The organism is Mesorhizobium sp. 2RAF21 (assembly GCF_052115345.1).
Classification (GTDB): domain Bacteria; phylum Pseudomonadota; class Alphaproteobacteria; order Rhizobiales; family Rhizobiaceae; genus Mesorhizobium; species Mesorhizobium terrae.
Window position 1 is genome coordinate 1 of the sequence record NZ_JBFRGM010000032.1, and the last position, 48,619, is coordinate 48,619.

At 63.4% G+C, this 48,619-nt stretch carries 43 protein-coding genes and 2 pseudogenes; 29 read left to right on the forward strand and 16 right to left on the reverse strand.

Annotated features, from left to right (window positions below; genetic code table 11):
* Window positions 1–146: 146 nt before the first annotated feature.
* Window positions 147–2,570 (reverse strand): annotated as a pseudogene (locus AB4136_RS31235) (Tn3 family transposase); the annotation flags it as partial.
* 165 nt (window positions 2,571–2,735) lie between these two features.
* Here AB4136_RS31235 and AB4136_RS31240 point away from each other — a divergent pair.
* Genes AB4136_RS31240 through AB4136_RS31250 form a run of 3 tightly spaced genes read left to right on the forward strand, consistent with a single transcriptional unit; the run spans window position 2,736 to window position 4,749 of the window.
* Window positions 2,736–3,689 carry a DUF1403 family protein gene (locus tag AB4136_RS31240; RefSeq protein ID WP_137901874.1) on the forward strand — a complete coding sequence of 318 codons (954 nt, stop codon included), beginning with the start codon at window positions 2,736–2,738 and terminating at the stop codon, window positions 3,687–3,689.
* A 5-nt stretch (window positions 3,690–3,694) separates the two neighbouring features.
* Complete coding sequence (gene scpB / locus AB4136_RS31245; protein WP_137901918.1) at window positions 3,695–4,366, forward strand: SMC-Scp complex subunit ScpB; 672 nt, start codon at window positions 3,695–3,697, stop codon at window positions 4,364–4,366.
* Window positions 4,363–4,749 (forward strand): nucleoside hydrolase, encoded by a 387-nt coding sequence (locus AB4136_RS31250; RefSeq protein WP_137901875.1) that lies wholly within the window; start codon window positions 4,363–4,365, stop codon window positions 4,747–4,749. The genes scpB and AB4136_RS31250 overlap by 4 nt, the downstream gene beginning before the upstream one ends.
* Before the next feature lie 230 nt (window positions 4,750–4,979).
* On the opposite strand, the gene AB4136_RS31255 is transcribed toward AB4136_RS31250, so the two are convergent.
* Window positions 4,980–5,915, reverse strand: a complete 936-nt coding sequence (locus AB4136_RS31255; protein ID WP_137901876.1) for a LysR family transcriptional regulator — start codon at window positions 5,913–5,915, stop codon at window positions 4,980–4,982.
* Window positions 5,916–6,039: 124 nt separating this feature from the next.
* On the opposite strand from AB4136_RS31255, the gene AB4136_RS31260 reads away from it, so the two are divergent.
* The 9 genes from AB4136_RS31260 (at window position 6,040) to AB4136_RS31300 (ending at window position 15,897) form a co-directional block, all read left to right on the forward strand.
* A complete protein-coding gene (locus tag AB4136_RS31260) occupies window positions 6,040–7,080 on the forward strand; it encodes an aromatic ring-hydroxylating dioxygenase subunit alpha (protein ID WP_137901877.1) in 1,041 nt (346 codons plus the stop codon).
* Window positions 7,077–8,189, forward strand: coding sequence for a 2Fe-2S iron-sulfur cluster-binding protein (locus AB4136_RS31265; RefSeq protein WP_137901878.1), 1,113 nt, complete (start codon window positions 7,077–7,079; stop codon window positions 8,187–8,189). Before AB4136_RS31260 ends, AB4136_RS31265 begins: the two co-directional genes overlap by 4 nt.
* Before the next feature lie 132 nt (window positions 8,190–8,321).
* Window positions 8,322–10,292 (forward strand): DUF2817 domain-containing protein, encoded by a 1,971-nt coding sequence (locus AB4136_RS31270; RefSeq protein WP_137901879.1) that lies wholly within the window; start codon window positions 8,322–8,324, stop codon window positions 10,290–10,292.
* 74 nt (window positions 10,293–10,366) lie between these two features.
* A complete protein-coding gene (locus AB4136_RS31275) occupies window positions 10,367–11,164 on the forward strand; it encodes a transporter substrate-binding domain-containing protein (protein WP_137901880.1) in 798 nt (265 codons plus the stop codon).
* 98 nt (window positions 11,165–11,262) lie between these two features.
* Window positions 11,263–11,970, forward strand: coding sequence for an ABC transporter permease subunit (locus tag AB4136_RS31280; protein ID WP_137901881.1), 708 nt, complete (start codon window positions 11,263–11,265; stop codon window positions 11,968–11,970).
* A 4-nt stretch (window positions 11,971–11,974) separates the two neighbouring features.
* On the forward strand, window positions 11,975–12,661 hold the full coding sequence (locus AB4136_RS31285; protein ID WP_137901882.1) for an ABC transporter permease: 687 nt from the start codon (window positions 11,975–11,977) through the stop codon (window positions 12,659–12,661).
* Window positions 12,662–13,113: 452 nt separating this feature from the next.
* Complete coding sequence (locus AB4136_RS31290) at window positions 13,114–14,289, forward strand: MFS transporter (protein ID WP_137901883.1); 1,176 nt, start codon at window positions 13,114–13,116, stop codon at window positions 14,287–14,289.
* A gap of 188 nt (window positions 14,290–14,477) precedes the next feature.
* Entirely contained in the window at window positions 14,478–15,692 is a 1,215-nt protein-coding gene (locus AB4136_RS31295) for a M24 family metallopeptidase (RefSeq protein WP_137901884.1), read from the forward strand.
* Window position 15,693: 1 nt separating this feature from the next.
* On the forward strand, window positions 15,694–15,897 hold the full coding sequence (locus tag AB4136_RS31300) for a hypothetical protein (protein ID WP_137901885.1): 204 nt from the start codon (window positions 15,694–15,696) through the stop codon (window positions 15,895–15,897).
* 81 nt (window positions 15,898–15,978) lie between these two features.
* On the opposite strand, the gene AB4136_RS31305 is transcribed toward AB4136_RS31300, so the two are convergent.
* Window positions 15,979–16,752 (reverse strand): creatininase, encoded by a 774-nt coding sequence (locus AB4136_RS31305; RefSeq protein WP_137901886.1) that lies wholly within the window; start codon window positions 16,750–16,752, stop codon window positions 15,979–15,981.
* Window positions 16,753–16,848: 96 nt separating this feature from the next.
* On the opposite strand from AB4136_RS31305, the gene AB4136_RS31310 reads away from it, so the two are divergent.
* The 10 genes from AB4136_RS31310 (at window position 16,849) to AB4136_RS31355 (ending at window position 26,723) form a co-directional block, all read left to right on the forward strand.
* Window positions 16,849–17,763: a LysR substrate-binding domain-containing protein gene (locus AB4136_RS31310; RefSeq protein ID WP_137901887.1), complete on the forward strand. Its 915-nt coding sequence runs from the start codon at window positions 16,849–16,851 to the stop codon at window positions 17,761–17,763.
* 92 nt (window positions 17,764–17,855) lie between these two features.
* On the forward strand, window positions 17,856–18,992 hold the full coding sequence (locus AB4136_RS31315; protein ID WP_137901888.1) for an extracellular solute-binding protein: 1,137 nt from the start codon (window positions 17,856–17,858) through the stop codon (window positions 18,990–18,992).
* A 110-nt stretch (window positions 18,993–19,102) separates the two neighbouring features.
* A complete protein-coding gene (locus AB4136_RS31320) occupies window positions 19,103–19,948 on the forward strand; it encodes an ABC transporter permease (protein WP_137901889.1) in 846 nt (281 codons plus the stop codon).
* Window positions 19,945–20,781, forward strand: coding sequence for an ABC transporter permease (locus tag AB4136_RS31325; protein ID WP_137901890.1), 837 nt, complete (start codon window positions 19,945–19,947; stop codon window positions 20,779–20,781). The genes AB4136_RS31320 and AB4136_RS31325 overlap by 4 nt, the downstream gene beginning before the upstream one ends.
* Window positions 20,778–21,872: an ABC transporter ATP-binding protein gene (locus tag AB4136_RS31330; protein WP_137901891.1), complete on the forward strand. Its 1,095-nt coding sequence runs from the start codon at window positions 20,778–20,780 to the stop codon at window positions 21,870–21,872. Before AB4136_RS31325 ends, AB4136_RS31330 begins: the two co-directional genes overlap by 4 nt.
* A gap of 95 nt (window positions 21,873–21,967) precedes the next feature.
* On the forward strand, window positions 21,968–22,192 hold the full coding sequence (locus AB4136_RS31335) for a hypothetical protein (protein ID WP_137901892.1): 225 nt from the start codon (window positions 21,968–21,970) through the stop codon (window positions 22,190–22,192).
* Between the two features lie 255 nt (window positions 22,193–22,447).
* Window positions 22,448–23,500, forward strand: coding sequence for an ABC transporter substrate-binding protein (locus AB4136_RS31340; RefSeq protein ID WP_441932158.1), 1,053 nt, complete (start codon window positions 22,448–22,450; stop codon window positions 23,498–23,500).
* A 35-nt stretch (window positions 23,501–23,535) separates the two neighbouring features.
* Entirely contained in the window at window positions 23,536–24,657 is a 1,122-nt protein-coding gene (locus tag AB4136_RS31345) for an ABC transporter ATP-binding protein (RefSeq protein ID WP_441932160.1), read from the forward strand.
* Window positions 24,658–24,661: 4 nt separating this feature from the next.
* Window positions 24,662–25,894, forward strand: coding sequence for an ABC transporter permease (locus AB4136_RS31350; RefSeq protein ID WP_137901893.1), 1,233 nt, complete (start codon window positions 24,662–24,664; stop codon window positions 25,892–25,894).
* 4 nt (window positions 25,895–25,898) lie between these two features.
* Window positions 25,899–26,723, forward strand: coding sequence for an ABC transporter permease (locus AB4136_RS31355; protein WP_137901894.1), 825 nt, complete (start codon window positions 25,899–25,901; stop codon window positions 26,721–26,723).
* 26 nt (window positions 26,724–26,749) lie between these two features.
* Here AB4136_RS31355 and AB4136_RS31360 read toward each other — a convergent pair whose 3' ends face one another.
* The 8 genes from AB4136_RS31360 to AB4136_RS31395 form a co-directional block, all read right to left on the reverse strand.
* On the reverse strand, window positions 26,750–27,643 hold the full coding sequence (locus AB4136_RS31360; RefSeq protein ID WP_441932163.1) for a LysR substrate-binding domain-containing protein: 894 nt from the start codon (window positions 27,641–27,643) through the stop codon (window positions 26,750–26,752).
* Window positions 27,644–27,744: 101 nt separating this feature from the next.
* Window positions 27,745–28,959, reverse strand: a complete 1,215-nt coding sequence (locus AB4136_RS31365) for a M24 family metallopeptidase (protein ID WP_137901921.1) — start codon at window positions 28,957–28,959, stop codon at window positions 27,745–27,747.
* A gap of 230 nt (window positions 28,960–29,189) precedes the next feature.
* Window positions 29,190–30,572 carry an L-serine ammonia-lyase gene (locus AB4136_RS31370; protein WP_137901896.1) on the reverse strand — a complete coding sequence of 461 codons (1,383 nt, stop codon included), beginning with the start codon at window positions 30,570–30,572 and terminating at the stop codon, window positions 29,190–29,192.
* Window positions 30,573–30,638: 66 nt separating this feature from the next.
* Window positions 30,639–31,895, reverse strand: coding sequence for a serine hydroxymethyltransferase (gene glyA, locus AB4136_RS31375; protein ID WP_137901897.1), 1,257 nt, complete (start codon window positions 31,893–31,895; stop codon window positions 30,639–30,641).
* Between the two features lie 30 nt (window positions 31,896–31,925).
* A complete protein-coding gene (soxG, locus tag AB4136_RS31380; protein ID WP_137901898.1) occupies window positions 31,926–32,483 on the reverse strand; it encodes a sarcosine oxidase subunit gamma family protein in 558 nt (185 codons plus the stop codon).
* 12 nt (window positions 32,484–32,495) lie between these two features.
* The gene (locus AB4136_RS31385; RefSeq protein ID WP_137901899.1) at window positions 32,496–35,486 is read right to left on the reverse strand and encodes a sarcosine oxidase subunit alpha; all 2,991 of its coding nucleotides are present in this window, start codon (window positions 35,484–35,486) and stop codon (window positions 32,496–32,498) included.
* Window positions 35,483–35,785 carry a sarcosine oxidase subunit delta gene (locus AB4136_RS31390; protein WP_137901900.1) on the reverse strand — a complete coding sequence of 101 codons (303 nt, stop codon included), beginning with the start codon at window positions 35,783–35,785 and terminating at the stop codon, window positions 35,483–35,485. Before AB4136_RS31390 ends, AB4136_RS31385 begins: the two co-directional genes overlap by 4 nt.
* Window positions 35,786–35,796: 11 nt before the next feature.
* Window positions 35,797–37,050, reverse strand: coding sequence for a sarcosine oxidase subunit beta family protein (locus AB4136_RS31395; protein WP_137901901.1), 1,254 nt, complete (start codon window positions 37,048–37,050; stop codon window positions 35,797–35,799).
* Between the two features lie 117 nt (window positions 37,051–37,167).
* On the opposite strand from AB4136_RS31395, the gene AB4136_RS31400 reads away from it, so the two are divergent.
* On the forward strand, window positions 37,168–38,175 hold the full coding sequence (locus AB4136_RS31400) for a GlxA family transcriptional regulator (protein WP_137901902.1): 1,008 nt from the start codon (window positions 37,168–37,170) through the stop codon (window positions 38,173–38,175).
* A 179-nt stretch (window positions 38,176–38,354) separates the two neighbouring features.
* On the opposite strand, the pseudogene AB4136_RS31405 reads toward AB4136_RS31400, so the two are convergent.
* From AB4136_RS31405 to hutC, 4 genes and pseudogenes are all read right to left on the reverse strand, one after another.
* Window positions 38,355–39,011, reverse strand: a pseudogene (locus AB4136_RS31405) (FAD-binding oxidoreductase); the annotation flags it as partial.
* A gap of 14 nt (window positions 39,012–39,025) precedes the next feature.
* The gene (locus AB4136_RS31410; RefSeq protein ID WP_137901904.1) at window positions 39,026–40,675 is read right to left on the reverse strand and encodes a histidine ammonia-lyase; all 1,650 of its coding nucleotides are present in this window, start codon (window positions 40,673–40,675) and stop codon (window positions 39,026–39,028) included.
* Window positions 40,676–40,710: 35 nt separating this feature from the next.
* Window positions 40,711–41,832, reverse strand: a complete 1,122-nt coding sequence (gene hisC, locus AB4136_RS31415) for a histidinol-phosphate transaminase (protein ID WP_137901905.1) — start codon at window positions 41,830–41,832, stop codon at window positions 40,711–40,713.
* A 168-nt stretch (window positions 41,833–42,000) separates the two neighbouring features.
* The gene (gene hutC, locus AB4136_RS31420) at window positions 42,001–42,762 is read right to left on the reverse strand and encodes a histidine utilization repressor (RefSeq protein WP_137901906.1); all 762 of its coding nucleotides are present in this window, start codon (window positions 42,760–42,762) and stop codon (window positions 42,001–42,003) included.
* Window positions 42,763–42,940: 178 nt separating this feature from the next.
* On the opposite strand from hutC, the gene AB4136_RS31425 reads away from it, so the two are divergent.
* The 4 genes from AB4136_RS31425 to AB4136_RS31440 all read left to right on the forward strand — a co-directional run bounded on the left by AB4136_RS31425 (window position 42,941) and on the right by AB4136_RS31440 (window position 46,539).
* On the forward strand, window positions 42,941–44,641 hold the full coding sequence (locus AB4136_RS31425) for a urocanate hydratase (protein ID WP_137901907.1): 1,701 nt from the start codon (window positions 42,941–42,943) through the stop codon (window positions 44,639–44,641).
* A gap of 27 nt (window positions 44,642–44,668) precedes the next feature.
* Window positions 44,669–45,508 (forward strand): hypothetical protein, encoded by an 840-nt coding sequence (locus AB4136_RS31430; RefSeq protein ID WP_441932168.1) that lies wholly within the window; start codon window positions 44,669–44,671, stop codon window positions 45,506–45,508.
* Window positions 45,509–45,946: 438 nt separating this feature from the next.
* Window positions 45,947–46,225 carry a hypothetical protein gene (locus AB4136_RS31435; protein ID WP_441932170.1) on the forward strand — a complete coding sequence of 93 codons (279 nt, stop codon included), beginning with the start codon at window positions 45,947–45,949 and terminating at the stop codon, window positions 46,223–46,225.
* 5 nt (window positions 46,226–46,230) lie between these two features.
* Complete coding sequence (locus AB4136_RS31440) at window positions 46,231–46,539, forward strand: hypothetical protein (protein WP_441932171.1); 309 nt, start codon at window positions 46,231–46,233, stop codon at window positions 46,537–46,539.
* Between the two features lie 61 nt (window positions 46,540–46,600).
* Here AB4136_RS31440 and AB4136_RS31445 read toward each other — a convergent pair whose 3' ends face one another.
* On the reverse strand, window positions 46,601–46,822 hold the full coding sequence (locus AB4136_RS31445; protein WP_441932172.1) for a hypothetical protein: 222 nt from the start codon (window positions 46,820–46,822) through the stop codon (window positions 46,601–46,603).
* 267 nt (window positions 46,823–47,089) lie between these two features.
* Between AB4136_RS31445 and AB4136_RS31450 the strand changes: the two genes are divergently transcribed.
* Together AB4136_RS31450 and AB4136_RS31455 are read left to right on the forward strand one after the other, a co-directional pair.
* Window positions 47,090–47,683 (forward strand): hypothetical protein, encoded by a 594-nt coding sequence (locus AB4136_RS31450; RefSeq protein WP_441932174.1) that lies wholly within the window; start codon window positions 47,090–47,092, stop codon window positions 47,681–47,683.
* 64 nt (window positions 47,684–47,747) lie between these two features.
* Entirely contained in the window at window positions 47,748–48,335 is a 588-nt protein-coding gene (locus AB4136_RS31455) for a DNA-binding protein (RefSeq protein WP_441932176.1), read from the forward strand.
* Window positions 48,336–48,619: the final 284 nt, after the last annotated feature.

A 48,619-nucleotide genomic window follows, 5' to 3' on the forward strand; every position in this document is an offset into this window, starting at 1 on the left:
CGACTGGTTCAACCACCGCCGGCTGCTGGAGCCTATCGGCAACATCCCGCCAGCCGAAGCCGAGGAACGCTACTACGCCATGCTGGAAGAACCAGCCATGGCCGCATAACTTAAACCAAACGGCCTCTGGCAAACCCGGCGCGGTTCAGGGCGCTGTTGATCGGCGCCCCGATGTGGTTCGAGAGCGCCGGGTAGGCATCGCCCCTCTCGAATGTGTGGAACTTCCGATCCTTGAGATTGCGCAATCGCGGTGCGAAGCGCTTGCCGATCAGCGCGAACAACCCGAAGACATGATCGCTGGCGCCGCCGGTGTCGGTGAAATGCTCCTGGATGTCGAGGATCGTGTCCTGGTCAAACAGCCCATCGAGTACGTAGGCCGCCTCGCTTTCAGTCGGGCTGATCGGCAGAATGCTGAAATAGCCGTATTGATCCGACAAATGGCTGTAGAACTTCGACCCGGGTTCACTGCCGTAGTGGAGATTGATGTCGCCGCGTTTGGCGGCGCGATCGCTCGCGCGGAAGAACTGGCAGTCGGACGATGAGCTTGTCCCGTTGCCCCAAAGTTGAGAATGAGGGTGTCGGGTGTGTGCGTCCGTCACGCACGCTTGCGCTGCGCGGTAAGTCTCTGATCGGGCGTGGAAGGTGCGCACCCAGCCGATCTGGTGAGCGCTGATGCCCTTGGAAGCGCTGGCCATCCGCTTCGGACCAAGATTGGTCGCATCGGCCAGAACGCCGGCCAGCATGGCCGAAACATTCCTCGGAGCGTCGCCCGTCCGAACATGCGTGAAGTGATCGGCGAAGCCAGTCCAATCGTGCACTTCCCTCAAGAGGTCCGGCACCTCAACCATCGGATACATATCGCTGATCTCGGCATTCAGTTCCTCAGCCACCGCCGGAACCTCGCCGGCGGTCGGCGTGACGATCAGCGCACCGGCCTCGAGACGAAGACCTTCGAGTTTCCCGGATCGCGCCCTGTGTGCAAGGCGCTTCAGGTTGAAGTCGAGCATTTGGCGCGCTTCCGCCAGCCACGCCGCGCCATCGCCTTGGACACCGAGGCCGAGGCGATCCTGCTCTTTCATGGTTGTGAACGTTGACCGTGGCATCAGATGCTCGTCGATCGGTCGGAAAGATCGGCTACCGTCGACCCAGACGTCCGCAGATCGAAGCCTGTCGCGCAATGCCGCGAGCGTTGCAATCTCGTAAAGCCTGCGATCGGGCTTCTCCTGCCCGAAGATGAGTTTTCGGTCGGCCTGGCTGAGGTGGGTGATTGGCGCGCGCTCCGGCAGTGTCCGCCGCTTCTCGGCATAGAGCCGCTTCAACAGATCCACCGCTGCAAGAAGCGAATCGTGGCGGCGCGCCGAGCGGAATGTAAACGCCTGAAGGAAAGCAGCGGCATACTTGCCGACGGTCACATATTGCTCGGCCGCCACGGCCAAGGGCGATGCCTCGTTGTCTTCTACCATCGATTCGAGATCAGGCTTCATCCGGAGCAGCCGGTGCCAGCCAACTTCCTGGTCGAGGACCTCCAATGCATTCCGGCCATTATCGTTCGCGGATTGCAGGGCTGTGATCGTGTCGAGGAACATGCGCAGCGCCTTGGCGGTATCGGTACGACCGTCCATGTGCCGTTGCTTCTTGCGGTTATTGGCTTGCGAGAACAGCCGTCCCATCAGCTTGATGAACATCGTGACCGCATCATCGGTGAGCTTCTGTCCAAGCTTTATGACCTGTGCAACGATCAGGGCGTGCCGGCGACTTGCGTTGAAGTCGTTGGCCAGCCATGCCGGAGTTGCGTTGCCCTCACGGATCATCTGATCCCACCGTCCAGACGATATGCGCGCCTGCATTTTCGGATCGATCCCCAGCCTACGCAGAAACCCGATCCGTTCGGTCAATCCGACCAGGTTCGACGCGCCCGGCGCTTCTGGCGCCGACCGTAGCCAATGAAAGCGGGTCTGCCCGATCGTTGGGTCAACCTCCAGCAGCCGGTCCAACGATCCAAGCTGACCTGGCAGCATCCCATCGATGAGTTCTTTTTCAGCCCGTCGACGGGCTATTGCGCGACCACCAAGGCCGATCTTCTCGATGGAGTGTAATGAGGGAAGGAGCGCATTTCGTCCCCGGAATTCGTCAATGACGGCGGTCGCGATCAGCAACCCGTGATCGCCATTGGCAGCAGCTCCGATCGCGGCCACAAGTGCCGCACGGCGATCCTCCCTGGAGGCAGTCCGCAGGCCGAGATACTCCATCAAAGACCGGCTATGATCAAAGCGGGTCTGTACCCGATGCGCATAGAAAGCGTATAGGCGCGCATCGACGCCTAGCTGATCCGCGAGATAGTTGACCACTGCAACGGGCGGCTGCTCGTTCTCCCACAAGAGCCGCCCCGTTTGGCGCATCGTGCAGAGTTGAACGGCGAAGCCCAGCTTGTTTTGAGGTCGACGTCGGAGTTCACATTCCAAGTGATCTGCCGGGTCCAAGGTAAAGTGCCGGATCAGGCTATCCTCGCCCGTCTTAACGCCTAGAAGGTTCGTCGCCTCCGTTGAACTGACAAGCCTTCGTCTACCCACCTGCGTTCTCCTTGGAACTGATCTCCAAGGGGAAATTGGTTCGCGATTAGCCGGAGGCTTTCAACCGGCATACAAGCTTCATCTACAGATCTATCACCGCGTTCGCGCTTCGTTCGACCTTAGCGTGTCTGTGGGAACAGTTCTTGTTCCGACCCCTGCCTGGCGATGAGTCGGCCGCCCGCACCCGCCCCGCAAGTTTTTTCCGCCATCCCGCGCGTGCCGGCATGGGCGACGCCGCGCGTCGGTGCCGACGATCCCGTCGAGGCCGCTTTCCTGGCCGGCAGCGCCTTGACCGCGCTCGACACGCTCGTTCAGGCCGAGCCGGACTGGAGCGGCGCCTGGCGGCATCGCCTGGCGCTGAAAGCCGCAAGCGCCAGCATGCGGCTCGCCGGCCGCGCCGAGGACGAGGCGGCGCTGCGCGACGCCTGGCTGCTGCGCCAGGCGGGCGATGAGCCGGGCCCCGCCGGCAACGTGCTCGCCGCTTGGCGGCGGCTGGCCGGCCGCTCGCTGCCCCTCGGCGTCGAGGAGTTGCAGGCGGCCGCCGGCCTGCTCGGTGTCGGCTGGTCGGATGGTTTTGGCGCTCTCATCGACAGCGTGCACGATGACGTACGCAGCGCGGCACCAGCCCCCATGGTCGCCGCGCGCGCCGCCGCCGCCGTCATGCGGCAAGACCCAAAGGCGGAAATTTTTGCGTGGTGGCTGGCCGATTGCGCGCTGTCCTGGCGCATGGGCTGGCGCCACGCCGTGCCGATTCTTGGGCACCAGATGCACACGCCACTGCTGCGTTCGGGCTTTGAGGGCCGGCGCGCCCGTCCGGGCAGCGAGGCGTTCGAGCAGTCCGTGTTCGTTGCGGCGGCCCTCGGCGCCGCCGAGGCCTGCCGGCTGGCCGCAAGCGTGGCGGCGCAGGCCGAAAGGCTGCGGGCGGCCGTACCAAAACTGCGGTCGAAGGCCGCCGGCGCCGTCGTCGAGCGGCTGCTCGGCGATGACGCTGTGTCGGGGACGTTGACGACCAAAACCCTGTCGCGCTGGGCCAGCCGGCGCCTGTTCGAGCGACTGCAAAAACTCGGCGCCGTGCGCGAGCTCAGCGGCCGGCCGACGTTCCGCATCTACGGGCTGTGACGACCATGGCGGAGACTTCACGGAGGAGAAGGGTAGGGCAGGGCGGCGACGGTCGGTCCGCTGACCAGCGATCAGGCGACGGTCGGCCAAATGACGGTCGATCAGCTGACCATTTGTTTGATCGGGAGCTGGATCACTTGCCGCCTCAGATGCGCTGGCGCGAATGGATGAACCGCGTCGAGGCGACGATTTTTGCCGCCAGCGAGCCGGTTGGTCGCGAGACGCTGGCGCGGATCGTGGGAAAAAGCTGCAGCATCGACCTTCTGATCGACGACATCCGCAAGGAACTGCGCGGTCGGCCTTATGACCTGGTTGCCGTCGCCGGGGGTTGGAAGCATCTGACGCGCCCGGCCTATGCCGATGCGATCCGCGCCGCCGTCGGCAGAAGCGAGCGCGCCGTCGACCTCACTCAGCCCGAGGTGCTGGTGCTGATGTGCATTGCTTACTTCCAGCCGATCACTCGCGCCGAGCTGTCGTCGTTCTTCGGTAAGGAGATCAGCCGCGACATGATCGGCCGTCTGCGCGGTGCCGGCCTGCTCGCCTCCGGACCGCGCAGCCCGACACCGGGCGCGCCTTACACCTATGTGACGACGAAAGAATTCCTGCTCGAGTTTGGTCTCGACACCTTGCGGGATCTGCCGGATTTCGAGGCGCTCGAGGACGCCGGTCTCCCATGACCATGTTCGGGCTGGACGTTACGCGGCATGCAACGCTGACCCAGGCTAGGTTCGACATCCTGGAGCGCGACAGCAGCCCGATCATGAAGACGGCCATCGCCATGATGCGCCATTATGGCAGTGGCGACGCCAGCCTGCATGACCCTTGCGTGACGGCATTTCTGATCGACCCGACGCTGTTCAAGGGTATCGATGCGGTGATCGAGGTCGACTGCGATCCCGCCGGAAGCTACGGCCGCACGCGCGCGACGCTGGTCGAGGGTGGCGCTGGCAACGGTCAGCCGGTCTGCCATGTCGTTACCGAGATCGACGACGAGCGACTATTCCAGCTTATCGACCAAAGGCTGCGGCGGCTGCAACCAAACCGCAAAACTGCTGCCTGACAGAAATTCCGTCGACGAGGCTCCGACTGTTCTCGTATTAGCGCTATCAACGGCCGAGATACAGTCCGCAATCGGCCTCAAACTACATTAGGCTTGATGCATTTGCGACGACCGCAGCATTGTGCCAAATCGCGTTAGAGGCTTTCTTAGCGCCGCTCCGCACTCCTCCAAGTGATCCGAATCTGCATTCTGTCGATCGGGAATCACGCCCAGTTTCATCATTCTCTCACTTATGGAAATGCAACATCAAGCAGTTCCCGAACGTCACCCTCTTGCCGATTTGCCGATGCGATGATCCATGAGCGCAGTTCCGGCCCGAAGGGCTTTTGCAGCGCCGATCGGTCCCATGCGAGGAAATACGGATATGGTAACCGTAGCGCCAGCTTGAACGGGACCTCCAGCCGCCCCGATGCGATATCGTCTCTTGCCATTGAGAATTGTGCGAGCACGAAGCCGCGACCGTTGACGGCGGCATCTATTGCCGCGCTGGATAGCGAAAATGCCACCTCGCCGGACTTCTTGTCGTATTTCCAGCCAATGCTCGTCGCCCATTCGGTCCAGGTTGGGGGCGAGCGATGGTCGCTTGCCCACTCGATCGCGAGTAGCGGACATTCGAGGATATCTGCTGGCCTGCGCAACGGGTATCTCGCCAGCAGCGCTGGCGAGCAGGCCGGCACCACCCAGTCGGTGAACAGTTCAACATAGTGGTCGTAGTCGCGGCTTTTTGTGCCGTAGGAAATGCGGAAGTCCACCTGTTCGTCGCCGAAGCGTGCCTCGGGCTCCGAGCCAATCAACCGTACGGTTGCGCCCACGTGATGTGCTTGCCAGTCGAACAACTGTGGCGCCAGCCACTTGCTGGCAAGCGAAGGAAGGCAGGAGACGGTGAGGGCGCTTTCAACCCGAGCCCGCTCCAACAACTCCCCGGCGTTACGGATGCGATCGAAACTTCCTGATATCGCGGTATGATAGACCCGTCCCCATGAAGTTAGAGCAACGGTCCGGCCGCGACGCTCAAGGAGTTGGACGCCGAGCGCTTCTTCTGCCTTTCGAATCTGCTGGCTAACTGCTCCAGGCGACACGCCAAGCTCGTTCGCCGCGGCCGTGACGCTGCCATGTCGCCCGAAGGCTTCGAATGCTTCTATGGCACGTAGCGGAGGCGGTTTCATCTGAGAGCACCCAACGTCTGTTTTAGTTTTTCTAAAATAGAACGCAGGTGCAAGCTCTTTTTACGCACATACCGCCAAGCTAGCCTTGCCTCACCAAGATGAAAATCCAGGGAGGTCGGGTGTCATGTTTCTCAGGAATTGCTGGTATGTCGCAGCGTGGGATCATGAGGTCGGCCGTGACCTGAAGCCGGTCAGGATATTGGGAGAGGACATCGTCCTTTACCGCAAGACCGACGGCGCCGCCGCCGCCCTGGAAGATGCCTGTCCACACCGCAAGCTGCCGCTCTCCATGGGGCGCATCAAGGGCGACGACGTCGAATGCGGCTACCATGGCCTGACCTTCGACTGCACTGGCACCTGCACGCGGGTTCCGGGCGCTGAAAAGATTCCCCATGTGGCGCGCGTGCAGAGCTATCCGCTGGTCGAGCGCTACGGCCTTTTGTGGATTTGGATGGGCGAGGCCGAGAAGGCCGATCCGGCGAAGATCTTCCAGGTCGAGCACTGGGGTGATCCGGCCTGGGGCGTCAATCGCGGCGAGTCGATGACGCTCGACTGCAACTACCTCTATATGACCGACAACCTGCTCGATCCCTCGCATGTGTCCTGGGTGCACCAGACCTCCTTCGGCGGCGTGCAGGCGATGGAGGACGTGCCGTTGCAGACCACCATCGGCGAGGACGGCGTCACCGTCTGGCGCTGGATGATCGACCAGGCGCCGTCGCCCTTCTATGCGCCCTTCCTCAAATTCAAGGGCAATTGCGATCGCAAGCAGCACTACGAGGTGCGCTATCCGAGCAACGCCATCATCAAGGCGATCTTCGTGCCGGCCGGCACCGGCGGCGAGGGCAAACCCTACCACGAGGACGTGTTCCTCATGGACAGCTACAACTTCATGACGCCGGTCGATGCCGAGCACACCAAATACTACTGGTTCCAGATGCGTAATTTCGCGCCGGACGACGCGGAGGTTTCGCAGCAGTTCGCCAAATCGGTGCGCGGTGCCTTCGACGAGGACCGGGTGGTGCTCAACGCCGTGCAGAAGGGCATGGCCAACAAGCGCACGCCCAACCTTGATCTCAAGATCGATGTCGGGCCGCTGCGCTTCCGCCGCAACCTGGACAAGCTGATCGAGGCCGAGGGCCTGCATCTGGCGGCCGCCGAATGAACGCCTTCGCCGCCCCCGCAACCATGCGCGCGAGCGGCTTTCGCGAGCTGAGAGTGGTCGCCAAAAAACGCGAGAGCAGCACCATCACCTCCTTTCACCTCGAGCCCGCCGATGCGGACGGCTGGCGCGATTTCCAGCCGGGCCAGTTCCTCGTTTTTCGCATACCGACACCCGATGGCGGGACGGTGCTGCGCAATTACAGCGTCTCATGTGCGCCCGGACTTGCCGGCCGCTACCGCATCACTGTCAAGCGCGAGGCGGCGCCTGCCACCGGCCTGCCGAACGGCATAAGCTCCTGCCATCTGCACGATAGCGTCGCAGTCGGCGACGTGCTTGTCGCGGACGGTCCACGCGGCGATTTCGTGCTGGATCGCGAGAGCGACCGGCCGGTCGTGCTGTTGAGCGGCGGCGTCGGCCTGACTCCGCTCGTCTCGATGCTGCATGCGCTCGCCACCGGCGAGCGCCGCGTCTTCTTCGTCCATGCCTGCGACAATGGTGATGTCCATGCCCTGCGCGAGGAAGTGGAAGGACTTGCCGCGTCCCGGTCGGGCATCGTGACGCATTTCTGCTATCGCTTTCCGACCGGGCAGGACGCGGTTTCGAACCCACACCATTCGCAGGGCGTGATCTCGCGGGACCTGCTTCAGAAGCTTTTGCCGCTCGACGACTACGATTTCTATCTGTGCGGGCCGCCGCCATTCATGCAGGCGGTGTACGGTATCCTGCGCGAACTCGGCGTGGCCAGGCAGCACATCGCCTATGAGTTCTTCGGCCCGGCCACGATACTCGAGGCGGAGCCTCCTCCGGCCCCTGTCGCGCCTCCCGTTGAAACAGCGCCGCAGGCTGACGGTGACAATGTGGCCGTCGAGTTCCGCAAGTCGGGCATCAAGGCAGCTTGGGACGAGAAGGCGGGTTCGCTGCTGGCCTTCGCCGAGGACCTCGGCCTTTCGCCCGAATTCAGCTGCCGGGCCGGTATCTGCGGCACCTGCAAGTCACATCTGGTGGCCGGGGAGGTCGCCTATTTCGAGGAGCCGCTCGACGAACTCGCCGAGGGCGAGGTGCTGCTGTGCTGCTCGAAGCCGAAAGGAGCCGTCGTCTTGGACCTGTGACCGTCGCAAAGCCCAGACCAGATACGAACTCCAGGCGAAACCCAGAGAACGGAAGCGTTGACGTGGACAGTGCGGTCGAAACGGCATCGAAGAGCGACACTCCTTTCAACCGGCAGGCAGGAGGGCCTCGCCATGCGTGAACCAGCCTCCGCGCCCTCCTATTCGCTCGGCTTTGCCGACCTGCGGCGGAATTTCCAAACCGCCGCGCGGCGCGCCAACGCCGAACTCTTCGAATATCCGCATCCGCTGCACGGGCCGGACGGCGAGACGCTGGCGACCGACGTGGCGCTGCTCGGCCGCCGCGATGCGCCAAAGCTACTCGTCCTGATTTCTGGAACCCACGGCGTCGAGGGCCAGTTCGGCTCAGCCTGCCAGACGGCATGGCTGGCGCAGAACCATCCATGGCGGCTGCCGGAAGACACGGCGGTGCTGGCCATACATCTCATCAACCCATGGGGCACGGCCTGGTCGCGGCGGGTCAACGAGGACAATGTCGATCTCAACCGCAATTTCATCGACTGGGAAGCCGCTCCGCCCCGTAACGAGAAATACGCGGCCTTGCATGAGGCGCTTGTGTGGCGCGAATGGGAGGGTCCGGAACGGGATCGCGCCGACGAAGCTTTCGCGGCGGCAAGAAAGGCGTTGGGCGGGCATGCGAGCATCGCGCAGATTGTCGAAGCCGGGCAATACGAGTTCCCCGATGGCCTCTACTACGGCGGCGACGGACCGACCTGGTCGAACCGCACGTTGCGCGAAATCCTGACGACATTCGCCGGCCATGCCCGGCAGGCGATCGTTTTCGATCTCCACACCGGCGCGGGGCCTTACGGCTATCCGGCGCTGCTCACGGTGGCGGAAGCAGACCATGCCGGTATCGCCTGGGGGCAATCCGTGTTCGGCCCGGCGCTGGCGACGGTGCTGACGGGAAGGGATGCCACGACCGATACCGGCATCGCCGCCACCGCCACCGGCTATGTTTCGGACGCCGTGCGCAAGGCGATGCCGCAAGCACGCGTGTTGCCGCTGGTGGTGGAATGCGGCACGCTGAAGGGCGAGGCCGTGCTGGAGGCCGTGATCGCGGACAACTGGTTGCATCTGGCCAGGACGGTGGATTCGCCGCTCGGCGAGCGCATAAAAAGCACGCTGCGCTCGGCTTTCATCCCTGAGGACGCAGACTGGCAAGGCAACTGCCTGGCGACGAGCCTGCGTTATTTCGACCGCGCGCTCGCCGACCTGAAAAGCGGGGGCAGTCCCTCGCGCAAAGGCCCGGTGCTCAAATTGGTGGCGGCCGGCGCCGAGGTAGAGACACTGCCTCCCGTCGAGCCCACGCCCGCGCCGGCAAGGCCGGCCGTGGAGGTGGACGACCTGCACAAGAGTTTCGGCAATCTCGAAGTGTTGAGCGGCGTCAGTCTCGCCGCGCAGCCCGGCGAGGTGGTGTCGATGATCGGCTCCTCAGGTTCGGGCAAGAGCACGTTCTTGCGCTGCATCAACCTGCTCGAACAACCCAACGGCGGCCGTGTCATCGTCGACGGCGAAGAGATCCGCATGAAGCCGGCCGGCGAGGGGCGCTCGGTCCCGGCCGACATGCGCCAGGTCGAGCGCATCCGCGCGCGCGTCGGCATGGTGTTCCAGAGCTTCAATCTGTGGCCGCACATGACGGTGCTGGAAAACATCGTCGAGGCGCCCGTACACGTCTTGAAGGAACGCCGCGACGAGGCCGTCGAGCGCGCGCACGCGCTGCTGAAAAAGGTCGGCCTTTCGAAAAAGCACGGCCAGTATCCCGGCCAACTTTCGGGCGGCCAGCAGCAGCGCGCGGCGATCGCGCGGACGCTGGCGATGCGTCCCAAGGTCATCCTGTTCGACGAACCGACGTCAGCGCTCGATCCCGAGTTGGTGGGCGAGGTTCTACGCGTCATCCGCCAGCTCGCGGAAGAAGGCAACACCATGATCCTGGTGACGCACGAGATGCAGTTTGCGCGCGAGGTGTCGCACAAGATCCTCTTTCTCCATCGCGGCAAGGTGGAGGAGGAGGGGGCTCCGGCGGAGCTGTTCGCCAATCCACGGTCCGAGCGTCTGCGCCAGTTCCTGGCCCGCACGCTCTGACAAGGAAAGGCGCTGAGAATCGTCTCGGGAAACGGCCCGATGCGAAACAACCATCCATAAAGGGGAACACGAAGATGAAACTGAAGATCCTTTCTCTGCTTGTCGCGCTTGCCGCCGGCGTGGGACATGCGTCGGCGGCGGAGGGCGAGCTGGCAATCGGCACCGAAGGGGCCTATCCACCCTGGAGCATGGCCGATGCTGCCGGCAACGTGACCGGCTTCGACGCCGACGTCGGCAACCTGTTGTGCGAAAAGCTGGCGGTGAAATGCCGCTTCGTGGTGCAGGCTTTCGACGGCCTGATCCCGGCGCTCAAGGCCAAGCGCTTCGACGCCATCATCTCGGGCATGTCGATCACCGAGGACCGCAGGAAGGAGATCGATTTCTCCGTCGGCTATGCGGAACTGGCCAACATGTTCGTCGCGCCGAAAGGGTCGGACCTGGCCGCCATCACCGACTACGACACGCTCCTGAAAGCGCTCGACGGCAAGAAGGTCGGCGTGCAGGCCGGGACGACGCATGCGCATTTCCTCGAAAAGAACGTGCCGGATGCCGACATCAAGACCTACGACACGCTGGACCAGATGCAGATCGACCTCGCAACGGGGCGCATCGATACCGCATTCGCGGACGTGTCGGCGCTGCAGGATTTCCTCGCCAAGCCGGATGGAAAAAACTTCCAGCTCGTCGACGTGAAGATCCTGAGCACGGTCGATCCAACGCTCGGCGAAGGCGTAGGCGTAGGCATCGCCAAGGACAACACCGAACTCAAGGCCAAGGTCAACAAGGCCCTGTGCGAGCTGGTCGCGGACGGCTCGGTCGGTAAGTCCAGCGAGAAATGGTTCAAGATGGATATTTCCCGCCCCTGCCAATGATCCTTTGGACCCTGCATGGCTTGCAGGCGACACATCGAAGCTGGTGGAGCCGCGAAACAAGCGGCTCCGCCTCCCGCAAATCAGCATAGGTACACCCGATGGATTTCGGTCTTTGGCAGGTCTGGGAAGGCGGGTGGGTGGGAGCTATCTTACGTGGCGCAGCCGTTACGATCGCGGTCGCGGTCACGGCCATGCTGGGCGGCGTCGTCGTTGGTATAGCCTGCGGCCTCGTCAAATGGGGACGCATCCGCCCGTTGACCTATCTGGTCGACGGTTATACCGCCTTGGTGCGCGGCGTGCCGGAACTGCTGATCATCTATCTGCTGTTCTTCTCCTCGGTCGAATTCGTCACCAAGGTCGCTACCGCTTTCGGTTATGCTGGCCTGGCAGACGCCGGCTATGCCTTCATCATAGCGGTGATTGCCATCGGCGCGATCTCGGGGGCGTATTCCACGGAAGTCGTGCGGGGTGCGCTGGAGGCAGTACCTCACGGTCATGTCGAGGCCGCCCGAGCGCTCGGCCTGCCGAGCTCGCGCATTTTCCGGCGTATCATCGCACCGCAGATGCTGCGCATCGCCTTTCCGGGCCTGAACAACGTCTGGCAGACCACCATCAAGGATACTGCTCTTGTTTCGGTGGTCGGCTTGCAGGAACTGATGCGCACGGCGTTTATCGGTTCCGGCACCACGCGCCATCCCTTTATCTTCTATCTGATCGCGGCGGTGGTCTATCTCGCAATCACGCTTGTCAGCCAGTTCGGTATCGACCAGGCTGAACGCGGCCTGAGGTTACGCGAAAGGAAGTAGGCGCATGGACTTCGATCTGATCCGCGAAGCGGTCCCGGTTCTCCTGAAGGGACTACGCGTTACCGCGCAACTAACACTATTCTCGATGCTGATCGGTTTTAGTCTTGGCCTGTTGTTGGCGATTATGCGCGTATCAACTAACCGATTCGTTTCCGGTTTTGCCAAGTACTATAGCACTGTCTTCCGCGGAACGCCGCTTCTGGTCCAGATATTCCTATTCTACTACGGGCTAGGTCAGTTCTCCTTCGTGAAGGAAAATGCTGTGCTATGGTGGGTGGTCAGTGACGGCGCGCGTTGCGCGGTCATGGCGCTGGCACTTAACACCGCAGCTTATACATCCGAGATCCTGCGCGGCGGCTTGATGTCGGTGCCTCACGGGCTCGTCGAGGCCGCCCAAGCCTGCGGCATGTCGCGGGTTCTGCGGTTTCGCCGCATCGAATTTCCACTTGCCATCCGCCAGGCGCTACCCGCCTACGGGAATGAAGTAGTGCTGTTGGTAAAGGGCACAAGCCTCGCGTCGACCATAACTGTGCTGGAAGTGACGGGATACGCCAAACGCCTGATGAGCCAGACCTATGCGGTGCTGGAGGTTTTCGCGATTGCTGGCGCGCTTTATCTGGTCACCAATTTGATCCTGGTTGCATTAGTGCGAGCACTCGAGAATCGCTTTATGCGTCATCATCGGCGGTAAGCGCCCCAAAAGGCGATAGCGATACGCTTCAACTGTACACGTTCGACAGACCAAGCAAGAAATTTACTCCAGGTTCTAACCTCCTTGTTGTTGCATATCGAATGGCGCACCGCTCAGGCCCAGCAAGCATGGAAGTCGTAGAGGCTTGCAATTGTTTACGGTTGACTAAGGGATGCAGATTTCTTTCAAGAACCATGGCGGAATCCAATCTATCTCGCATGTTCATTGGGCTGACCAATGGCGAGATGGGGGCGGATGATCTATTCGGCACTTGGATCATTGACAGGGTGGGAAGAAAACAGCCCGATGCTCCCGATCGAGGAAATGGGATAGGCGTCGCGCCAATACCGAAGACTAGCGCGTTGTTGCCGACGCCTGTTTGCTGGTGCGAGTTGCGCGGAAGGTCGAGCCTGCGTGTCGCCTGGTCGTCCCAAGCGGAAGCGCGTTGAGCCATGCGCGCCGGTTTCATCGCGCTAACCGTTGCCTATGTGCTCAGTCAGTTTTTCCGCGCTTTTCTCGCCGTGCTGGCGCCAGTGCTCCAAACCGAGATCGGAGCTGACGCCAATGACCTGGCGTTCGCCACCGGAGTCTGGCTGGCCGCCTTCGCTGCACTTCAACTCCCGGTCGGCTATGCGCTCGACTATCTCGGTCCGCGCCGCACCTCCAGCGGGCTCATATTGGCTGCGATCGGCGCTGCCGTCTTTGCCTTGGCACGAGGCCCGGTGACGGTGACGGTGGCGATGGCCTTGATCGGAGCCGGCTGCGCGCCGGCCCTCATGGTTTCACTCTACATTTTCGCCCGCATCTACCCGCCGACCCTATTCGCGAGTCTGACAGGCCTGCTGATGGGCGTCAGCTCGATCGGCAATCTCGCCGCCGCGACCCCGATGGCCTGGGCGGCAAGCGTTTTCGGATGGCGTGCCTGCCTGTGGGCGCTGGCGGCCGGCACGGCGCTGACCACGCTCGCGATCGTCGCCTTCGTGCGTGATCCGGAACGCGCGGCAATGCCAGGAGAGAACAACGGAGGGTTCTTCGCCCTGCTGAGGACGCCGGCCATATTGCTCCTCGTCCCGCTGACCCTCGTGCACTATGCCCCGGTTGCGGGCATTCGCGGGCTGTGGGTCGGCCCCTATCTGGCAGATGCTTTCGGTCTCGATGCGGTGGGGATCGGCAACGTGACCCTCGCAATGGGCATAGCGATGATCGCCGGAAGCTTTGCCTACGGGCCGCTGGACAGGATGCTTGGCACCCGCAAGGGGGTGCTGCTCGGCGGCAACCTCGCGCTCGCGGCGGCCCTCCTCAGCCTGTGGGCCTGGCCGTCGGCCGGGCTCGGCCTTGCCGTGGCCCTGCTCTGCGCCATCGGCTTCTTTGGCTCTTCCTATCCCCTGATGATCGCCTATGGCCGCAGCTTCTTTCCGCATCATCTGGCGGGGCGGGGCGTCACCTTTCTCAACTTCGTGGCGATGGGCGGTGCGGGGCTCGCGCAGATCGCGAGCGGTTGGCTGTACGGGATGACGGGCAGGCCGGCGGCCCCGGCCGCTCCCTACGCCATGGTGTTTCTGTTCTTTGGCATCCTCGTTCTTGCCGGGTGCGGGATATACGCCTTTACGCGCGATCGGCTCGATTGAGGAGATTGCCGCGCGCTGGCACCCGCCATGTCAGGCCTTCTCGCAACGCCGCCAGCGAACCAGCAGCCCCGGCAGACGGTTCGGTTTGCCATAAGCAGTCAAAATGGCAGCATCAGGTGAATAAATTTTTCTCATAAAAAAGCCGTCTGTAACGTCGCGCCATCCAATCGCGCATATGGAGGAGCGAAATGACCGACGACATGTTGCATGTGATAAAATGGCACAACGGCGACAAAGAATACTCGCCGTTTTCGGATGCCGAGATGAAGCGCCGGCAGGACGACGTGCGCAGGTGGATGGCCGACAACAAGGTCGACGCGGCGCTTTTCACTTCCTATCATTGCATCAACTACTACTCCGGGTGGCTTTACTGCTATTTTGGCCGAAAGTACGGGATGGTCATCGACCATACCAAGGCGACGACGATTTCGGCCGGCATCGACGGCGGCCAGCCGTGGCGCCGCAGTTTCGGCGACAACATCACCTACACCGACTGGCGCCGCGACAATTTCTATCGCGCCGTTCGGCAACTGACGACCGGCGCCAAGCGCATCGGCATCGAATTCGACCATGTGTCGCTCGATTTCCGCCGGCAGCTCGAGGAAGCCCTGCCGGGCGTGGAATTCGTCGATGTCGGCCAGCCGTCGATGTGGATGCGCACGATCAAGTCGATCGAGGAGCAGAAGCTCATTCGCGAGGGAGCCCGCATCTGCGACGTGGGCGGCGCGGCCTGCGTGGCCGCGGTCAAGGCAGGCGTGCCGGAACACGAAGTGGCGATCGCCACCACCAACGCCATGATCCGTGAGATCGCCAAGTCGCATCCTTTCGTCGAATTGATGGACACCTGGACCTGGTTCCAGTCGGGGATCAACACCGACGGCGCGCACAATCCGGTCACCAACCGCGTCGTCCAAGCGGGCGACATTCTCTCGCTCAACACGTTCCCGATGATCTTCGGCTACTACACGGCGCTGGAACGGACCCTGTTCTGCGATCACGTGGACGATGCCAGCCTGGACATCTGGGAAAAGAACGTGGCGGTCCATCGTCGCGGGCTGGAACTGATCAAGCCGGGCGCCCGCTGCAAGGATATCGCGATCGAGCTCAACGACATGTACCGGCAGTGGGACCTGCTCAAATACCGCTCGTTCGGCTACGGCCACTCGTTCGGCGTGCTATGCCACTACTACGGCCGCGAGGCCGGCGTGGAACTGCGCGAGGACATCGAGACCGAGCTGAAGCCGGGCATGGTGGTGTCCATGGAGCCGATGGTGATGCTGCCGGAAGGCGCACCCGGCGCCGGCGGCTACCGCGAACACGACATCCTGATCGTCAAGGAAGACAGCGCCGAGAACATCACCGGATTCCCCTTCGGGCCGGAACACAACATCGTGGGCAACTGAGATGGCGCCCTATCTTCCCTTCGATTGCCCGACAAGGGTGACGGACCGCAATGGCCGGTCCGTCTCCTACGCCACGCCGGTCTACGGACTGCTGAGCGACGTTATGGGCTGGATCAGGCTGCGTTTCGGTGCGCCGCCTCCCCAAATCGGCCAGGATACCGACGAAGACGATGGAAAATGGCCGCCGCCGCCACGTCCGTTCTGAAGCGCGTGCAGGTCCCCGCATTGAAGAAAGGGCCGCATTGCGGCCCTTTCTGCTGTCGTTCGCGGTCTTTCGCGCCCGCTGTCAGAACTCGTTCCTTAGCGCTTCGACGATGCCGCGCACGCATACGTCGAGAAGGATCTCGCCCTTCTCCTTCGACGCCTGCTTCGGGGACGACAGCGTGCCGCTGCGCGGCGTCCATTCCGGCTTCGGCGGATAGACGTCATAGGGCGGGAATGTCGCCGGCGCATGGTCGATCGCGCGCTCAAGATCGACCAGATGCGGATAGAGCGCCAGCATCAGAGACGTTTCCAGCACGCCGCCATGCTCGATTTCCCAGCCGGGGAAGCCGTCGGGATAAAGCTTCGCGATCGTCGCCTTGTCCACGAAGTCCCAATAGGAGAGCACGACGATCTTGACGTCGTCTATGCCGCTCCAGCGCAGTTCTCGCAGGGCAAGGTCGATGCCTTCCACGATGAACCATGAGTTCTCGAAATGTCCGTTAAGCAGGCAGATCTTGCGCGCGCCGTGGCGGGCGAACTCCTTGATGACGTCGCGCAGCGCCGCCACCAGCGTCGCACCATCCAGACTGGTGGTGCCGGGCAGATGGTTGCCCCCGCCGGACTTCTGGTGCGACTTGTAGCCATACGTGAAAGGCGGGGCGACTAGCGCCCCGACCGCCTCGGCGATCCGGCGGGCGAACTCGGTGGGCAGGAGCACGTCAACATGCATCGGCATGTGGCAGCCATGCTGTTCCATCGAGCCGATAGGGATGAAAATAGGAACAGAGCCATCGCGAACCCTGGCGTCGTAGTCGGGCCACGGCAGTTCGGCTGCAAAGACTGTATCGGCTGGCATGAGCACCTCCGTGTTTCCAGGCCGAAGCATGATTGAAGCCGGACCACGGATATGAGAAATTTATATTCATCATCCTTGCATGAGAGACGCTAATCCATGCGCAGCTTCACGAACTTCCAAACCGATCTGCTCCGCACCTTCGTTTCCGTCATCGACCTCGGCGCCTTCACGAAAGCCGGCGACGCGCTCGGCCGAACCCAGCCGGCCGTCTCGCTGCAGGTCAAGCGGCTTGAGGAACTCGTCGGCGCGCCCATCATCAGGCAGGTCGGACGCACACTGCTGCTGACCAGCGAGGGCGAGATGCTGCTCAGCTACGCACGGGAAATCCTGCGCCTCAACGACGAGGCGGCTTCCTATTTCAACCGCTCCAAGATTGCCGGGGTGATCCGCGTCGGCCTGCCTAACGACTACGCCGTCGCCTTCCTCCAGGGCGTCATCACGGAATACACGCGCCGGAATCCAGAGATCTCGCTTGAGCTGCATTGTGGCTGGAGTGCCGAGATACTTGACCGCCTGCGGGCCGACGAGCTCGACCTGGCCGTCGCCATGGTCAACAATGAGCGGGCGCAGTATCTGTCGCGGTCATGGATCGAGCGGCCGATCTGGGCGGCGGCGGAGACCGCGTCGTTCGACCGGAAGAAGGGGATACCTCTGGCGGCGCATCCCGAGGGCTGCGCCTACAGGGCGCGCATGATCCAGGCGCTTGATGCCGCGCAGATTCGGTGGCGTGTCGCCTATACCGGATCGGGGATCGGCGGACTCCAGAACGCCGTGGTGAACGGTCTCGGCGCCAGCGCGCTGACCCGCTACACGATGCTGCCGGGCATGCGCGTCCTCGACGAAATGGATGGGTTTCCGTCGCTGGCCGAAATCCGGGTCGGGCTGTTCTACAAGCACCCGCGCATGTCAGACGCCAGCATTCGCCTGGTCAATCACATCATCGCGCGCCTTGACGAAGCAGGCGTATCCAATGACCCGATAAGGCGTGCCGGGGAACTCGATCGTCAATAAGCGGGATAAATGCAAAAATTTTTAGAATTAATTTTTCAAATGCATTGGCCCTTCATAGCCTGAGATAGGCAAAAAAATGGAAGGGGAACTCCATGACCGACAATCTCTCGTCATCCGGCCGTCTCAGCCGACGCGGCCTTCTTCGCGGCGGTGCCGTTCTTGGCGGCGGCATGCTCGCAACGCCCTATCTCAGCCGGCTTGCCTTCGCCGCGCCGGTCGAGCTCACGATGCTAGCGTGGTACGGCCATGCCGAACCCGATGTGGTGAGCGAATTCGAGGCGGAGAACAACGTCAAGTTCAAGCCGAAATACTATACCGGCGGCGACAACATGCTGGGTCTCATATCGCAGTCGCCGCCCGGCACGTTCGACCTGATCCTGTCGGACGCCGAATACGTGCAGCAGCTCAACGCCGCCGGCTATATCGAGAAGCTCGACCCGGCGGACTATCCGTTCGACGACTTCTTCCCCGAATTCCAGCATTTCCCGGGTCATTGGCAGGACAACGACCTTTACTCGGTCATCACCCGGTTCGGCTTCCTCGGCGTCGCCTACAACACCGAGGCGATCACCGAAAAGGAGGCGTCGAGCTACAACGTCTACTGGACCGAGAAGCTGAAGGGAAAGGTGGGGCATTTCGACTGGCATCTGCCCAACCTCGGCCAGATCAGCCTGCTCAACGGAAACGCCAGCCCCTACGATATCGACGCGGCGGCATGGCAGGCAGTGCAGGACAAGACGATGACGCTGCGCCCGCAGATCGGCGGCTTCTTTGACTATGGCGGCACGTTCTCCTCGCTGCAGAACGGCCAGATGCTGGCGATGGCGGGCATCGGCGACTGGATCACGGGCACGCTCGAGAGGAGCGGAGCCAAGGTGCGCAGCGTCATCCCCGAAGAAGGCGGGCTGCAGTTCACCGAATCCTTCTCCATCGGCAAGGGCTCGCAGAAGGCGGATCTCGCCAAGAAATGGATCCAGTACATCACCTCGGCCAAGGGCCAGGTGAAGTCGGCCAACATGGCGGCCTATCCTTGTCTCATCCCGAACAAGAAGGGCTGGGAGCTTCTGGCAAAGGAGACGCCTGCCGAAGCCAAGCGGCAGGGCATGCTGCTCAACGAGCCGAACGCGATGGATCTCATCCGCGCCGGTCGCATAAAATACCGGCAATTGCCGGTCCAGCAGAGCCTTGAGGACTGGAACGACTTCTGGTCGGAATACAAGGGCTCCTGACCGCGGCCACTGGCGGACCGAAGACCAAGTAGGGCGGGCGGCGACGTTGCCCGCCCTGCTTGCCTTTTTTGAATCTGAAACCGACCGATCTGCGTCCGAACGGGACAGAAATGCGAAAATCGATCACGCTCTACGGCCTGACATTCTCAATGCCGATGCTGGTGTGGCAGTTGCTGTTCTTCCTGGCGCCGCTGCTCTTCCTGATCGCGCTCAGCTTCTGGTCGGTGAAAAATTTCCGCATGGTCCCGGATTTCAATCCGGACAACTGGACGCGGATGCTGGGCCGCGGGGTGTTCTGGGAAGCCTATTTCCGCACGCTTCTGCTTTCCGCCGCAGCCGCTGTTCTCACCAGCGTCCTGGCGTTTCCCTGCGCCTACGGCATCGCTTTCAAGCTGTCGGAGACGGCACGGCGCTGGGCGGTGTTCCTGATGGTCATTCCCTTTTTCACCAGCTACCTCGTTCGCGTCTACTCCTGGCAGATATTCCTTTCCGACCACGGCATCTTCAACGCGCTGTTAGCCAAGATCGGCCTTGGTCCGTTCGGGATGCTCAACTCCGTCTTCGGCGCGATGATCGGCTATCTCACGCTGAGCTTCCCGCTCGTGGTGCTGCTGCAACTGTTCAGCCTGGTCTTCGTCGACAGGATGCTGATCGAGGCGGCGCACAATCTGCGCTGCGGCCGCCTGCGCACCGTATTCGAGGTGGTCATCCCCGCTGCCCGGGTCGGCCTCGTCATCGCGGCGCTGTTCTGCTTCATCCTGACGTTCGGCGATTTCGTCAGCCCGCTCTATCTCGGCGGTGGCGACCCCCCGACATTGTCCATTCTGATCACCGACACGACGAAATCGGGCCAGCAATGGCCGCGCGCGGCGGTGATTGCGCTTGCCATGATCGCCACGCTGCTCGCCGTGGCCTTCGCCTCCGTCAGCTACGCCTATCGGGAGAGGGGGCGATGAACGATTTTAACCGCAACCGGCTGATCGACTGGGCGCTGAATATCTACATAGTGCTGTCGTTCGGCTTCATTTTCGCGCCGATCGCCGCGAGTTTCGTCTTCTCGCTCAATGTCGATCGCTTCCCGTCGCTGCCGCTCGGCGGATTCTCGACCGTCTGGTACGAGACGGTCTGGAACGACCCGCTCGTCTGGCAGGGGCTGCGCAACACGCTGGTCGTCGGCGTGGTGGCATCCGTGGTCTCGACCGCAATAGGGTTCGGCGCGGCCTACACCGACTTCCGATACAGATTCTTCGGCAAGCCCGTCTATGTCGCGCTGGCGCTGCTGCCGCCGACCATCCCCGTGGTCATTCTCGGACTTGCGATGCTGGCCTTCCTGTCCAACGTCAACCTGTCCGGCGCGATCTATTCGGTCGTCATCGCCCATGTCGTCATGTGCGCTCCCTTCGCCATGGCGATCTGCCGGCTGCGGCTGTCGCAGATGGACCCGTCGCTGGAAGCGGCGGCATGGAATCTGGGCGCATCCGAATGGATGGCGATGCGCCATGTGATCATGCCCTTCTGCCGGCCGGCGCTGTTCGCCGCTCTGTTCATCACCATGGCGGTCTCCTTCGACGAGTTCGCCGTCGCCTGGTTCGTTTCCGGCCTGAACGAGACGCTGCCGGTCAAGGTGCTTGGCTTTCTTCAGGGCCAGGTCAGCCCGCGCATCAACGTCATCGGCACCTTCGTCTTCATCGTTTCCATGACGCTGGTGGTCGTGGCCCAGGTTCTTCTCATGAAACGCGGAGCCGCGCCCGCTGCGGCAGTCAAAGACACCGGAGTAGTCACACAATGACCGACCAGGCTCTCGTCGTCTTCGACGGCGTCGCGAAGCGGTTCGGCGCTTTCGTCGCCGTGGAGAAGATGAATCTCGACATCCGCAAGGGCGAGTTCCTTGCCATCATGGGTTCGAGCGGCTGCGGCAAGACGACCACGCTGCGCATGCTGGCGGGTCTCGAGGCGCCGAGCGAGGGCGAGATACGGCTCGCCGGCAAACGCATCAACGACCTGCCGACCTGGCAACGCGACACCCCGATGGTGTGGCAGAGCCTGGCCCTGTTCCCGTTCCTGACGGTGCGTGAGAACGTCGAGTTCAGCCTGCGTATGCGCGGCATCGAAAAAAGCGAACGCCGGCGGCGCGTCGAAAAATGGCTCGAACGGATGCAGATCGCCGAATTCGCCGATCGCAATGTCGCGCATCTTTCGGGCGGTCAGCGCCAGCGCGTGGCGCTGGCGCGCTCGCTGGTCACGGAGCCCGAGATCCTGCTGCTCGACGAACCATTGTCGGCGCTCGATGCGCATCTCAAGGTGCGCATGCAGACGGTCCTGTCGAACCTTCAGCGTGAGCTCGGCATCACGTTCGTCTACGTCACTCACAGCCAGTCGGAGGCGTTCTCGATGGCGGACCGCGTCGTCATCATGAGCCGCGGCCGCATCGAGCAGATCGGCGACCCGCAGGAGATCTACCGCGCGCCGCGCACCAGATTCGTTGCCGAATTCCTCGGCTCATCGAACATTTTTGGCGGCAGCGTCACGGCTGTCGGCAACGGGGCGGTCCGCATCGCGACGCCCGCCGGCGAATTTGATATCGCGGCCAATCCGGTAAAGGCCCTGGCGAAGGGCGACAAGGCGACCTTCGTCGTCTCTGACGACCGCGTGCAACTCTCCAACGAGAAGCCGGCCGAGGGCATCAATGCGGTGCGGGCCTCCGTGGTCGGCGAGGAGTTCGTCGGTGCCACCGCCGTGATCCATCTCGAAGGTCCCGACGGCATCGAATTGAAAGCGCAGAAGAGCCATGACGAGCTCGAACATCTCGACCTGGCGCACAAGGCAGACGTCTGGCTGACTTGGCGGCCGGAAGCCGGCCATATCCTGCCAGGGGAATAAGCATCCCGCGCCGAGAATACTTTCAGACTGATGGTTGGTGACCACAAAGGCGGCTCAAATATCCAATACGACCGAGTTTGATAGGAAGCGATGAGATGGAACCGATATGGATGCTCTTTCTTAACGCAGGCGATCATGATCCGTCGCCGCGCGATCTGACATTCTATTCTTTTATCGAAGCCTTTAGTGCTCTTAAATTGCCGTGGAAGAGCCTGACGGGGGTGAGTCGATCGGCTGGCTCTGCATTAACGGACAACCTCTTGAAGGTTGATGCCGTCCTTAAGATCTCCAACCCGGTACCGGGGCCTCGACTTGGCTGATCCAGATCGGTGTGGCAGCCAACACTGACGCTGGCGGTAGTGTGGTATTGTGTCCTGCGCAATGTGCAGAGAACGGGTGCCACGTCTTGCGACCACGCTTCGATCAGTGAAGTCATCACGATAACGGTTCCTCATGGGGTCATGTGATGTACTTATTTGCCGCCATTGGAACCGCGAACTACGGTTTTCGTGGCGGCAGCACTCGTAGGAACCGAGCAGGCCGCATTTTCCAATCAGGCAATGGGAGTGGCCAATATGGGATATCGTTCAGCGGGTCGCATGCTCGCGCTGTCAATGACGGTGCTTTCGCCGCTTTGCGCGCAACCTGTGCAGGCACAGGACGCGATTTCCGTCATGAGCTTCGGCGGAGCCTATCAGGAAGCGCAACGCAAGGCGGTTTTCGAAACCTATACCGCCAGCACAGGGATCAAGATCGACGAACAGGAATATGGCGGCGAGATCGCCAAGATAAAGGCCATGATCGAGTCCGGCAACACAACGGTGGACGCGGTGGACGTCGATGCGCCGACCTTGCTGCAAGGGTGCGACGAGGGCATATTCGAGAAGATCGATTGGGCGAAGATCGGACCCGAGGATGACTGGATCAAGGGGACGACGTCCGACTGTGGCGTGGGGACGATCGTCTATGCGACGATCCTGGCCTACGACGGGGCCAAGCTCCCGGACGGTCCCAAGACGATCAAGGATCTGTTCGACACCAAGAAGTTTCCTGGAAAGCGCGGGCTTTGGAAGAACCCGGCCACCAATCTCGAATTCGCGTTGCTCGCTGATGGCGTCGCGCCAGACAAGGTCTATGAAACGTTGTCGACCCCACAAGGCGTCGACCGCGCCTTTGCCAAGCTCGACACGATCAAGGACAGCATCGTTTGGTGGGAAGCCGGCGCCCAGGCGCCGCAACTGCTCGCGTCCGGCGAAGTCGCGATGACGACTGCCTGGAACGGTCGCATCTACAACGCCAACAAGGAAGGCAAGGACTTCAGGATCGTGTGGGACAACCAGATCCTCGATTCCAACTACTGGGTGATCCCGAAGGGCGCGAAAAATCCCGAGGCGTCCCTTGCGTTCATCAAGTATGCGGCGGAGCCAAAAGTGCTAGCGGGCATTACCAAATACATCCCGTATGGTCCGGTGCGGAAATCGGCGGCCGAGTTCGTGGCGCCCGAGGACGCCAAGAATCTGCCCACCAGTCCGCAGAACCTGACGGTTTCGTTGACCCTCGACAACGGCTTCTGGGCCGACAACGGAGAGGAAATCCGCAAGCGCTTCACGACCTGGCTCGCACAATAGCGTCGACCGGGCCTACGGCCGAAAGGAGGACATCGATGAACGTTTCCCAGCAAAAGTCACTGGCGATGGATCGTTCGACCGATGCCCTAGTTCGGTTCGAGGAAGTGAAGAAATCCTACGACGGCATCGCCTTCGTAGTGAAGGATCTGAACCTCGCCGTTCGGCGCGGCGAGTTCCTGACCATGCTGGGACCTTCGGGTTCCGGCAAGACCACGACGCTAATGATGCTGGGCGGTTTCGAGCGGCCAACGCTCGGCCGCATCCTGCTCGACGACAAGCCCGTCGAGCGCCTGCCGCCCGAAAAACGCAACATCGGCTTCGTGTTCCAGAACTATGCGCTGTTTCCGCATATGACGGTGGCCGAGAACGTGGCGTTTCCGTTGCGCTATCGTGGCATCACCGGTGCGGCTGCCAAGGAGAAGGTTCGCCAGGCACTAGGCCGGGTCAGCCTCGAGGCGCTGGGCGACCGCCGCCCGGCGCAGCTTTCGGGCGGCCAGCAGCAGCGGGTCGCGCTGGCGCGCGCTCTGGTGTTCGAGCCGTCGCTGGTGCTGATGGACGAGCCGCTCGGCGCGCTCGACAAGCAACTGCGCGAACGCATGCAGATCGAGATCAAGCAGCTCCAGGTGTCGCTCGGCATCACCATGGTCTACGTCACCCACGACCAGTCCGAAGCGCTGACGATGTCGGACCGGATCGCCGTTTTCCATGACGGCCGCATCCAGCAGCTTGCCGATCCGGAAACGCTCTACAACGAGCCGTCAAACCGCTTCGTCGCCTCCTTCATCGGCGAAAACAACACGCTGGCCTGTACGCCGGCCGGGCGGGAAGGCGCTCTCGCCGTGGTGCGCATGGCCGACGGCACGGTATTGAAGGCCGCCAGCGCCGACATCTCCGATCCTGCCGGCGAGATGAGCATATCGGTGCGGCCGGAAAGCCTCTCTCTCGCCGAAGGGCAGGGCCATACCGGCCTCAACCGCTTTTCAGGCAAGGCGCGCGACGTCTTCTTCCTTGGCGACCATATGCGGCTGTCGGTCGAAGCGCTTGGCGGCCAGCTGCTCACCGCCCGCATCCCGGCGCGGCAGGCACGGCATTTCGCGCCGGGGGAGGACGTCGTACTCGAATGCGGCGTATCCGAATGCCGCCTATTGGGGGCGTAAGGCCATGACCGTCACCGATATCGAGCGCATCAACGTCTTCATGGCCGTGCGGCGCGCCGAACGGCCGGCGCGACGGGCCGCTCTGTCGCTTGCGCTGCCACTGGTCGCCTTTCTTCTCGTCGTCTTCGTAGCGCCAATCCTCTATCTGCTCGTCACCGCGGTCGGGAACCCGGAGACACGCGAGGTGCTGCCGCGGACGCTTGTCGCACTTGAAGGCTGGGATGGCGCGTCGACTCCCGCGGAGCCCGTCTACGCGGCCTTCGCCGCAGACTTGAAAGTCGCCAAGGACAACAGCACGGCCGCCTTGGTTGGCAAGCGCCTCAACTACGAGATTTCCGGAATGCGCGGTCGCATCCTGGCCGCCGCCCGCACGGTCGACCGGCTTGACACGGGCCCGTACAAAGAAAAATTCATCGAGCTCAACAAGGATTGGGGATCGCCGGAAGTCTGGGCGGTGATCAAGCGCAACGGTTCCGCGTTCACTCCGTTTTATCTGCTGAGCGCCGTCGATCTGAAACAGAACCCCGACAATTCGCTCGGACGGGTCGAAGGAGACCAGGCGATCTTTCTCGATGTCCTGGGACGGACGCTGTTCGTGGCGGCCGTGGTGACCCTGTTCACACTGGTCCTCGGCTATCCCGTTGCCTACGTCCTCACCATCGCGCCGAAGGCGGTCGCGGGGATCATGATGCTGATGGTGCTCCTGCCGCTATGGACGTCGCTGCTCGTGCGCACGACGGCATGGGTTGTCCTCCTGCAATCGAACGGCGTCATCAACGACGCGCTCGTGGCCCTGCACATTACCAGCGAAAGGCTGCAGCTCATCTTCACGCGTGTCGGCACGGTCACGGCGATGACGCACATCCAGCTTCCCTTCACCATTCTGCCGATCTACAGCGTCATGCGCTCGATCTCGACCACGCAATTGCGCGCCGCCCGTTCGCTCGGTGCCCCGCCGCTCTCGGCCTTCTGGCGCATCTACGCGCCGCAGACACTGCCCGGCTTGGTCGCGGGATGCCTGATGACGTTCATCCTGTCGCTCGGCTACTACATCACTCCGGCCCTCGTGGGCGGGCCACGTGACCAGATGGTCTCCAACTTCATCGCCGTCTTCATCAACCGCGACCTCAACTGGGGGCTGGCTTCGAGCCTCGGAGTCGTCCTGCTTGTCGTGACGCTCGCCATCTACCTGTTGTTCCTTCGCCTCGTCGGCGCCGACAAGATCAAGCTGGGGTGACGCCATGTGGCTGCCTTCCTACGCGACTCCTTTTGAACGGCTGACACGGACGCTTGTGGTGGCGTTCGCCGTCGCGGTCCTGCTATTCCTGATCGCACCGCTGTTCATCATCGTGCCGCTGTCCTTCTCGAAGGATCCGTTCTTCACTCTTCCGGTCCGCGAATATTCGCTGCGCTGGTATGCGGATTTCTTCGGCAACGCGCGATGGATGAACGCCATCTTCAACAGCGCCGTCGCGGCGGTGATGACAACCGTACTGGCGACGACGCTCGGCACACTGGCGGCCCTCGGAATCTCACGTCCCGATTTTCCGGCACGCCGGCTCATCATGGCGCTCTTAATTTCGCCGATGATCGTGCCGATCGTCATCGTCGCGGTCGGCAGCTACCTGTTCTTCGGCCAGTTCGGCCTGACCAATACGCGCACCGGCTTGGTGCTTGCGCATACGGCCTTGGCCACGCCATTCGTCGTGATCACGGTCACGGCGACGCTGTCAACTTATGACACCAACCTGACCCGCGCAGCGCTTAGCCTTGGCGCCCCGGCGATGTCCGCCTTCTTCCGGGTGACCCTGCCGAACATTCTGCCAGGCGTGGTTTCCGGCGCCATATTCGCCTTCGCCATTTCCTTCGACGAGGTCGTGGTGGCGTTGTTCATGACGGCCGCCGAACAGCGCACCCTGCCGGTCCAGATGTTTTCCGGCATCCGCGATCAGATCAACCCGACTATCATGGCGGCGGCGACGTTGCTGCTGGCGCTTTCGATCACCCTGTTCGCGGTTCTGGCCATGCTGACGAGGCAGCGCGTCAAGCCGACGACGTCGGCTTGACGCGGTTCGCAGGCATGTAGACTGCCTCAAACCGCCTTGGCGTCGCCCTCATTCGCAACGAACATGTCGGCGAAGCGAGCCGCGAAACTTTGCGCTACCGCCGATCGCTTTCGATCAGGCACGACATAGATGCCGACCACGACGTCGGCCAGTCGAGGCAGGTGGCTCGAAGGCCCCATGATCCGCAACGCCGAGGGAATGATCCTGCGCGCCAGTACGGTCATGCCGAACCCGGCGCCCACAGCCGCCTCAAGGCCGGACAGGCTCGGGCTCGTGTAGACGATCTCGAAATTGCGTCCGTCACGCTGCAACGCCGTCAGCATGTTGCGGCGATAGAGGCAGCCTTCGGGATAGCATACAATGCGAAGCCGTTTTCTGTCGTCGACGTCTTCCGGAATAGCATCGAGCGGTTTCGCGCCGACCCAGGCCAGCGGTTCCTTCCAGGTCATGAACGCGCCTTCCGAGGGCCCGTCGGCCGTCATCGCCACCACGATATCGAACTGGCMGTTGCGCAAGCCGCGCAACAGGTTGTGGGAAAGATCGCAGACGACGTCGAAGGTGATATCGCCGCCGTCCCGGGCGAGAGTCGCCATCAACTTAGGCAGGAAGTGGTCCGCATAGTCGTTGGGGATGCCCAGCCGCAGCTTGCCTTTGCTGTCGCGGTTGGAAAGCTTCAGCATCATCTCATCGTTGAGCGCCAGGATCTGGCGGGCATATCCCGCCACCAATTCGCCATGCTCGGTCGGTTGCGCGCCGCCTTCCTTGGCAAACAGTGAAACGCCCAGCAACTCCTGCAGTTTCTTCATTTGCAGGCTGACCGCCGGCTGGGTGCGGCCAAGCTGTTCACCGGCGCGCGTATAACCGCGCAGGTCAATGACCGTGACGAAGGCACGGAGCAGGTCAGTAGGGATGCTGCGCATGGCACTCCGTCCTCCAGCGGGAGATAAAATCATGCGGCGCTGCACAAACGCAAGCGGGCCTTTGGTTTCCCAAAGGCCCGCTTCGCAGTTCAGACGTCCCGTCAGGGCTTGACGATATTGTGTTCCGGTCCGAATGGGAACTTGGTGATGTTTTCCGAACTGTTCTCGCCGATCACGAGGATATCGTGCTCGCGATAGCCGCCGGCGCCGGTCATTCCTTCAGGCAAGGTCACCATCGGCTCCATCGAAACGACCATGCCCGGCTGAAGGACGGTGTTGATGTCCTCGCGCAGTTCGACGCCGGCTTCGCGGCCATAGTAGTGTGACAGCACGCCGAAGGAATGTCCGTAGCCGAACGAGCGATAGCCGAGCAGACCGTGGCTTCGGTAGATGTCGTTCAACTCGGTCGCCACGTCGCCACAGCGAGCACCGGGTTTCAGGAGTTCGAGGCCACGGCGGTGTACCTTGCAATTGACCTCCCAAATGCGCAGGTGTTCATCGCTTGCGTGGTCAAGGAAAAGGGTGCGCTCCAGCGCGGTGTAGTAGCCCGAAATCATCGGGAAGCAGTTGAGCGAAAGGATGTCGCCTTTCTGAACTTTGCGCGACGTCACTGGATTATGGGCGCCATCGGTGTTGATGCCGGACTGGAACCAGACCCAGGTGTCCATCAATTCGGCGTGCGGGAAGGTCTTCGCGATATGGCGCACCATCGCCTGCGTGCCCGCAAGCGCCACCTCGTATTCCGGGACGCCTTCGCGGATCGCATCGCGGACCGCTTCGCCGCCGATGTCGGCGGTGCGCGCGCCTTCCTTGATCAGGGCGATTTCCTCCGCCGACTTGATCGTGCGCAGCCACATCGTGGGCGAGCCGATATCGACGAACTCCACTTCCGGAAAGGCGTCCTGCAAAAGCTTGCGCAACTCGATATTGACGTGGTCGAACTCGATGCCGAGACGCTTCACGCCCGGCAGCGCCTCCTGCAGCGCGTGGAAGTAATTGTCGCGACGCCAGTCGGTATAGGTGACGTTGTCGCCGAACGTGCGGCGCCAAGGCTGGCCTGCGTCGATGCCGGCGGACACGGAAATCGCCTTCTGCGGCGTGACGACGAAGGCATAGCGGCGTCCGAAGTAGCAGTACAGGAAGTCGGAGAAGTAGCAGATGTTGTGATAGGAAGTGAGGATCGCGGCGTCGAGCTTCAGCTCGGCCAGGATCTTACGCAGACCGTCCTGCCGGCGCGTCATTTCCGCCGCGCTGAAGGTCGGAACGGCCTTTTCGCCGTTGTGCATGTTCTGCAGCCGAAGTAATTCGTTCGGCATGCCTTTGGCATAGACGTTCATCGTTCCATTTCCTTTGCATCGAAATCAGGGTGATCGAGCTCGGAAGGGACTATAGAAAGGCCGCGCTGCTGCAGGAAATTAGAAGTCGCTATCAATCAATTACAGTTTTTAATCGCGCTGCCGCCGCCGCCGCCAAGAGAGGTATCTACGGCGGGCCGTGCGAGGCGCACCGCCAGCTCACGCGTGCTGCCAGAGACAACACCCGACCCTCAGCATTCCGGCAGATTTACTGCGAGGCCTCCCAGGCTGGTCTCCTTGAACTTTACGCTCATCTCCTCGCCGGTCTGGCGCATCGCTTCGATGCAGTTGTCGAGCGGCATGAAGTGCGTACCGTCACCACGCAGCGCAAGCGAGGCGGCGGCTACGGCTTTGGTCGCTCCTATCCCGTTGCGTTCGATGCAGGGAACCTGCACAAGTCCCCGCACCGGATCGCAAGTCATGCCGAGATGATGCTCAAGCGCGATCTCGGCGGCGTTTTCGATCTGCTCAGGCGTGCCGCCGAGCACGGCGCAGAGGCCTGCCGCCGCCATGGCCGCCGCAGACCCAACTTCGCCCTGACAGCCGGCTTCGGCACCGGAAATCGAGGCGTTGTGCTTGATCAGCCCGCCGATGGCCGCGGCAGTGAGCAGGAAGTCGGGGACCTGGGTGGCTTCGGCGCTGGCGCAGTGGTCGAGGTAATAGCGCAATACTGCTGGGACGACGCCCGCTGCCCCATTGGTAGGCGCCGTCACAACCTGTCCTCCGGCGGCGTTCTCTTCGTTGACGGCCATGGCGTATACGCTTAGCCAATCGGACGCGGCGTGCGGCTCGCTCGAATTGGCCAACCGTTCGGCAAGAAGCTGCTGATGGATTCTCCTCGCCCTGCGTCCCACGTGCAATCCTCCGGGCAACTCGCCGTCCCGCGACATGCCCCGGTCGATGCTTGCGTTCATCACCGACCAAATGTGCGCCAGCCCCCGCTCGACCTCAGGAGCAGGACGGACAGCAATCTCGTTCTCGCGCTTCATCGCAGCGACGGAAAGCCCGGTGTCGCGCGACATGGCGAGCATCGAAGCGGCGTTGTCGAAGGGATACGGCCATTGCGCCAAGCCGCTAGCCGCCACCGTGGGTGCCTCGCGTTCGGCGGCGGTGACGACGAAGCCGCCGCCGATGGAATAGTAGGTTTCCGTCATGACCGTGTTGCCGTGAATGTCCAGTGCGGCGAACACCAGTCCGTTGGCATGACCGGGCAGCGGTGGCCCGTAGTCGAAGACGATGTCGACGGCGGGATCGAAAGCTAGCGGTGGCAAGCTCTGCGGACGCAGCAGGCGGCTTTCATGAAGCGCCACGAGCTCGCGCTCGGCTCGGTCTGGGTCCAGATCGGCGGGCAGGTAGCCAAGCAGGCCGAGCGCCACCGCGCGATCCGTGGCATGGCCCTTGCCGGTGAAAGCGAGGGAGCCGTGCAGCGTCGCCATGAGCCTTGCGGCGCGCTGTCTTTCTGGCACGTCACGCAGCAGGTCGAGAAACCGTGCCGCCGCCGTCATCGGGCCCATCGTGTGCGATGACGAAGGCCCGACGCCGATCTTGAAGACATCGAAAACGCTCAGGAACATGCCATACCTCATCGATCACGCGGTCCGCTCTTCGCGCGTCAGCGGCGGCCGGATCATTGTCAGCGTTCAGCCGTAGATCGGAAAGCGTTGGCAGAGATCCGTGACCTCGGTCAGCACTTCCCGCTCCACCGCGGCGTCGCCTTCCGAGTCCTTGTCGGCCAGCGCGTCGGTCACCTTGAGGATCAGTTCGCCCACGCGGCGGAACTCCGCCTCGCCGAAGCCGCGCGTCGTTCCGGCCGAGCTGCCGACACGGATGCCCGAGGTGACGAATGGCTTTTCCGGATCGTTTGGGATTGCGTTCTTGTTGCAGGTCAGGCCGGCGCGCTCCAGCGCGATCTCGGCCGCCTTGCCCGTCACGCCCTTGGGCCGCAGGTCGACCAGCACCATGTGGCTGTCGGTGCCGCCCGAGACGATGCCGAGGCCGCCGTCCTTCAGCACCTTCGCCAGCGCCTGCGCGTTGGCGATGACCCGGCGGGCGTAGTCGGCGAATTCGGGCCGCAGCGCCTCGCCGAACGCGACCGCCTTGGCGGCGATGACGTGCATCAGCGGACCGCCCTGGTTGCCGGGGAACACCGCCGAGTTCAGCTTTTTGGCCAGCGCCTCGTCGTTGGTCAGGATGACGCCGCCGCGCGGACCGCGCAGGGTCTTGTGCGTGGTCGAGGTGACGACATGGGCGTGCGGCACCGGGCTTGGGTAGCATCTCCCGGCGATCAGGCCCGCATAGTGCGCCATGTCTACCATAAGGTAGGCCCCGACCTCGTCGGCGATCCTGCGGAAGCCGGCGAAGTCGATCTGGCGCGGATAGGCCGAAGCCCCGGCGATGATCAGCTTCGGCCTGGTCTCAAGTGCCTTTTCGCGGACCTTCTCCATGTCGATCAGGTGGGTTTCGGAATCGACTTCGTAGGAAACCACGTCGAACCATTTGCCCGACATGGTGACGGGCGAGCCGTGGGTGAGGTGGCCGCCATGCGCAAGCGACATGCCCATGACCCGGTCTCCCGGCTGCAACAGCGCCAGGAACACCGCCTGGTTCGCCTGCGCGCCGGAATGTGGCTGGACGTTGGCGTATTCCGCCCCGAACAGCTTCTTCAGACGCTCGATGGCGACTTCCTCGACCTTGTCGACGAACTCGCAGCCGCCGTAGTAGCGCTTGCCCGGATAGCCTTCGGCGTATTTGTTGGTCAGCACCGAGCCCTGCGCGGCCAGGACGTCGCGGGAGACGATGTTTTCCGAGGCGATCAACTCGATCTGGGTTTGCTGCCGGTCGAGTTCCTCGGCGATGGCGCTGGCGACGGCGGCGTCGGAGATGGTCTGGGCGGGCATGGGGCGTCCTCTCAAAGCTCAGTCAGGGGATCAGGCGGTTTCGGCGGCGAGTTCCTTGCAGCCGGTTTCCAGCAGCCGGGCGATGTGCGAGGCGAAGCTGTTCCAGATATCCATGCGGAAGCGGTCGGCGGCGTCGCGCCACAGCACGACCGTCGCGCCGTCGAACAGCGTGCGGCGGCCTTCGCCGGGCGGGATCGCGGCTATGTCGCGCGGGCAGCCGAGAGTCAGCAGTTCGGCGACCTTCGGCCCCTCGACCAGCAGCGTGACCTCGCGTCCGGAAATGTCGACCAGGCTGTGTGGATGGGCGGCGGCCAACGCCGCGCATGCTGCGGTGAGCCGGGCGGCGTCCCCGGCGGGCGCGTGGATCGTCCATTCGTCCGGGCCGAGGCGGATCGCCTCGATCTCGCCGACGGCGGCGCGGCGGCCGATGCGGTCGGGCAGGGCAAGCCCCAGTGTGGCGCCCAGTGCCGCGACGGTGTTTCCCCTGGCGCGCAGCGACAGCCGCCCCTCGGTCGGCGCGACACTGAGCTGTGCGGCCTTCGTCTCGATCACGGCGCCGGGGTTCAGGGAAGAAATCTCGATGCTCATCTTCGCCTCCGGTCAGATCTTCAGGCGGGTGTTTTCGGGATCGACGAAGACGGTCCCGGTGACGGTGGCGGCGATGGTGCGGCCGGGCATCGGGATGTAGACGGTTTCGCCCATCCGCTCGTGCCCGCCCTCGACGAGGGCCAGCGCGATCGGCCGGCCGGCCGCGACCGAGTGGTAGGACGAGGTGACGTGTCCCACCATCTTCATCGGGATCGGCTGCCTGGGGTCGAAGACGATCTGCGCGCCTTCCTCCAGCTTCGAGCGGTCCTCGGTCAGCAGGCCGACGAGGTGCCTGCGGCCCTTGGCCGTCAGGTCGGGGCGGGCGAGGCCGCGCTTGCCGACGAAGTCGGGCTTGTTCTTGCCGACCGCCCAGCCCATGCCGGCATCGTAGGGCGTGACCGTGCCGTCCGTGTCCTGGCCGACGATGATGTAGCCCTTCTCGGCGCGCAGTACGTGCATCGTCTCGGTGCCGTAGGGCGTGATGCCGTACTGCTGGCCTGCCTGCCAAAGAATTTCCCACAGCTTGCGGCCGAGCGGCGCGGGCACGTTGACCTCGAAGCCGGTCTCGCCCGTGAAGCTGACCCGGAACAGCCGGGCCGGCATCCCCGCCACCGTGCATTCCAGGCACGACATATGCGGGAAGGCTTCTTCGGTCAGCTCGATCCCTTCTACGAGCGACGCCAGCAGCTTCGCGGCGTTGGGTCCGTTCAGTGCTATGGTGGACCATTGCTCCGTCGTCGAGGTCAGCCAGACGTTCAGCTCGGGCCATTCGGTCTGGAGGTAGTCCTCCATCATGTTCAAGACGCCCGCGGCGCCTCCGGTGGTGGTGGTGACGTGGAAGCGGTCCTCGGCCATGCGCCCGATCACGCCGTCGTCGCGGATGTAGCCGTCGTCGCCGAGCAGCAGGCCGTAGCGGCAGCGTCCGACGCCGAGCTTGGCCCATGGGTTGGTGTACATTCGCTCCATGAAGGTCACGGCATCGGGGCCGACGACCTCGATCTTGCCCAGCGTCGAGGCATCGAAGATGCCGAGGCTTTCCCGCACCGCGCCGCATTCGCGGGCGACGGCGGCGGCCATGTCCTCGCCGGGTTTCGGGAAATACCACGCCCGGCGCCATTGCCCGACCGGCTCGAATACGGCGCCGTTCTCGGCGGCCCAACCGTCGATCTGCGTCTTGCGGGTGACCTCGAAATGCTCGCCGCGATGGTAGTTCGCGAAGGCTCCGAAGGTGGTCGGCGTATAGGGCGGGCGGAAGGTGGTGAGCCCCACCTCCGGCTGGCGCTTGCCCAGCGCGTCGGCGGCGATGTTCAGCCCGTTGATGTTCGACATCTTGCCCTGGTCGGTCGCCATGCCGTTGGTGGTGTAGCGCTTGACGTGTTCGATGGAGCGCATGCCCTCGCGCACGGCCAGCCGCAGGTCCTTGGCGGTGACGTCGTTCTGGTAGTCGACGAAGGCCTTGGCGCTGCCGGGATTGCGGTCGGTCGGCAGCTCCTTGTGCGACACGCCGCTGCCGGGACGGTCGTTGTCGACTGCGTAGGCGAGCACATTGCCTGTCTTGCCAAGTGCGGCCGCCACCTCACGACCCCGCTCCGCGCCGTCCTTCAACGCCGCCTCGATGCCCCAAAGCCCACGGCTCGCGCCGGCAATGGCACAATCCTCGTTCGTGCGGTCGGGCAGGAAGGTGGTTAAGTCGTCGCTCCACGCCAGCTTGCCCTGCGTGTGCGAGAACAGGTGCAGCGACGGCGTCCAGCCGCCCGACATCAGCACCGCGTCGCAGGCGATCTCCTGTCCGGCCCCGACAGGGCCGCCGCTGACCGGGTTGATGCGGATCGATTTGACGCGCAGCCGGCCCGAGGTCGCCGTCGCCGTGTGCGACAGCTTGACCGGGATGCCGAGCGCGCGGGCCTCGTTGACGAGATCCTCGCGGACATCGGCGCGGGTGTCGATGATGGCCTGCACATGGGCGCCGGCGCCTTGCAAGTCGAAGGCGGCGTACCAGGCGCTGTCGTGGCTGGTCACGACGACCGGCCGGTCACCGACGCGCACGCCGTAGCGGTTGAGATAGGTCTGCGCGGCACCCGCCAGCATGACGCCCGGACGGTCGTTACCGTGGAAAACCAGCGGCTTTTCCAGCGCGCCCTGCGCCAGCACCACCCGGCGCGCTCGCACCCGCCACAAGCGCTCGCGAGGGGTGTCCTGCGGCACGGCGTCGAGGTGATCGGTCACGCGCTCGCAAAGGCCAAGCATGTTCTGGTGGTAATAAGCGATTGCGGTGGTGCGGGTCATGATCCGCACGCCCAGTTCCTTCAGCGCCTTCAACTCCTCCGCCAGCCAGTCCCAGGCCGGGCAACCGTCGATCCGCGCCTGCGGTTCCGACAGAAGCGTGCCACCAGGCTCGGCGTTCTCGTCGACGAGAACGACCTTTAGCCCGTCGACCGCCGCCGCGCGCGCTGCAGCGAGACCGGCGGGGCCGGCGCCGACGATGAGCACATCGCAATGCAGGTTGCGCGAGGCGTACTGATCCGGGTCTTCCTCCATCGGGCTGACGCCGAGGCTGGCGGCGGCGCGGATGAATGGCTCGTAGACCTTGTGCCAGAAGCTCTTCGGCCACATGAAGGTCTTGTAGTAGAAGCCGGCCGAGAACAGCATGTAGGCGGCGTCGTTGACCGCGCCGATGTCGAACTTCAGGCTGGGATACTTGTTCTGCGAGGTGGTTTCGAGCCCGGCGCGCAGCTCCTGCACGGTGGCGCGGGTGTTCGGCTCGAAGCGGCCGGGGCCGCGGCGTGTGCCGATCAGCGCGTTCGGCTCCTCTGAGCCGGCGGCGACCGGGCCGCGCGGACGGTGGTATTTGAAGGAGCGGCCCATCAGGTGGACACCGTTGGCGAGCAGCGCGGAGGCGACGGTGTCGCCGCGCGCGCCCTGATAGGTCCTGCCGTCGAAGGTGAAGGAGACGGGCTTGCCGGTGTCGACCCGCCCGCGGCCTGGAACGCGATACCGGTTCATTTCTGCTCCTCCGTCAGGGCGGCAAGCGCCGGGCGCGGCTCGCCCGCCTTGTAGGTCGTCAGGAAGCGGTCGCTCACCGTGTCGCGCACGGCGTTGAAGAAGCGGCCGCAGCCGTGCATGTGCCGCCAGCGCTCGTAATGCGGGCCGCGGACGTTGGCGCGGATGAACAGGAAGCCCTCCCACTGGTCGTCGGTCTGCGACGACGGGTCCTGCGGGCGCGCGACATGCGCCTCGCCGGCATAGGTGAACTCGGCCTCGGGCAGCGTTTCGCCGCAATAGGGGCAATGGATCAGCAGCATGGCGATTGTCCTCAGTGTGCCACTGCGGCGGCGGCGGCCTCGTCGATCAGCCGGCCGGTGCGGAAGCGGTCGAGCGTGAACGGCGCGTTGATCGGGTGCGGCTCATCCTTCGCGATGGTGTGGGCGAAGACATGGGCGGAGCCCGGCGTCGCCTTGAAGCCGCCCGTGCCCCAGCCGCAATTGACGTAGAGCCCCTTCACCGGGGTCTTGCCGAGGATCGGCGAGCGGTCGGGGGTCACGTCTACGATGCCGCCCCATTTGCGCAGCATGCGCATGCGGTTGAAGATCGGGAAGACCTCGACGATGGCCGCGATGGTGTGCTCGATCAACGGCAAGCCGCCGCGCTGCGAATAGGAGGTGTACTGGTCAGTCCCCGAGCCGATCACCAATTCGCCCTTGTCGGACTGGCTGATATAGGCGTGGACAGCGTTCGACATCACCACGCAGGGAAAGATCGGCTTGACCGGCTCCGACACCAGCGCCTGGAGTGGATAGCTCTCCAGCGGCAGCCGCACGTCCGCTGTTTGCATCACTACCGAGGTATGGCCGGCCGCCGAGACGGCGACCTTCTTGGCCTTGATGAATCCCTTTGCGGTCTCGACGCCGGCGACCGAACCGTCCGGATTGCGACGGATCGCAGTGACTGGACAGTTCTGGATGATGTCGACGCCGCGCGCGCTTGCCGCGCGGGCGTAGCCCCAGGCCACCGCGTCATGGCGAGCGGTCCCGGCGCGCTCCTGAAGCGCGCCGCCCATCACCGGATGGCGGGCAGTGGGCGATATGTTCAGCGGCGGGCAGTATTCCTTGCATTCCTCCCGTGTCAGCCAGCGGTTGTCGACACCGTTCAGCCGGTTGGAATGGATGTGGCGCTTGAAGCTTTGAACGTCGTGGACATTGTGGGCGAGCATCAGCACGCCGCGCCGCGAGTACATGACGTTGTAGTTCAGTTCCTGGCTGAGGTTCTCCCACAGGTCGACGGCATGGTCGAACAGCCGGGCGCTTTCGTCGTAAAGATAGTTCGAGCGGATGATGGTGGTGTTACGGCCCGTGTTACCGCCGCCGAGCCAGCCCTTGTCGATCACCGCGACGTTTGTGACACCGTACTCCTTGGCGAGGTAATAGGCTGCCCCAAGCCCGTGGCCGCCGGCGCCGACGACGACCACGTCGTATTCAGTCTTCGGCTGGCTGTCCGGCCATTGCTCGGTCCAGTTCTTGTTCCCGGTCAAGGCGTTCTTCAACAGCGAGAAAGCTGAAAATCGGGTCATTGGATTCCCCAGTTCTATGGGGCCTACTTATTGCGATATCGCGCCGCTTTTGGCAGAATGTGCGCGTCATCAGAATGGTATCTATGCGCCAAGAACGGGAGAAGGGGTCTTTGACCGATGGAGAAAAAGGGGGACCAGAACATGCATAATGTGCGGAAGCTTCGGCCGCGCCTGTCGGTCGGCTTCATCCTCGCTCGCCGCTTCACACTGTGCGCCTTTGCGAATTTCGTCGATGTCTTGAGATTGTCGGCGGACGAGGGCGACCGAAGCCGCCCGATTTTATGCGGCTGGCGCGTCCTGTCGGCAACGATGGAGCCAATCGTGTCCAGCTCCGGTATTGCAGTCCATCCAGAGGAACGGTTGGGCGATCCCACCTTGTTCGACTATCTCGTCGTCGTCGGCGGATTGATCGATGAGATTCCTAACCTGAGTCCGGAATATACTCGCTACCTTCAGCGCGCGGCCGCTGCGGGCGTGCCACTCGTTGGCGTCTGCACCGGCGCCTTCATCCTTCACCGTGCCGGGCTGTTGAACGGCTATAGCTGCTGCGTGAGCTGGTTCCACCATGCGGATTTCCTGGAACAGTTCGATGGGCTGCGACCCGTTTCCGACCAGATTTTTATCGTCGACCGCGATCGCCTGACCTGCTCGGGCGGTGCAAGCTCGGCGCATCTCGCGGCTTGGCTGGTCGACAGGCATGTCGGACGCGCACAAGCTCGCAAGAGCCTCCACATCATGATTATCGACGATGCGTTGAGGGCGGAGAAGCCGCAGCCCGGCATCCCGCTCGACCTGACGACCGACGATCCGCTGGTGAAGAAGGCGCTTCTGCTCATGCAGCAGACCATCGACACGCCGTTGTCCGTCGCCGAGACGGCCCATCGGCTAGGCGTTAGTCGTCGCCGACTGGAACGCCACTTTCAGCAAGCTGTCGGCTTAGCGCCGACGCTGGCCTGCAAGATTATGCGGCTGGAGCACGCGGAATTCCTGCTGCGCCAATCCGACCAGTCAGTGACGGAAATCGCCGCCGCGACCGGCTTCTGCGATTCGTCGCATTTCGTCCGCACCTTCCGCGAAAGGCGCGGTCTGACGCCAGCGATGTTTCGTCGTGCACATGCGGTGTAGGCGCGGTACAAAGATCTGAGGAATGCTGCAGGCATAGGTGGCACGCAATAGATTATCGCGCCGATCGGCTCCTCACCACGTCAACGAAATGGCGCACCGAATTGGCGCGTTTGGTGCGCTTCTACACGAGCACCGTCTGAATGCGAAACGCAGAATGCACTATAGGGCAGACTACGGGCGGCGGCGACCGCTTCGGGAATGCCGCGCAGCCGTAGCGTGAGCTCCGTGATGATGCCGAGCGTGCCTTCGGAGCCGACCAGCAGCCGGGTCAGATCGTAGCCGGCGGCGCTCTTGCGCGCGCGGCGGCCGGTGCGGATCACCCGACCGTCGGGCATGACCGCCTCGACCGACAACACAACGTCCTTCATCGTGCCGTAGAGCACGGCCGTCGTCCCCGACGCCCGTGTCGCCGCCATGCCGCCAAGCGTGGCGTCCGCGCCGGGATCGAGCGGGAAGAACAGGCCGGTGTCGCGAAGATGATCGTTCAGGCGCACGCGCGTGACGCCTGGCCGCACCACGCAGTCCATGTCCTCGGCGTTGACGGCGAGGACGGCATCCATCCGTGAAAGGTCGATGGAAACTCCGCCGCGCGGCGCATTCAACTGGCCTTCCAACGAGCTGCCGGCGCCGAACGGAATGACCGGCACGTCCGCCGCGCCGCACAGCGACACGGCCTCGGCGACCTCGGCCGTGCTTCGGGCGAAGACGACGGCGTCCGGCGGCTGCGCGGCGATCCAGCTCGCGGTCGATGCGTGCTGGGCGCGGATGGCGGCGCCGGTCTGGAAACGCTCCGCGAAGCGGCTCAGCAAGGCTTCGGCCAGGGCCTGGGGAAGCATCCCGTCCACGGCTTTCAGTCCAGTGCTGCGCGGGCGGCGTCGAGCACCGCGCCGGAATGGACCAGTTCCGTCGCCGCATGCAGGCGCGGATAGAGCACCTTGTCGCGTTCCAGGTGATCGATCGGCCGGCCGTCGGCGGCGGCGCTTGCGCGCAGCATCTCCAGCACCGCCCGGCTTGCGGCGGACAGGGCGTCCGGCTCCTTCTTCTGCTGGACAAGCCGCAATTCCAGCGCCTGGGCAGCCATCAGAACTTCGATGCCGACGACATTTTCAATGTTCCTCACGATCTGCCGCGCGTGCCGCCCGGCATTGTTGGCCATCGACACATGGTCCTCCTGATTGGAACAGGTGGGGATGGAATCGACGCTGTCGGGATGCGCCAGCGTCTTGCAGTCCGATACCAGGGCTGCGGCAAGATATTGCGGCAGCATGTAGCCGCAATCCATGCCGACATGCTCGCTCGCCACCAGCATGTCCGGCAGGCCGCCGTTGAGCGTGCCGTCGTTCAGCCTGAACAGGCGCCGTTCGGCGATGTTGCCGATCTCGGTCACCACGATCGACAGGAAATCGGCGGCGAAGGCGACGTATTCGGCGTGGAAGTTGCCGCCCGAAAGCGCCTTGAGGCTGCGCCCCGGCAGGCGGTCGGCGAAGATCAGCGGATTGTCGGTGGCCGCGTTCATCTCGGTCTCGATGATGCCGCGCACGAATTTCAACGTGTCGCTCACCGGTCCCAGCACCTGCGGCACGCAGCGCAGCGAATAGGCGTCCTGCGGCGGCTGGCGCTTCGGATCGCTGCCGATGCCGCCGTCGATCAGTTTGCTGCCGGCCAGAAGGCGACGGATGTTGGCGGCGCATTCAATCTGGCCGGCATGCCCGCGCGCCTCATGCAATTCGGGGACGAAGGCGTCGCCGAAACCCATCAGCGCCTCGATCGACATCGCGGCGGCCACTTCCGCGGTGGCCAGCAGGGTCTCTGCGTCGGCCAGCGCCAGCGCCGTCTGCGCGGTCGAGAAAGACGTGCCGTTGAGCAGCGCCAGTCCCTCCTTCGGCCCCAGAACCAGGCGCTCGATGCCGGCGGCCTGCATGGCGGCGACGCCGGACATCAACTCTCCCTCGTACCAGGCCTGGCCGCTGTCGATCTCGGCTTCGCCCGCCTCGTCGCGCGACATCACCAGCGCCATGTGCGCCAGCGGAATGAGGTCGCCGCTCGCGCCCAGCGAACCGTATTCCGGGACCGCCGGGATCACGCCGCAGTCCAGCATGGCGAGGATCGTCTCGACCACTTGCGCACGCACGGCGGAGTAGCCGCGCGTCAGGCTGGCGGCGCGGATCAGCATGGCGGCGCGCACCACTTCCTGGTCGAAGTGACGCCCGACGCCGGCCGAGTTGGACACCACCAGCCGCCGCGACAGGTTGCGCGCCTGGGCCGAGGTCCTGAACGCCTGCCGGCCCGACAGGGAGCCGAAGCCGGTGTTGATCGAATAGATCGCCTGCGTCGGCTCGCCCCGGTCCATCTGCGCCGACAGCCCCGCCACCCAGTCCTCGCTGACGCGCATCGCCGCCCGCGCGGCATCGGTCAACGCCACCCCCCGGCCATGCCGGGCCACGCCGATCAGTTCGTCCAGGCCGACGGGGCCCTGGCCGAGGTGCAGTGTTTTCGTCATCTTGTCGCTCGCCTTTGTTCCATTGCCCTTGCGGCTCATCGCCCGCCTGCGCCCGGACGCCATTCGGCGGCTGCGGCAAGCACCGCAGCGGTGTCGGCCTCGGTGCCGGTGGTGATGCGCACCCCTTCGCCGGGAAAGCAGCGCACCGCGATGCCGGCCGCGCGCAGATGCGCGGTCAGGGCCTCGGCGCCGCCGCCGACCGCCAGCCACACGAAATTCGCCTGCGAGCTTGCCACCGGCAGCCCGATGGCTTCCAGCCCTTCGCTCATGCGGCGGCGCTGCCCGGTGCTGCGCGCCACCCGCGCCGCCACGGCCTCTTTCTCGCCGAGCGCGGCAAGCCCAGCCGCGAGTGCCGGCGCGGGCAGGGGAAAAGGAGGCGCCACGGCATTGACCGCGGCAATGATATGCGGATCGGCGAGACAGTAGCCGAGGCGCATGCCGGCCAACCCCCATGCCTTCGAGAAGGTGCGCAGGACTGCGAGATTCGGATGCCGCGCCAGCCGGCGGGCCGGAGATGCGGCGACCGTTTCGGCGTCTTCGGCGTAGTCGGCATAGGCCTCGTCGAGGATCAGCAGGGCTTCGTTCGGCAAGGCGTCCAGGAGCGCGTCCAGCTCGGATGCAGTGAGCGCTGTGCCGGTCGGGTTGTTGGGGTTGCACAGCAGCACGACGCGGGTGCCGGGCAGGCTCGCTTCCAGCATCGCCTTCGCGTCGATCCGCCCTGCGGCATCCAGCGGCACCTCGACCAGGCGCGCGCCGGCAGCGCCGGCGATGATCGGATAAGCCTCGTAGGAGCGCCATGGAACGACCACCGCGTCGCCCGGATCGCAATAGGCGCGGATCAGCTGGTCGAGCATGACGATGGAGCCGGCGGAGAGCGCAACCGCTTCCGCGGGCAGGCCATGGCGCTTCGCCAGGGCCTCGGCGAGCGTCTCGGCACGAAGCTCCGGATAGCGGTGCGCGCCGGCGATCGCGGCGGCGGCCGCCGCCTGTACGACTGCGCTCGGCGGCTCCGGCGCCTCGTTGGAACCCAGACGGTGGGCGAACGGCACCGGCTGCACGGCCCGACCGCGGCCGTAGCCCGGCAGGCCGGCGAGCCGGCGGCTGGGCTCGGGCGGGCGGACCGTCCGGTCATCCAGAAAAGGCGTCAGCCCCGACATGCCCGATATCCTGTTTGTCTAAAGTTGTATAGGCAATATAAACATCTGCCATAAAGCGCGCCTTTGTCAAGCCGGAGCACGCCCAGCCGGCGCGGTGTCCGGGAAGGCGGGGACAGAGGCGCGGCTTGCTCCGTCCCGCCGGTCGGTTCGGCTCGTCCGTGGGAGGGTCTAGCGTGTGACCTTCATGCGCCCGGCGAGGCTGAAGCGGGAACCGGGATGCAACAGGCGCGCGCTGGTCGCGATCATGCCGCGCGACCATGTGCGGCGGCGCAACAGCAGCAGGGGATCGCCCTGCTGCATCTCCAGAAGCTTGCAGCTGACCTCGTCGGCCAGGATCGCCTGGATGATGTGCTCCACCTCTTCCAGCGGCCCGATGGCCATCAGATGGGCGTGCGGCGTTATCCTGGTGAAATCCTGTTCCATATAATCGGAAGAGAATTTCGGATTTACGTATCTATCTTCTATTTGCAGAGGTTTTCCGTTCTCGCGGTGAACAAGGATGGAGTGAAAGACGACAGATCCGGGAACGACATTCATTTCCGTTGCTATGGAAAGGTCGCTATTGACTGCCTCGATCCTGACGATGTCTGTCGTGTGCTGGTTCCCGCGCGCTTCGATCTCGGAATGTATATTACGCAATTCAAGGAACGTCGACTGGCTTCGGCGTGCCGCGACAAAGGTGCCGGCGCCTTGCCGCCGCACCAGCACGCCTTCCGCGGACAGGTCCCGCAAGGCGATGTGGATGGTCATGCGCGAAGCGCCGAACTGCTCCGCCAGGCGGGATTCGGAAGGGATGCGATAGCCTTCCGGCCATTCGCCGGAATTGACCTTTTCCAGGACGTGGTTGCGCACCTGCTGCCCGAGCGAGACGCCGATCCCCTGATGGTCGGGGGCGGCCTCGCGCAAGGCACTGTTCACTTTTCTGCTCATGACCCCGCCTATCAAGCTGTGTGCCGAATATGTACGACACGTTAGTTCAAGTCGCTATCCGCAACCAGATCAAAACTGTCCTTACGCCGAAAACCGCTCTTGACAAAGCGGCATTCTAGATATGTATGTAGTTGTCTATACGTATTTTAGACGCTAGCCGCTTACCGAGGAGGAGACGATGGACAAGCCCGAGATACTTTATTCCGTTCGCGCTATGGGCGGAAACAACCTTCGTTGCAAGGGCTGGAAGCAGGAAGGGATCCTGCGCATGCTCGAAAACAACATGGAGAACGCCGAGCATCCCGAGGAGCTTGTCATCTATGGCGGCATCGGCAAATGCGCCCGCAACTGGGAAAGCTATCACGCCATCGTCAAATCGCTGGAAAACCTGGAGAACGACGAGACGCTCGTCGTCCAGTCCGGCATGCCGGTGGCGATCTTCAGGACCAATACGCTGGCGCCCCGCGTGGTGATGGCCACCACCAACATCATGAAGGCGACCTGGCCGATCTTCTACGACCTGCAGGACCAGAACCTGACGATCTTCGCACAGTACACGGCGGCGCCGTGGGAATATATCGGCACGCAGGGCGTCATCCAGGGCACCTTCCAGACGCTGGTGGCCATCCGCGACCAGAAATTCGGCGGCGACATGCGCGGCCGCATCCTGCTCACCGCCGGCATGGGCGGCATGGGCGGCAACCAGCCGCGCGCCATGACCATGCTGGGCGGCGTGTGCATCTGCGCCGACGTGGACGAGAAGGTGATGAAACACCGGCTCGAAGTCGGCTATTGCGACGTCATCGTGGATGATTTCGACGAGGCCGTGCGCCTGGCGAAGGAAGCTGCGGCGGCGAAGCGCCCGCTGGGCATCGCCCTGTTCGGCAATGCGGTGGACGTGCTGCGCAAGGCCAGGGATTCCGGCTTCATGCCCGACATCATCACCGACATGACGCCGGCGCACGACCCGCTCTCCTACGTCCCCGCCGGGCTCACCGTCGATGAGGCGCGCGAGCTGCGCAAGACCAGCCGCGACGACTATTTCAAGCGCGCCGGCGCCTCGATGGTCGAGCAACTCGCCATCATGAACGAGTTCTACGACAAGGGCGTGCAGGTCTTCGAATACGGCAACTCGCTGCGCAAGGAGAGCCGCGACGCCGGCATGGCCGTGGACGAGGCGATGAAGATCCCCGGCTTCGTGGCCGCCTATATCCGGCCGCTGTTCTGCGAGGGCCGCGGGCCGTTCCGCTGGATCTGCCTGTCGCGCGATCCGGAGGACCTGGCCAAGCTCGACGACGTGGTCGAGGAGATGTTCGCCGACGACGAACTGGTGACCGACTGGATCAGGCTCGCCCGCAAGCACATCCCGATCGAGGGCCTGCCGGCGCGCATCTGCTATCTCGGCTTCGGCCAGCGCAAGGCGTTCGGCATGCGCGTCAACGAGATGGTGCGCTCGGGCGAACTGAAGGGCCCGGTGGCCTTCTCGCGCGACAATCTCGACTCGGGCTCGATCGTCAACCCGACCTTCGAATCCGAACGCATGAAGGACGGCAGCGACCTGATCTCCGACTGGCCCTACCTCAACGCCATGCTGAACGTGGCGGCCGGCGCCGACCTCGTCGCCATCCAGGAGAACTACTCCATGGGCGAGGCCGTGCACACCGGCGTGACCATGATCGCCGACGGCTCCGCCGAGGCGGACGTGCGGCTGGCGGCGTGCCTGACCACGGACTCCGGCATCGGCGTGGTCCGCCACGCGCAGGCCGGCTACGACATCGCCCGTACCGCCGCGGCCGAGCGCTTCGCCAGGGACGGCGTGCAGGTGCCGCTGTGGTGGAGCCCCAAGGCCACCTTCGGGCCGGACAGCGCGTCCTCGTAACCGGCATCCCGATCACGGAGCACCGCAATGGACAAGATCACGGCACTCATCGTAAACGCCGGTCAGGTTCTGACCTGCGCAAGCGACGCGCCCGATCTTGTCGGTGCCCGCGCCGATACGGCGGTGGCGATCAGCGGAAACGCGATCGCCGCCGTCGGCACCCTTTCCGAGATCGCCGCAGCGCACGATCTCACCGGAGCCGAGCGCATCGACGCCGGCGGCGGGCTGGTGATGCCCGGCTTCGTCGACTGCCACACGCATCTCGTCTTCCACAAATCCCGCGTCGAGGAATATGCCCAGAAGGTGCGCGGCCGCAGCGCGGCCGAGATCAGGGCGATGGGCATTCCCGTCGGCATCACGGCGACGGCGCGCATGATGCGCGAGGCCGGAAAGGACCAACTCGTCGAAAGCGCCAACGAGCGTCTGGAGCATATGCTCGCCTTCGGCACAACCACGGTGGAAAGCAAGAGCGGCTATGGGCTGAACACGGCCACCGAGATCAAGATGCTGGAGGTCAACCACCTCCTTAACGGGCGCCAGCCGATCGAGGTCGTCTCCACCTTCCTCGGCGCGCACGAGTTCCCCGACGACAAGAGCCGCGACGCCTATATCGCCGAGATCCTCGACGAGATGATCCCGGAGGTCGCCCGGCGCGGCCTGGCCGAATTCAACGACGTCTATTGCGACGACGGCTACTACACCGTCGCGGAGTCGCGTACGATCCTGGAGCGCGGCCGCGAGCATGGGCTCGACGTCAAGATCCACACGGACGCCTATTCCCATTGTTGTTTGTCACCGGGTCTTAGAATTCCGGGAACTTCTGGGAAAGTGCTGGAGAGAACGCGCATGTGGAACATAACACGTTGAAAAAGCGACGTTTATTGAGAAGCTGTCGCGGCGATATCTCGAACGTGAGTTTGACACACGGTTCTAGAGAAAAGTGCGCGACATGCCACTGGCGGTGAGAAACGGCCTGATTGCCGTCGTACCCTCAAGAGGGCTTTGAGGGAAACGCATCTGGCCCTCAAAGCCGCAGAAAACCGCCTTTGAGGGCAGTTCACGGTCTGAGGCAGAACAACGGTGACAGGGTGGCGCAAGGCGTCAAAAACCAAAATAAACTTGGATGCTGCGTCCAAGTTAGCAAAAATCATCGTTTTTCGCAGCGATTTCAAGGCGATGTACGTTGCGCGAAACGCCGTTCGAACTTGGATGCCAGAAAACTAGCCGGCTAACATAAATGGAGGCCCCGTGATGCCCCCCGTGGCGGGCATCACCCTATATGTGAAAACGTGACAAATTCAGGGAATGAACAATCGCCGCAACGCCATCGAACTGCTGCCCGGAACGGCAGATGCAGCCATCAATTCGGCACGCGCCGCGCTGCTCGAGCAGAGGCGCACACAACTTGACATACACGCCGAATTTTCTCGCGCGTTGATGGTACTCGACCTGAAGCCTGTTTCCTTGGCGGCATTCAACCGATGGTCACTGAAGGTCGTCGGGCGGCCTAGCACGCTGGAGCGGCTCACACCAAAGGCACGGGCGGCTTTGTCGGCTTTCATCGACGCGATCCGGGAGGAATGAATAGAGTGAGCCGGTATCCCAAAGCGGAAGACGGCGAACGCTTTACCGTTGATGAGCGTGCCAAGCAGGCACCGGTTGCCGTGATGGCTGCATACGAAGCGGTTGTAAATCTCGGTTGGCCGAAGCGTGGCCAGAGCAACTGGAAGGCATGGAATGCCATGCTCGCACGCCTCAATGAACAACTTGCCGGGGCGGGACTTGCTCCTGTCACCTATTCGATGTTCGACGGTTGGGCGAGGGCAGTTTTGCGCGGGAAAACCTCCATCAAGTTGACGGAGGTTTCTTGCGACCATCCGGCCAAGTTGGCCGAATGAAAACTCCGCCAAGTTGGCGGAGTTTTCTGGTTGGCTCTCTAACTCCGTCAAGTTGACGGAGTTAGGCAGGGTGCTCCGAAACTCCGTAAAGTTTATGGAGTTTGGCCAATTCCGCCAAGTTGGCGGATTTGGCAGTGGCAGGAAACTCCGGCCAACTTGGCCGGGGTTTTTCCAATTCGGCCACGTTGGCCGAATTGCGCCAGCGTTCTTGAATTCTCAACACATACAGCGTATAGACAGCGTTAGAGCTTGAAAACTCTTTCGCGGTGGTTTGCGCCACCATGGCCCGGCCAAAGACCATTCCGCCAAGTTGACGGAATGATTTTTCTCCCCGCGCCGAACGGCGCTTTTTTTATGCCCGGTCTCCGGGCGCGGTCGCATATCTGCGGCCGGGAGGCCGTAGCGCATGTCCAGGGCGAAAGCCTAAAGGCTGCGGTGCCGTCCCGCGACGGTTTTCAACTCCCGGCTCCCGCGCCGAACGCGGGGATCGAAAGCGCCTTGAAAAGCGCTCGCGGAGACCACTATGCAGACTTCCCAAGAAAGCCCCGGCATGTCCGGCGCGCTGGAAACCTTCGACCGCTCCATCTCATCAGCCCGTGCTCTCAACCATGTCGTGACAGAGGCGATCTGGCATGGCGTGAGCATGAACCGTGACGACGCCACCGGGCTTAGCGACCTGTTCGACATGGTGTTCGATCAGATGACTGAGACGGTCGCCACGGTGCGCACCATCGACACAGCCCGGCAGGCACAGCCGGCGCGCCGCACCGACACGACAGGCAAGGTGTTGCTGACGGCAGACGAGCGCCGCGCGCAACGGGTGGAAAACATCCAGATCATTCTGCGCGATACCGATTACAGCCTGATCGCGGAACGCTACGCCATTCCGGAAGAGACGATCCGGGACATCCTCTATGCGATGATCGACGCTCCGGCGCGCGTTCCGACCTTCCAAGGCATTCCCCTTACTGACGGTATGACACCGGTCAAGCCGATCAACTTCCCGCCTGCGGACGATGAGGAGGCGTTGAAACAGGCCGAACAGGAGAAGCGTATAGCGCGCGCCGTGGACAAGATGACGAAGCGCAAGCGGCCCGATGACGGCAGCGAACAGCCGGGGCGAACAGGGACGGACGGCGAATAGCCGAAGACGGGCGCGGCAACGACCGCGCCCTTTTCCTGACAGGGTAAGAAACAGGGGTTGCGTCATGTCGAGTATCGAAACATTCCCGCTCACCGTGCAGGTGACGGCAGACGAGTGGGCCTTTGCGCAGCGCCGTCTGACCTATCTGGAAGCGCTGTTGCTGCGGCTGGTACGCGAGAAGAAGAACATTCAGGAATGGTATCGCGCCAGCGAACTGGCGGCGATGCGCCTGCCCGGCCTGCCGGATACAACAGACGGCGTTCTGCGCAAGGCAACGTCCGGGCGCTGGCCACGAAAGGACATCATCATCAAGGGCAGGAAGGTGGGCACATATCACGTCGCCAGCCTGCCCAACCGCGCCTTTGACACGCTGATAGGCCGCGTGCTCGACGTGCCCGAGCTTGAGGGAACGCCGCGCCCGGTGCCGAACCTGCCGCCCGTGGAAGCGCCGCCGCCACCCACGGCACCGAACACCGCTCCGGCTTGGGTGCTGCCATTGATCCGGCTGATCAAGGGCAAGGCGGAAGGCGACCTAGCGAGGGCGTGGGAGGAACTGCCGAACAACGTACCCTTCGGCACGGTGCTGCCGACCGCCGAACAGGCCGTTATGGTGTTGATGGATCTCGGGCTTATGGAGAAGTTTGGCCGCTAGATCCTCGGGTATGCGCTGAAATCGAAATTGAGGGCCGCTCAAAGCCCATAGGGCGCGTTTGAGCCTTCGAGACGAACAAGGGGCCGGAAAGCATAAAAAGCGCGCCAGCGGCCCCGCATTGCGAATGCACACGACTTGCGCTAGCTTACGCTTCGCGCCGAGCAGGAAGCGGTCCTTCGGGACTTGGGATGGCAATTCCGGCCTCCCCGGCGTTCATGCCTCCCTCTTGGACGGGCATGAGATTGCAGCGCCAACCTGCTAGATTGTGGTTGCGCTTGGTTCTT

Coding starts and splice junctions, on each gene's coding strand:
- AB4136_RS31310 (WP_137901887.1), top strand. CDS start 16,849: ATGCGCAGCTTCACGAACTTCCAAACCGATCTGCTCCGCACCTTCGTT.
- AB4136_RS31260 (WP_137901877.1), top strand. CDS start 6,040: ATGTTTCTCAGGAATTGCTGGTATGTCGCAGCGTGGGATCATGAGGTC.
- AB4136_RS31390 (WP_137901900.1), bottom strand. CDS start 35,785: ATGCTGCTGATCCATTGCCCCTATTGCGGCGAAACGCTGCCCGAGGCC.
- AB4136_RS31350 (WP_137901893.1), top strand. CDS start 24,662: ATGACCGTCACCGATATCGAGCGCATCAACGTCTTCATGGCCGTGCGG.
- hutC (WP_137901906.1), bottom strand. CDS start 42,762: ATGAGCAGAAAAGTGAACAGTGCCTTGCGCGAGGCCGCCCCCGACCAT.
- AB4136_RS31425 (WP_137901907.1), top strand. CDS start 42,941: ATGGACAAGCCCGAGATACTTTATTCCGTTCGCGCTATGGGCGGAAAC.
- AB4136_RS31280 (WP_137901881.1), top strand. CDS start 11,263: ATGGATTTCGGTCTTTGGCAGGTCTGGGAAGGCGGGTGGGTGGGAGCT.
- AB4136_RS31255 (WP_137901876.1), bottom strand. CDS start 5,915: ATGAAACCGCCTCCGCTACGTGCCATAGAAGCATTCGAAGCCTTCGGG.
- AB4136_RS31285 (WP_137901882.1), top strand. CDS start 11,975: ATGGACTTCGATCTGATCCGCGAAGCGGTCCCGGTTCTCCTGAAGGGA.
- AB4136_RS31325 (WP_137901890.1), top strand. CDS start 19,945: ATGAACGATTTTAACCGCAACCGGCTGATCGACTGGGCGCTGAATATC.
- AB4136_RS31265 (WP_137901878.1), top strand. CDS start 7,077: ATGAACGCCTTCGCCGCCCCCGCAACCATGCGCGCGAGCGGCTTTCGC.
- AB4136_RS31345 (WP_441932160.1), top strand. CDS start 23,536: ATGAACGTTTCCCAGCAAAAGTCACTGGCGATGGATCGTTCGACCGAT.
- glyA (WP_137901897.1), bottom strand. CDS start 31,895: ATGCCCGCCCAGACCATCTCCGACGCCGCCGTCGCCAGCGCCATCGCC.
- AB4136_RS31385 (WP_137901899.1), bottom strand. CDS start 35,486: ATGAACCGGTATCGCGTTCCAGGCCGCGGGCGGGTCGACACCGGCAAG.
- AB4136_RS31400 (WP_137901902.1), top strand. CDS start 37,168: ATGGAGAAAAAGGGGGACCAGAACATGCATAATGTGCGGAAGCTTCGG.
- AB4136_RS31305 (WP_137901886.1), bottom strand. CDS start 16,752: ATGCCAGCCGATACAGTCTTTGCAGCCGAACTGCCGTGGCCCGACTAC.
- AB4136_RS31410 (WP_137901904.1), bottom strand. CDS start 40,675: ATGACGAAAACACTGCACCTCGGCCAGGGCCCCGTCGGCCTGGACGAA.
- AB4136_RS31370 (WP_137901896.1), bottom strand. CDS start 30,572: ATGTTCCTGAGCGTTTTCGATGTCTTCAAGATCGGCGTCGGGCCTTCG.
- AB4136_RS31450 (WP_441932174.1), top strand. CDS start 47,090: ATGTCCGGCGCGCTGGAAACCTTCGACCGCTCCATCTCATCAGCCCGT.
- AB4136_RS31295 (WP_137901884.1), top strand. CDS start 14,478: ATGACCGACGACATGTTGCATGTGATAAAATGGCACAACGGCGACAAA.
- AB4136_RS31455 (WP_441932176.1), top strand. CDS start 47,748: ATGTCGAGTATCGAAACATTCCCGCTCACCGTGCAGGTGACGGCAGAC.
- AB4136_RS31250 (WP_137901875.1), top strand. CDS start 4,363: ATGACCATGTTCGGGCTGGACGTTACGCGGCATGCAACGCTGACCCAG.
- AB4136_RS31355 (WP_137901894.1), top strand. CDS start 25,899: ATGTGGCTGCCTTCCTACGCGACTCCTTTTGAACGGCTGACACGGACG.
- AB4136_RS31275 (WP_137901880.1), top strand. CDS start 10,367: ATGAAACTGAAGATCCTTTCTCTGCTTGTCGCGCTTGCCGCCGGCGTG.
- AB4136_RS31435 (WP_441932170.1), top strand. CDS start 45,947: ATGAACAATCGCCGCAACGCCATCGAACTGCTGCCCGGAACGGCAGAT.
- AB4136_RS31430 (WP_441932168.1), top strand. CDS start 44,669: ATGGACAAGATCACGGCACTCATCGTAAACGCCGGTCAGGTTCTGACC.
- AB4136_RS31330 (WP_137901891.1), top strand. CDS start 20,778: ATGACCGACCAGGCTCTCGTCGTCTTCGACGGCGTCGCGAAGCGGTTC.
- hisC (WP_137901905.1), bottom strand. CDS start 41,832: ATGTCGGGGCTGACGCCTTTTCTGGATGACCGGACGGTCCGCCCGCCC.
- AB4136_RS31445 (WP_441932172.1), bottom strand. CDS start 46,822: ATGGTGGCGCAAACCACCGCGAAAGAGTTTTCAAGCTCTAACGCTGTC.
- AB4136_RS31320 (WP_137901889.1), top strand. CDS start 19,103: ATGCGAAAATCGATCACGCTCTACGGCCTGACATTCTCAATGCCGATG.
- soxG (WP_137901898.1), bottom strand. CDS start 32,483: ATGAGCATCGAGATTTCTTCCCTGAACCCCGGCGCCGTGATCGAGACG.
- scpB (WP_137901918.1), top strand. CDS start 3,695: ATGGCGGAGACTTCACGGAGGAGAAGGGTAGGGCAGGGCGGCGACGGT.
- AB4136_RS31365 (WP_137901921.1), bottom strand. CDS start 28,959: ATGCCGAACGAATTACTTCGGCTGCAGAACATGCACAACGGCGAAAAG.
- AB4136_RS31340 (WP_441932158.1), top strand. CDS start 22,448: ATGGGATATCGTTCAGCGGGTCGCATGCTCGCGCTGTCAATGACGGTG.
- AB4136_RS31335 (WP_137901892.1), top strand. CDS start 21,968: ATGGAACCGATATGGATGCTCTTTCTTAACGCAGGCGATCATGATCCG.
- AB4136_RS31315 (WP_137901888.1), top strand. CDS start 17,856: ATGACCGACAATCTCTCGTCATCCGGCCGTCTCAGCCGACGCGGCCTT.
- AB4136_RS31240 (WP_137901874.1), top strand. CDS start 2,736: ATGAGTCGGCCGCCCGCACCCGCCCCGCAAGTTTTTTCCGCCATCCCG.
- AB4136_RS31270 (WP_137901879.1), top strand. CDS start 8,322: ATGCGTGAACCAGCCTCCGCGCCCTCCTATTCGCTCGGCTTTGCCGAC.
- AB4136_RS31300 (WP_137901885.1), top strand. CDS start 15,694: ATGGCGCCCTATCTTCCCTTCGATTGCCCGACAAGGGTGACGGACCGC.
- AB4136_RS31395 (WP_137901901.1), bottom strand. CDS start 37,050: ATGACCCGATTTTCAGCTTTCTCGCTGTTGAAGAACGCCTTGACCGGG.
- AB4136_RS31290 (WP_137901883.1), top strand. CDS start 13,114: ATGCGCGCCGGTTTCATCGCGCTAACCGTTGCCTATGTGCTCAGTCAG.